The organism is Methylobacterium phyllosphaerae (genome assembly GCF_001936175.1).
In the GTDB taxonomy this organism is placed as follows: domain Bacteria; phylum Pseudomonadota; class Alphaproteobacteria; order Rhizobiales; family Beijerinckiaceae; genus Methylobacterium; species Methylobacterium fujisawaense.
Map to the genome: position 1 here is coordinate 6008584 of NZ_CP015367.1, position 54917 is coordinate 6063500.

The 54917-nt window shown below is 65.1% G+C and carries 60 protein-coding genes and 1 tRNA gene (1 of these 61 running past the window's edge); 33 read left to right on the forward strand and 28 right to left on the reverse strand.

The genetic code is table 11. From position 1 onward, the window contains the following. Positions 1-233 precede the first annotated feature (233 nt). From copM to MCBMB27_RS27430, 11 genes are all read right to left on the reverse strand, one after another. A complete protein-coding gene (gene copM, locus MCBMB27_RS27380; RefSeq protein ID WP_043758545.1) occupies positions 234-626 on the reverse strand; it encodes a CopM family metallochaperone in 393 nt (130 codons plus the stop codon). 320 nt (positions 627-946) lie between these two features. Further along, positions 947-1474 (reverse strand): cytochrome P460 family protein, encoded by a 528-nt coding sequence (locus MCBMB27_RS27385; protein WP_083683766.1) that lies wholly within the window; start codon positions 1472-1474, stop codon positions 947-949. A gap of 107 nt (positions 1475-1581) precedes the next feature. Beyond that, positions 1582-2010 carry a DUF302 domain-containing protein gene (locus tag MCBMB27_RS27390; RefSeq protein ID WP_075381791.1) on the reverse strand — a complete coding sequence of 143 codons (429 nt, stop codon included), beginning with the start codon at positions 2008-2010 and terminating at the stop codon, positions 1582-1584. Continuing rightward, positions 2007-2345 carry an SH3-like domain-containing protein gene (locus tag MCBMB27_RS27395; protein WP_075381792.1) on the reverse strand — a complete coding sequence of 113 codons (339 nt, stop codon included), beginning with the start codon at positions 2343-2345 and terminating at the stop codon, positions 2007-2009. Before MCBMB27_RS27395 ends, MCBMB27_RS27390 begins: the two co-directional genes overlap by 4 nt. Further along, positions 2342-3007, reverse strand: coding sequence for a nitrile hydratase subunit alpha (gene nthA / locus MCBMB27_RS27400; protein ID WP_075381793.1), 666 nt, complete (start codon positions 3005-3007; stop codon positions 2342-2344). The genes MCBMB27_RS27395 and nthA overlap by 4 nt, the downstream gene beginning before the upstream one ends. Then, positions 3007-3342, reverse strand: coding sequence for an SH3-like domain-containing protein (locus MCBMB27_RS27405; protein ID WP_075381794.1), 336 nt, complete (start codon positions 3340-3342; stop codon positions 3007-3009). The genes nthA and MCBMB27_RS27405 overlap by 1 nt, the downstream gene beginning before the upstream one ends. After that, a complete protein-coding gene (locus MCBMB27_RS27410) occupies positions 3339-4133 on the reverse strand; it encodes an MBL fold metallo-hydrolase (RefSeq protein ID WP_052083645.1) in 795 nt (264 codons plus the stop codon). The genes MCBMB27_RS27405 and MCBMB27_RS27410 overlap by 4 nt, the downstream gene beginning before the upstream one ends. Before the next feature lie 146 nt (positions 4134-4279). Continuing rightward, a complete protein-coding gene (locus MCBMB27_RS27415) occupies positions 4280-4939 on the reverse strand; it encodes a pyridoxamine 5'-phosphate oxidase family protein (protein ID WP_075381795.1) in 660 nt (219 codons plus the stop codon). 83 nt (positions 4940-5022) lie between these two features. Next, the gene (locus tag MCBMB27_RS27420; RefSeq protein WP_075381796.1) at positions 5023-5991 is read right to left on the reverse strand and encodes an MBL fold metallo-hydrolase; all 969 of its coding nucleotides are present in this window, start codon (positions 5989-5991) and stop codon (positions 5023-5025) included. Positions 5992-6021: 30 nt separating this feature from the next. Further along, positions 6022-6846 (reverse strand): alpha/beta fold hydrolase, encoded by an 825-nt coding sequence (locus MCBMB27_RS27425; protein WP_043758556.1) that lies wholly within the window; start codon positions 6844-6846, stop codon positions 6022-6024. 29 nt (positions 6847-6875) lie between these two features. Beyond that, positions 6876-7763 (reverse strand): alpha/beta fold hydrolase, encoded by an 888-nt coding sequence (locus tag MCBMB27_RS27430; protein WP_091955269.1) that lies wholly within the window; start codon positions 7761-7763, stop codon positions 6876-6878. Positions 7764-7866: 103 nt separating this feature from the next. Here MCBMB27_RS27430 and MCBMB27_RS27435 point away from each other — a divergent pair, with 103 nt between their 5' ends. Then, a complete protein-coding gene (locus MCBMB27_RS27435) occupies positions 7867-8886 on the forward strand; it encodes a LysR family transcriptional regulator (protein ID WP_083683890.1) in 1020 nt (339 codons plus the stop codon). Positions 8887-8922: 36 nt separating this feature from the next. Here MCBMB27_RS27435 and MCBMB27_RS27440 read toward each other — a convergent pair whose 3' ends face one another. Together MCBMB27_RS27440 and MCBMB27_RS27445 are read right to left on the reverse strand one after the other, a co-directional pair. Continuing rightward, complete coding sequence (locus MCBMB27_RS27440; RefSeq protein ID WP_236952851.1) at positions 8923-10695, reverse strand: aldehyde dehydrogenase family protein; 1773 nt, start codon at positions 10693-10695, stop codon at positions 8923-8925. Continuing rightward, positions 10640-11299, reverse strand: coding sequence for a TetR/AcrR family transcriptional regulator (locus MCBMB27_RS27445; RefSeq protein WP_075381799.1), 660 nt, complete (start codon positions 11297-11299; stop codon positions 10640-10642). The genes MCBMB27_RS27440 and MCBMB27_RS27445 overlap by 56 nt, the downstream gene beginning before the upstream one ends. 135 nt (positions 11300-11434) lie before the next feature. On the opposite strand from MCBMB27_RS27445, the gene MCBMB27_RS27450 reads away from it, so the two are divergent. Beyond that, positions 11435-12403 carry an SDR family NAD(P)-dependent oxidoreductase gene (locus MCBMB27_RS27450; protein WP_043758562.1) on the forward strand — a complete coding sequence of 323 codons (969 nt, stop codon included), beginning with the start codon at positions 11435-11437 and terminating at the stop codon, positions 12401-12403. Between the two features lie 211 nt (positions 12404-12614). On the opposite strand, the gene MCBMB27_RS27455 is transcribed toward MCBMB27_RS27450, so the two are convergent. Then, entirely contained in the window at positions 12615-13088 is a 474-nt protein-coding gene (locus MCBMB27_RS27455) for a 6-pyruvoyl trahydropterin synthase family protein (protein ID WP_335633059.1), read from the reverse strand. A 125-nt stretch (positions 13089-13213) separates the two neighbouring features. Between MCBMB27_RS27455 and MCBMB27_RS29885 the strand changes: the two genes are divergently transcribed. After that, positions 13214-13546 carry a hypothetical protein gene (locus MCBMB27_RS29885; protein WP_139231625.1) on the forward strand — a complete coding sequence of 111 codons (333 nt, stop codon included), beginning with the start codon at positions 13214-13216 and terminating at the stop codon, positions 13544-13546. Between the two features lie 20 nt (positions 13547-13566). Here the strand turns inward: MCBMB27_RS29885 and MCBMB27_RS27460 are convergent, their stop codons facing one another. The 4 genes from MCBMB27_RS27460 to MCBMB27_RS27470 form a co-directional block, all read right to left on the reverse strand. After that, a complete protein-coding gene (locus MCBMB27_RS27460) occupies positions 13567-14652 on the reverse strand; it encodes a glycosyltransferase family protein (protein WP_075381801.1) in 1086 nt (361 codons plus the stop codon). Continuing rightward, the gene (locus MCBMB27_RS27465; protein ID WP_075381802.1) at positions 14649-15038 is read right to left on the reverse strand and encodes a hypothetical protein; all 390 of its coding nucleotides are present in this window, start codon (positions 15036-15038) and stop codon (positions 14649-14651) included. Before MCBMB27_RS27465 ends, MCBMB27_RS27460 begins: the two co-directional genes overlap by 4 nt. A gap of 98 nt (positions 15039-15136) precedes the next feature. Beyond that, complete coding sequence (locus MCBMB27_RS29890) at positions 15137-15628, reverse strand: preQ0 transporter (protein WP_139231626.1); 492 nt, start codon at positions 15626-15628, stop codon at positions 15137-15139. Beyond that, positions 15564-17108, reverse strand: a complete 1545-nt coding sequence (locus tag MCBMB27_RS27470; RefSeq protein ID WP_159020386.1) for a hypothetical protein — start codon at positions 17106-17108, stop codon at positions 15564-15566. Before MCBMB27_RS27470 ends, MCBMB27_RS29890 begins: the two co-directional genes overlap by 65 nt. Positions 17109-17198: 90 nt before the next feature. On the opposite strand from MCBMB27_RS27470, the gene MCBMB27_RS27475 reads away from it, so the two are divergent. After that, positions 17199-19808: a hypothetical protein gene (locus tag MCBMB27_RS27475; protein ID WP_139231627.1), complete on the forward strand. Its 2610-nt coding sequence runs from the start codon at positions 17199-17201 to the stop codon at positions 19806-19808. Positions 19809-19861: 53 nt separating this feature from the next. On the opposite strand, the gene MCBMB27_RS27480 is transcribed toward MCBMB27_RS27475, so the two are convergent. Continuing rightward, positions 19862-20194 (reverse strand): DUF2958 domain-containing protein, encoded by a 333-nt coding sequence (locus tag MCBMB27_RS27480; protein WP_075381805.1) that lies wholly within the window; start codon positions 20192-20194, stop codon positions 19862-19864. Between the two features lie 220 nt (positions 20195-20414). Here MCBMB27_RS27480 and MCBMB27_RS27485 point away from each other — a divergent pair, with 220 nt between their 5' ends. Then, on the forward strand, positions 20415-20984 hold the full coding sequence (locus MCBMB27_RS27485) for a tyrosine-type recombinase/integrase (protein ID WP_075381806.1): 570 nt from the start codon (positions 20415-20417) through the stop codon (positions 20982-20984). Positions 20985-20999: 15 nt separating this feature from the next. On the opposite strand, the gene MCBMB27_RS27490 is transcribed toward MCBMB27_RS27485, so the two are convergent. Then, entirely contained in the window at positions 21000-21299 is a 300-nt protein-coding gene (locus tag MCBMB27_RS27490; RefSeq protein WP_075381807.1) for a nucleotide pyrophosphohydrolase, read from the reverse strand. Positions 21300-21422: 123 nt separating this feature from the next. On the opposite strand from MCBMB27_RS27490, the gene MCBMB27_RS27495 reads away from it, so the two are divergent. The 3 genes from MCBMB27_RS27495 to MCBMB27_RS29900 all read left to right on the forward strand — a co-directional run bounded on the left by MCBMB27_RS27495 (position 21423) and on the right by MCBMB27_RS29900 (position 23844). Continuing rightward, entirely contained in the window at positions 21423-22370 is a 948-nt protein-coding gene (locus MCBMB27_RS27495; protein WP_075381808.1) for an HTH domain-containing protein, read from the forward strand. A gap of 344 nt (positions 22371-22714) precedes the next feature. Next, the gene (locus tag MCBMB27_RS29895; RefSeq protein WP_139231628.1) at positions 22715-23422 is read left to right on the forward strand and encodes a hypothetical protein; all 708 of its coding nucleotides are present in this window, start codon (positions 22715-22717) and stop codon (positions 23420-23422) included. Positions 23423-23514: 92 nt separating this feature from the next. Further along, the gene (locus MCBMB27_RS29900) at positions 23515-23844 is read left to right on the forward strand and encodes a hypothetical protein (protein WP_139231629.1); all 330 of its coding nucleotides are present in this window, start codon (positions 23515-23517) and stop codon (positions 23842-23844) included. A 1-nt stretch (position 23845) separates the two neighbouring features. On the opposite strand, the gene MCBMB27_RS27500 is transcribed toward MCBMB27_RS29900, so the two are convergent. The 6 genes from MCBMB27_RS27500 to MCBMB27_RS27525 form a co-directional block, all read right to left on the reverse strand. Continuing rightward, positions 23846-24412, reverse strand: coding sequence for an AAA family ATPase (locus MCBMB27_RS27500; protein WP_075381809.1), 567 nt, complete (start codon positions 24410-24412; stop codon positions 23846-23848). 180 nt (positions 24413-24592) lie between these two features. Next, positions 24593-25693, reverse strand: coding sequence for an IS630 family transposase (locus MCBMB27_RS27505; RefSeq protein WP_075381810.1), 1101 nt, complete (start codon positions 25691-25693; stop codon positions 24593-24595). Between the two features lie 250 nt (positions 25694-25943). Continuing rightward, entirely contained in the window at positions 25944-26726 is a 783-nt protein-coding gene (gene istB / locus MCBMB27_RS27510; protein WP_170861908.1) for an IS21-like element helper ATPase IstB, read from the reverse strand. After that, positions 26726-27964: an IS21 family transposase gene (gene istA / locus MCBMB27_RS27515; protein WP_075381867.1), complete on the reverse strand. Its 1239-nt coding sequence runs from the start codon at positions 27962-27964 to the stop codon at positions 26726-26728. Before istA ends, istB begins: the two co-directional genes overlap by 1 nt. A 99-nt stretch (positions 27965-28063) precedes the next feature. Next, positions 28064-29341 carry a tyrosine-type recombinase/integrase gene (locus tag MCBMB27_RS27520; RefSeq protein ID WP_075381811.1) on the reverse strand — a complete coding sequence of 426 codons (1278 nt, stop codon included), beginning with the start codon at positions 29339-29341 and terminating at the stop codon, positions 28064-28066. A 202-nt stretch (positions 29342-29543) separates the two neighbouring features. Next, positions 29544-29620: transfer RNA gene (locus MCBMB27_RS27525), tRNA-Met, on the reverse strand. Positions 29621-29879: 259 nt separating this feature from the next. Here MCBMB27_RS27525 and MCBMB27_RS27530 point away from each other — a divergent pair. The 8 genes from MCBMB27_RS27530 to guaA all read left to right on the forward strand — a co-directional run bounded on the left by MCBMB27_RS27530 (position 29880) and on the right by guaA (position 36805). Continuing rightward, complete coding sequence (locus MCBMB27_RS27530; RefSeq protein ID WP_075381812.1) at positions 29880-30335, forward strand: CHRD domain-containing protein; 456 nt, start codon at positions 29880-29882, stop codon at positions 30333-30335. Positions 30336-30409: 74 nt separating this feature from the next. After that, the gene (locus MCBMB27_RS27535; RefSeq protein ID WP_043348958.1) at positions 30410-30748 is read left to right on the forward strand and encodes a hypothetical protein; all 339 of its coding nucleotides are present in this window, start codon (positions 30410-30412) and stop codon (positions 30746-30748) included. Between the two features lie 116 nt (positions 30749-30864). Continuing rightward, the gene (locus MCBMB27_RS27540; protein ID WP_075381813.1) at positions 30865-31770 is read left to right on the forward strand and encodes an aldo/keto reductase; all 906 of its coding nucleotides are present in this window, start codon (positions 30865-30867) and stop codon (positions 31768-31770) included. After that, complete coding sequence (locus tag MCBMB27_RS27545; RefSeq protein WP_075381814.1) at positions 31760-32503, forward strand: NADPH-dependent F420 reductase; 744 nt, start codon at positions 31760-31762, stop codon at positions 32501-32503. Before MCBMB27_RS27540 ends, MCBMB27_RS27545 begins: the two co-directional genes overlap by 11 nt. Positions 32504-32609: 106 nt before the next feature. Further along, the gene (locus MCBMB27_RS27550) at positions 32610-33983 is read left to right on the forward strand and encodes an NTP/NDP exchange transporter (protein WP_075381815.1); all 1374 of its coding nucleotides are present in this window, start codon (positions 32610-32612) and stop codon (positions 33981-33983) included. Between the two features lie 238 nt (positions 33984-34221). After that, the gene (locus tag MCBMB27_RS27555) at positions 34222-34620 is read left to right on the forward strand and encodes a hypothetical protein (protein WP_075381816.1); all 399 of its coding nucleotides are present in this window, start codon (positions 34222-34224) and stop codon (positions 34618-34620) included. Further along, the gene (locus MCBMB27_RS27560) at positions 34617-35036 is read left to right on the forward strand and encodes a hypothetical protein (RefSeq protein WP_043352116.1); all 420 of its coding nucleotides are present in this window, start codon (positions 34617-34619) and stop codon (positions 35034-35036) included. The genes MCBMB27_RS27555 and MCBMB27_RS27560 overlap by 4 nt, the downstream gene beginning before the upstream one ends. Before the next feature lie 212 nt (positions 35037-35248). Continuing rightward, complete coding sequence (guaA, locus tag MCBMB27_RS27565) at positions 35249-36805, forward strand: glutamine-hydrolyzing GMP synthase (RefSeq protein WP_075381817.1); 1557 nt, start codon at positions 35249-35251, stop codon at positions 36803-36805. Positions 36806-36939: 134 nt separating this feature from the next. On the opposite strand, the gene MCBMB27_RS27570 is transcribed toward guaA, so the two are convergent. Further along, entirely contained in the window at positions 36940-37632 is a 693-nt protein-coding gene (locus tag MCBMB27_RS27570) for an SGNH/GDSL hydrolase family protein (RefSeq protein ID WP_075381818.1), read from the reverse strand. Then, entirely contained in the window at positions 37629-38126 is a 498-nt protein-coding gene (gene tsaA, locus MCBMB27_RS27575) for a tRNA (N6-threonylcarbamoyladenosine(37)-N6)-methyltransferase TrmO (protein ID WP_043383748.1), read from the reverse strand. The genes MCBMB27_RS27570 and tsaA overlap by 4 nt, the downstream gene beginning before the upstream one ends. Before the next feature lie 113 nt (positions 38127-38239). Between tsaA and MCBMB27_RS27580 the strand changes: the two genes are divergently transcribed. From MCBMB27_RS27580 to hisA, 17 genes are all read left to right on the forward strand, one after another. Next, complete coding sequence (locus MCBMB27_RS27580; RefSeq protein ID WP_043383644.1) at positions 38240-39733, forward strand: AMP nucleosidase; 1494 nt, start codon at positions 38240-38242, stop codon at positions 39731-39733. Positions 39734-39882: 149 nt separating this feature from the next. Beyond that, positions 39883-40473, forward strand: coding sequence for a hypothetical protein (locus MCBMB27_RS27585; protein ID WP_075381819.1), 591 nt, complete (start codon positions 39883-39885; stop codon positions 40471-40473). Between the two features lie 215 nt (positions 40474-40688). Then, entirely contained in the window at positions 40689-41990 is a 1302-nt protein-coding gene (locus tag MCBMB27_RS27590; protein ID WP_043383650.1) for an SLC13 family permease, read from the forward strand. Between the two features lie 129 nt (positions 41991-42119). Further along, on the forward strand, positions 42120-42521 hold the full coding sequence (gene sdhC, locus MCBMB27_RS27595) for a succinate dehydrogenase, cytochrome b556 subunit (protein ID WP_043383652.1): 402 nt from the start codon (positions 42120-42122) through the stop codon (positions 42519-42521). 10 nt (positions 42522-42531) lie between these two features. Beyond that, positions 42532-42951 carry a succinate dehydrogenase, hydrophobic membrane anchor protein gene (gene sdhD, locus MCBMB27_RS27600; RefSeq protein WP_043383655.1) on the forward strand — a complete coding sequence of 140 codons (420 nt, stop codon included), beginning with the start codon at positions 42532-42534 and terminating at the stop codon, positions 42949-42951. Positions 42952-42983: 32 nt separating this feature from the next. Beyond that, positions 42984-44801, forward strand: a complete 1818-nt coding sequence (sdhA, locus tag MCBMB27_RS27605) for a succinate dehydrogenase flavoprotein subunit (protein ID WP_043755565.1) — start codon at positions 42984-42986, stop codon at positions 44799-44801. An 83-nt stretch (positions 44802-44884) separates the two neighbouring features. Continuing rightward, positions 44885-45709 carry a succinate dehydrogenase iron-sulfur subunit gene (locus MCBMB27_RS27610; protein ID WP_075381820.1) on the forward strand — a complete coding sequence of 275 codons (825 nt, stop codon included), beginning with the start codon at positions 44885-44887 and terminating at the stop codon, positions 45707-45709. 170 nt (positions 45710-45879) lie between these two features. Continuing rightward, positions 45880-46464: a protease inhibitor Inh/omp19 family protein gene (locus tag MCBMB27_RS27615; RefSeq protein WP_075381821.1), complete on the forward strand. Its 585-nt coding sequence runs from the start codon at positions 45880-45882 to the stop codon at positions 46462-46464. A gap of 91 nt (positions 46465-46555) precedes the next feature. Then, positions 46556-48421 carry an ABC transporter ATP-binding protein gene (locus tag MCBMB27_RS27620; protein ID WP_075381822.1) on the forward strand — a complete coding sequence of 622 codons (1866 nt, stop codon included), beginning with the start codon at positions 46556-46558 and terminating at the stop codon, positions 48419-48421. Positions 48422-48603: 182 nt separating this feature from the next. Next, positions 48604-49188 (forward strand): ubiquinol-cytochrome c reductase iron-sulfur subunit, encoded by a 585-nt coding sequence (gene petA, locus MCBMB27_RS27625; RefSeq protein WP_078946996.1) that lies wholly within the window; start codon positions 48604-48606, stop codon positions 49186-49188. A gap of 13 nt (positions 49189-49201) precedes the next feature. Continuing rightward, complete coding sequence (locus tag MCBMB27_RS27630; RefSeq protein ID WP_043351447.1) at positions 49202-50488, forward strand: cytochrome b; 1287 nt, start codon at positions 49202-49204, stop codon at positions 50486-50488. Between the two features lie 18 nt (positions 50489-50506). Then, positions 50507-51418 (forward strand): cytochrome c1, encoded by a 912-nt coding sequence (locus tag MCBMB27_RS27635; protein WP_043383665.1) that lies wholly within the window; start codon positions 50507-50509, stop codon positions 51416-51418. A 296-nt stretch (positions 51419-51714) separates the two neighbouring features. Next, a complete protein-coding gene (locus MCBMB27_RS27640) occupies positions 51715-52590 on the forward strand; it encodes an S-methyl-5'-thioadenosine phosphorylase (protein ID WP_075382145.1) in 876 nt (291 codons plus the stop codon). 84 nt (positions 52591-52674) lie between these two features. Beyond that, positions 52675-53262, forward strand: coding sequence for an imidazoleglycerol-phosphate dehydratase HisB (gene hisB / locus MCBMB27_RS27645; RefSeq protein WP_075381823.1), 588 nt, complete (start codon positions 52675-52677; stop codon positions 53260-53262). A 73-nt stretch (positions 53263-53335) separates the two neighbouring features. Then, entirely contained in the window at positions 53336-53815 is a 480-nt protein-coding gene (locus MCBMB27_RS27650) for a DUF2628 domain-containing protein (RefSeq protein ID WP_043351449.1), read from the forward strand. A gap of 19 nt (positions 53816-53834) precedes the next feature. Further along, complete coding sequence (gene hisH, locus MCBMB27_RS27655) at positions 53835-54494, forward strand: imidazole glycerol phosphate synthase subunit HisH (protein WP_075381824.1); 660 nt, start codon at positions 53835-53837, stop codon at positions 54492-54494. Between the two features lie 37 nt (positions 54495-54531). Next, positions 54532-54917 carry the 5' portion of a 1-(5-phosphoribosyl)-5-[(5-phosphoribosylamino)methylideneamino]imidazole-4-carboxamide isomerase gene (gene hisA / locus MCBMB27_RS27660; RefSeq protein ID WP_075381825.1) on the forward strand. The gene runs 358 nt beyond the window's last position, so 386 of the gene's 744 nt are visible here — the first part of the coding sequence; it begins with the start codon at positions 54532-54534; the stop codon falls past the right edge of the window.

Here is a 54917-nt window from a genome sequence, read left to right on the forward strand (position 1 = left end):
CGGTCCGCCGGAAAAGCGGACGGCCTCCTATCGACCGAACCCGGTCGCACAGGCTCGTGCGACAGCCGCCGGAAAGCGGACGTCGTGATCTATTGCCACCGATGGCAGCGATTATGGCATCCGATAGATGGTGTCGTTGCGGGCGGCGTGCATATCGGCCCCCTGGGCACACTGGAGCCTCATCGGGGGAAGCGTGCTCGGACCGCTCCGGCGGGCAGCTCCGGCTTCGGCGATTACTTGCCGTGCCGCTTCAGCCACGCCTCCATTTCGGAGATCTCCGTGTCTTGGTCGGCAATGATCCTCTGGGCCATCGCCTTGGTGGCGGGATCCTTGGCGTGCTTCAGCGCGACCTTCGCCATCGCGACCGCGCCTTTGTGATGCGGGATCATGTGGGCGTGGAAATCGACGTCCGGATCGCCGGTGTAAGAAACGTCCATGTCCTTCATCATCGCCGTGTCGGCGACCTTGAACTCTCTGGTCGAGGCGTCGTCCTTCGGATCCGACTTCATCGAGCCCATCTCCATGCCGGCTATTGAGCCGTGACCGTCCACGCCCTGCGCGAGGACTGTACTGGCCAGCCCGGTCGACAGCAGGGCGATAGCAAGAAGTTTGCTGTTGCGGGTCATGAGCTTTCATCTCCGAGGTGGGGGTCACCTGAACTTGCCGCTGTCGGTCATGCCCTCCGGGCTGGCGAGTTGCTCCGCGTCCCTCGGGCTGCCTCGTCAAGCGCCGCGGCCTCGCCGATCATGTGGCTGCCGTCAGCCGGGTCCAGGGGCACTTAAATTGGCCTGCCGCCTATCTTAACGATGGGCGTACTGAAATCGGTCGCCGCAACGGGTTTCCAGTCCTCGCCCGACAAAAACGATGACCTCGAATTGGATGGTTTCACTGAGGCTATTGGAACCCGATGTAACATGCTGAAAAATTGCCGCACCAATCTCGGACCTTAAGGCGCGTAACGCGTAAAGACAAAATCATTGGTCGACGATACGGCAGCATGGCATGGCGCGCAGGTATTCATCAGGACTTCGCTCCGATTGGGCTTGCCACCTTCAAATTGCCCGTATCCCCATCCACCCGTATCGGCGAACTTTTTAGAGTCCTTGACGCTGAATTGGACGTTCGTCGGGGAGCCGGGAACGAACGATTGCGCCTGGCCGAAAACCGCATCGTTTTCCGCGGACGACACATACTCCCAAGCCAACCGCGCAATGATCGCACCGTCTGGGAATGGGCGTGTTCCGTCCCGATATGCCTTGACCGCGATGTCGTTTCCAAGAATGGCGCGAAGGTCGTTGAGCTTGCCGGCTTCGTGCGCAACGCCGATCAACTGCCACTCGCGGTACCCGGCAGGCAAACTGATACCGAAGATCGGAGACGCGTCGTCATCAGCGCTTCCAGTCGCCAAGGGAGCGAAGATCCCGATGCCGGCCCCCATGATGCATGCACCCAAGCGAAGCGTCGTAGTTCTCATGGTGTCCTCCCCTGGACCCTATGCTGAACCGTCTTTCGGTTGACGCAGCGCCGGCGGATGGCGTCAAATCCATGTAGAGGCGACGTTATAAAGCCGGCATACTCGACCTAAAGCGCGCCCCTCGGTTTCGACGGATCTGTTCCGGCAGCCTGAAGTACGCAGGTCTCGACCAGCAGCGACAGTGCCTCTGCGGCGTGCCTCGGATTGCCCTCCGTCAGGCCGTGACGCGCCGCCAGCCACAGGGGGTCGTCGTAACCGATCCAAGTCCGATCCGCCGGATCACACCACACGAGGGCGCGTAGGGGCAGGTCGACGCCGATCGTCTGGTTTGCCTGCATCAGAGGCGTTCCGCCTTCTGCCCTGCCGAACACCAGCAATTGCGTCGGCCTCAGGTCGAGCCCCGCCTGGATCGCCGCAGCCGCATGGTCAAGTCGAAGGAAGACCGCCAGGCCGCGCCTCGTTACCGCACCGACCAGGTTATCCATGGTCTCACCGGGTTGGAAGTGGCTCTGATGCTTGATGAAACCCGCCGTCATGAGCGGCACTCCCCGTCCCAACGAGCAGCAACCTCGTCCATCTTGGCCGCCAGTTCGCTCGGGGTCAGGATGCGCTTGGCAAACAGGATTTTGGCGAACGCGGCAATCCACCGCTCGTAGTAGCTGAGCGCGCCGACCATCTCGGCGCCAAGCGCCTCAACACCCCTACGCTTCTCTTCGGTGTTGAGGATCTTGTGGAAGTCGAGCACGTCGGCGAGGGCGTGGCAGCGTTTTTCCCAAGGCTCAAGTTCGTGTTCGACCCGCTGGATGGGCCCCCCGTCCAGGCCGCCGATGTCGTTCGGCAGCCGCTTCAGCAGCATCTCAGTCTGGGTCATCGGTCGGCTCCGGCGATTGGAAGCGCGACGGGCGCGACGCCGATCATCGTGTCGCGCGTGACGAGGGCAGTCAGTTCCTCCTCGCCCCAGCCGTCCGTTCCTGCCGGCCGCCGCGGCAGGACGAGGAAGCGGACCATCGCGGTCGAGTCGCTTACCCGGATCTCGACGTCGTCGGGGATGACGGTGCCGAACTCGGCGAGAACCGCGCGTGGCTCTCTCACGGCGCGGGCCCGGTAGGGTTTCAGTTTGTACCAGTCGGGTGGCAGCCCGAGGACCGGTCGCGGATAGCAGGAGCACAGCGTACAGACGATCAGGTTGTGCACCCGGTCGGTGTTCTCCAGCACGATCAGCCCGGTGTCGTCGTAGAAGCTGATGCCGAGTTCCTCGCAGGCGGTCCGGCCATCCGCGAGAAGGCGCTCCTTGAAGTCGGGATCAACCCAAGCCCGTGCGACAACCCTGGCGCCGAGCGCGGGCGTGCGCGAGTCCAAGACCTCGATCTGCCTCCGGATCTCGTCCGCGCCGATGAGACGACGCTCGACCAGGAGTTCCCGCACCGCGGTCTCCATAATCTCGTAATAGCCGGGTCGTCCCGAGTGGACGATCTCCGCGAGGGGTTGATCGTGCCCGTGATGATCGTCGTGCGGCTCCGCGTGTGCGCTCATTACCCGATCCTCTCAAGCCAGGTCTCGAACACCTCGATACGCAGGCTGTCACGCGATGCGGCCGCATAACCGGGCCAGAGCTGCGCCATTGCGAAGGCGACGCGGTAGTAGTGCAGCTTCGAACCGGCGTTGCGTCCGTACGCTTCCTCCTCGTTGTCGATCCCGGCCGGCTCGATGACCCTCTCGACCACGCCGTCATGGCCGCGCAGGTAGAGCGGGACGCGATAGTGCCCGACCGGGTGGCGCTGAGAGATCCTGACCCGCGCCCCGACTTCGAAGGTGGGCATCTCACCCATCGCCCTTACGACCCTCTCGCCTCGCGCGATGATGGTCATTCGACAGTGTCCGGCCGGTCGTGCCCCTGAAGGTAATGGTACCCTGCGCCGTCTCGCTCGGCGTAGCCCACGCCCGGGTAGGGCCAGTGATAACCGAGCAGTATCGTGCGCTCACGCGCCGCGCGGTCGAGCAGGCGAACACGACTGTCGATGGCCTGCCCGTCGTCGGCGTCGAAGCCGAACGTCCACTTCGGATTCGGGAAGTATACGGATGGCGTCGTGACGACGTCGCCGACGATGATCAGCCCGTCGCCTCCAGACACCTCAAAGGACAGGTGGCCCGGCGTGTGGCCTGGGGTCGCGATGGCTCGGATACCGGAGATCACCTCGTCTCCCGAGCGCATCATGATCACCCGGTCGCGCACGGCAGCGTACTGACGCCGGGCCCCGATCGCGAATGGTCGCTGCGCATCGGGCAGCTTCGTCCAGACGTCGTCGTGGTTCCAGAAGTCCCATTCGGCCGCGCCGGCGTAGTAGGTGGCATTGGGGAAGCGCAAAGCACCGTCTGCCAGAACGGTCCCCCAGATGTGGTCCGGGTGACCGTGGGTGAGGACCACCTTCGTGATGCTGGCGGCGTCGATGCCCGAAGTCGTGAGGTGTCGCGAGAGCCAGCCAAGACCTGGCTGGAAATCCACTCCGCCGGTATCGAACAGGATCAAGTCCTCACCGCTGCGGATCAGGGGGATGTTGGCCGCGGGTTCGTAATTCTCCGAGACAAGACCGGCGATCTCCAGCGCCGCTCTCCGGTCGGCTGCTGGCGCCTGAGGCGCCAACAGCGTCGTGGGTAGCATCAGTTGCCCGTCGCTGAAGATAGTGACTTCATGGGGACCATGCCTGAACCGATAAGGTGCCCGCGTCCCCACATTCGGGGGAGCGGGCGGGGTGGGCGCCGCTGCGGCGCGCACGGACCGGCTATCTGTCGGGTCTTCTGACCCGATCATGCCGTTGTCTCCTGGCTCAGACCGGGCACTTTGGTGGCGCTGGCTCCGGGCGATCCAGGTTGCCCCGTTCGCTCCTGCGCCTCGGCACAGATCCATTCGCGGAGCGCCGGTTCGGCAGCGATCTCACCGCTGGTGAAGCGAGGCGTGATGTGTTGCGGGCAGTTCCAATCGAATGCCTCGACCCTGATCAGGAAGGCACGTTCGATCACGGCCCGGTAGCCGGGCGGGGCGAAGCGGTTGACGTGTTCGGGGTCGACGCTCCCGTCGACGGCACGCATGCGGCCAAACACTTTCAGGCGGCGCCGGCCCGGATAGTCCATCATGAACAGGGAGACACGGTCTTCGACCGAAACATTTCCGGCCGTCACGTACTGCCGATTGCCGCGAAAATCGGCAAAGCCCAGGTCAGCCTCGCCGAGGACCTTCAGGAAGCCTGGAGGACCGCCGCGGAACTGAACGTAAGGCCAGCCGGTCTGCGAGACCGTGGCGATGTAGAAACCATCGCGTGCCGCGATGAAAGCGCGCTCGCCGGGACCGAGCCGAGCGTCAGGTTCATCGAGCGCGTCGTACCGGGCGTAGTGATTTCGGCTTCCCTGCGCCTCTTGGAGCGCCCTCACCGCCGGCGTGAAAGCGACGTCCGAGTACCTGCGACTCATATTGCCACTCCTTCCGCCAAATCGTGCCCGGTCGGATCGTTCGGCGCTGTCGGCAACTCATTTATTGAGTTGGCCGTACCCGCTCAGACACCTTCGTGAACCAGTCGAGTGAAGAGAGCCGGTGTAATGACGAACCGGCCCCAGACTTCGTCGAAGGCTGCCGTAGGTCTCGCCGCCACGATCTCTTCCAGTGATCGTCCCTGCGCCTTCAGCGCGGCGACCTTGTCCCGCACCGTGACGAGCATGTCGCGGAACCGCTGCAGCCCCGCGCGGTCGCTGACTGGATAGCCGTGGCCGGGGATGACGATGGTGCTTTCGGTCGCCTGGGCAAGATTGGCTTCCGCAGCACGGATGCTCCCGTCGATGCCACCGCCGGTCGAATAGTCGATGAAGGGGTAGACGCCGTTCCAGTACGTGTCGGCGACATGCAGGACGTCGGGCTCCTCGAAGTGAACCGAGATGTCACTGTCCGTGTGGGCGGGCCCATAGTAGCGCAACGCCAGGTTCGCGCCGTCGAGGCTCAGGCGGTGATCTGTTGCGAACACCTCGGTCGGCAGTGCCGCATCCGGAAGCGGCACGAAGTCGAAGTCCCAGTCCTCGACGCGCTGCGTGGTCGATAGGTGCCGGCGCGTGTTCACATGGGCAATGATTGTCGGAGACAGCTCGTGAAGCCAAGCGTTCCCGTCGACGTGATCGAAGTGCCAATGCGTGTTGATAAGATGCGTGACCGGTTCTGGACCGAGCGTCGCGAGCGCTGAGGCGACCTGCGGGCGCGACACGGCGATACCGGCATCGACGAGCACCTTGCCGGCGCGGCCCGCCTGTACCGCGATGTTGCCGCCAGATCCCTCCAAGACCGCGATGTTGCCGCGGAGATGGTGGACCTTGATGGCAGCCGTTGCCGCCTTGGACTTGATCGTCTCGACGATCCCGCGCGCTTTAGCGAAGGATTGCCTCGGGGAGAGCCACGTGCCGTTTGCCCCGAATGTCGTATCCGGCGTGCCACAGAGGCAGAGTCCGCTGTGGGAGAGCTGAAACTGAGATGACGGCATCACGCGGCTCTCCTTTTGGCGGACGGGCCGTTATGGCGTCGACAAGAAATCGAGAAGATCTGCGTTCACGCGGTCCTTGTGGGTGGTGCACAATCCGTGGGGGGCGCCGTCGTAGACCAAGAGCTTCGCATCCTTGATCATCTTTGAAGACCGCATCGCCGAAGCCTTGATCGGCACGATCTGATCGTCGCTCCCGTGAATGACCAGCGTCGGGACATCGAAGCGGGCGAGATCTTGCGTCAGGTCCGTCTCTGAGAACGCCTTGATGCAGAAGTACGAAGCGGGGAAGCCTGCCATCATACCCTGCAGCCAGAACGCCTCGCGTACGCCCTCCGAAATGGCTGCCCCTGGACGGTTGTAGCCGTAGAACGGCAGGCTCAGGTCTTTCCAGAACCGCGACCGGTCAGCCTGCACGGCGGAGCGGAGAGCGTCGAACGCCTCGATGGGCGTCCCGTCTGGATTTTTGACGCCCTTGAGCATCAGCGGCGGGATGGCGCCGATCAGGACGGCCTTCGCGACCTGATCCGTGCCGTGCCTGCCGATGTAGCGGGTGACTTCGCCCCCTCCCGTCGAGTGGCCGACATGCACGACCTCCCGAAGGTCGAGAGCCCGGACCAGCGCGGCCAGGTCGTCCGCGTAGGTATCGAGGTCGTTGCCGGTCCAGGGCTGGCTGGAGCGGCCGTGCCCGCGCCTGTCATGCGCGATGCAGCGGTACCCCGCGCTGGCGAGGAAGAACATCTGATCCTCGAAGGCGTCGGCGCTGAGAGGCCAGCCGTGGCTGAAGACCACGGGTTGCCCCTCGCCCCAGTCCTTGAAAAAGATCTCGGCGCCGTCCTCGACCTTGATCGTGCCCATGCGCCGTCCCCTCGCGTGCCATCCGCATGTCAGCCGCCGCCATCGTTACGGTCGAGGAAGTCCCGAATCATCGGCGCCATGACGTCGAGCTTGTCTTCGAGGGCGAAGTGCCCGGTATCGAGCAGATGCAGCTCGGCATCTGGTAGGTCCCGCAGGTACGGATGCGCGCCGTCGGCCGGGAAGATGGTGTCGTTCTTGCCCCAGACGATCAGCGTCGGGGGCCTGTGCGCGCGGAAGAAGGCCTGGAATTGCGGGTAGAGCGGTACGTTGGTGCCGTAGTCGCGGAAGAGGTCGAGCTGGATGTCCTTGTTGCCCGGCCTGTCGAGGAGCACCTGGTCGTGCAGCCAGTTGTCCGGATCGATCCGGGTCACGTCGGCCACGCCGTCGACGTACTGAAACTTTGTCGTTTCCGGCGCGACCAAGAAGGCGAGAGCCTCGCGCCGCTCCGGGGTATCCTCCCGCCAGTAGGCCTTGATGGGATCCCAGAACGCCTTCAGCCCCTCCTCGTACGCGTTGCCGTTCTGGACGATTAACGCGCTGACGCGTTCGGGATGCTTGAGGGCGAGCCGATAGCCAACCGGGGCACCGTAATCCATCACGTACATCGCGTAGCGGTCCGCCCCCAGTTGGGAGAGAAGCCCATCGACGAGATCGGCATAGTGCGCGAACGTATAAGCGAACGTCCGGTGATCGGGCGCGTCGCTGCCGCCGAAGCCTGGATAGTCGGGGGCGATGACGCGGTAGCGGTCCGCGAGGAGCGGGATCAGGTTGCGGAACATGTGCGATGAGGTCGGGAAGCCGTGCAACAGCAACACGACCGGAGCGCTCGCGGGGCCGGCTTCCCGGTAGAAGACGTTCACGTCCTCGACCTTGGCGGTGCGGTAATGGGTGACCGGAATGCTGCCGGGATCAGTCACATGGCCCCCTTCGCATCGAAGCAGTTGATCGAAGTTAGCGTATTGTGATCGATGACAGAATGCCTAAGCTACGGAATCCTTGATTTCGCGGGGCGGAACAATGATCGACCGTCTCGACGCGATGCGGGTGTTCGTCGCCGCCCTCGACGAAGGTAGTCTCGCATCCGCTGGCCGACGTCTCAATCGCTCGCCCGCCGCCGTGACGCGGGCCATCGCCGCTCTTGAGAACCATGTCGGTGTTCAGCTCCTGCACCGGACGACACGACGGCTGCAATTGACCGAGGCCGGCGAGCAGTACGCGGCCGTCTGCCGCAGGGTGCTGACGGACTTGGATGATGCCGACCTCGCCGCTGCCGGACATCGGGCTGCCCCGCGGGGCGTCCTGACCGTCACAGCGCCGGTGATGTTCGGGACACGGGTCCTGCGCCCGGTCGTGGGTGAGTTCCTGAAGGCATATCCTGCGATGCAGGTCCGCTACCTGCTGCTCAATCGGATCACGAACCTCCTCGATGAGGGCATCGACGTCGCGCTCCGGATCGCCCCGCTTCAGGAGTCTAACCTGATAGCGGTACGCATCGGCGAAGTTCGACACGTTCTGTGTGCATCGCCGAAGTACCTGGATGGCCGGCCGCCAATCGCATCCCTGTCCGATCTGGCGCAGCACGACTTCATCGGCATCGAGCCCACGAGCCCGAACGACATCTGGAGTTTTCCGCCCTTGGCCGGAGGCAGAGTGCCCCGCACGGTCCGGGTCAAGCCGCGCCTGATGGTCAACACCGACGAGGCCGCCGTCAGCGCGGCGGTCGACGGCGAGGGCATCGCCCGGATCTTCTCCTACAAGATCCAGCAGGAAGTCTCCGGCGGCAGCCTAGTCGTCCTACTTCCAGAGGACGAGCCGCCGCCCGTGCCCGTACATCTCATCACGCTACCGGACCGACTGTCGCTCGCCAAAGTGCGGACCTTCATGGACTTCGCCGCCGTCCGCCTGAAGGCCGACTTCGACCGCACCCCGCCGCATCCCGAGGACCAACCGTCCTGCCGGGAAAGGCTCGATGGCGAGGTCTCGCGCCGGCGATTGATGCCGAATGAGGATGGCGCCGGCTGGCCATCGGGAACTTCATGACCGGTCGCCGCGTGGATCCCGCGGCGTGCCGCCCCTTCAACGCCTCAACCGCGGATCATCCTGGGTGACGCGGCTGCGCACAGTGAAGACGCCGCTTCCAGACAGGATGGCGCTCCGGGCGAGGAGACGGCCGCTCTGCCAGTTGGACAGCCCGAGTTCGGGCTGGTTAAGGGCATATTGCCCGTCGACCCACCGGGTGAACCCGTCGCCGACAAAGGGCGCGTTCACCGTGTCGTAGAAGCGGCGATGCGCCTCCGGGTCCCGGCTGATCAGCGAGGCGGCAAAACGCGGGCTGTGGCGATTGAACAGGGTCACCGCGTGATCGAGATCATCAACGATCTTCAGGCTGACCTCGGGCGTGTCCTCCCACTCCCACTCGTGGCCGAGATCACCCTCCGATTGGATCTCCGTCAGCGGCTCGGTGCGTTCGCTCTCGGCGCGCCGGACCCGGACGGTGGCGGTACGCCAGGCCTCCGGCAGAACGGTCTCGTCGCCCACGACCACGTGAAGCTTGCATCCGAAGCCGCGCGCTCGGCCGGCGGCCTCCAGGGCCGCCAGGAAGGCCGGCACCAGGTCTGTCACCCGGGCGCGATGGATGCAGCACACGTTCAGCGTATTGCAGACCTTCCGGTCCAAGGAGGCTTCGACAGTCGCGGAGAAGCGCCCCGCATCCGCGTCCCGGTCGGCAACCATCCAAGCGCCTCCGGTTCCGTGAAGGCTGACCGCCGTGCCGGCCTGCCGGGCGACGCTCCCAAGCTGGGCTACGGCACGACCCGATCCGCGTGCCACCGCCAGCGAGAGCCGGCGGTCCGCGAAGAGCGCCCAGCCAGTCGACCGTTCCGGGCTCTCGACGAGCGAGATGGCTCCGGGCGGGAGGCCGGCCTCATCGAGCGCGGGCACGAGGGCGTGCCGCATGATGGCCTGTGCGGTGCCGAGCGCGTCGCTACCGATGCGGAAGACGGCCGTGTTGCCGCTGCGCAGGACACCCGCTGCATCGGCGAGCACGTTCGGGCGTCCCTCGAAGACGAAGCCGACCACCCCGAGCGGTGCCGCCACCTGCTCGACCGTCCAGCCAGTATGGACGATGCGTTCGACCACGCGGCCGCGCAACGTCTCGCTGTCACGCCACGCCCGAAGGCCCGCGATCATGTCCTGCCGCATCCGATCGGTGGCGACGAGCCGGGTCGTCGAACGGCCACTGCCCTGGGCGCGCTCGACATCCTGCCGGTTCGCCTCGGCGATGGCACGCCAAGCCGAAGGATCTTCGAGGAGCGCAGCGAAACGGTCGAAGAACCGCTCGACGGCCCGATCCGGTATGGCCGACATCGCCATGAAGGCGGCATGCGCCCGGTCCACCGCGGAAGCGGCCAAGGCGATCTGAGCCGCGGGGATGTGGAGCAGGTCTCCGGTCTCCTGCAGGACCAGCAGATGATCGCCGGGCTGGAAGGCCTCCGCGAGTTCCGGCGTGATCACGGTCAGACGGTCCCCGCCGAAAGGCACAGGAGTTCCCGATACGAGGCGCGCGATGGTGGTCGTCATGGGAGCGGGCATAGGGCGATCTCGGTGTTGAAACCAAGCCGAGCCGTCGTGGAAAGCGACCACCCATTCGAACGGTGTGCCGACGGTCGGCGCGATAAGGGCTTCTCTGCCGCTCCGGAGGGATCCGGTCGGCGAGATGAGCACGGTGTCCGCATCACCATACCCGGAAGGCGGTGACCCAACTGCAGCACACCTCTTGCCGAAACCCACGCGCTCACGGCGTTGACCAGCGAGATTGCTGACTGGGCGCGCCCTTGGCGCGAGCCGCAATCGAGCGTCCCGCTTCGTCGCGAGCGGACTTTTCGAGACCCGTGACCAGGATATCGACGAGGCGCATGGCCGATTGCCTCCGGTCCGGGCCGGAGCTGATGTTGGCCACGCTTGCCACCGCCCGCAGCAGGTCGAGCGGCTCCATGCCGAGTTGGATCTCCCCCGCGGCGACCGCGCGGTCGCACAACATGGCCATGGACTGCTTAATTTGGGCGCCGGACGCGGCGTACAGGCCGGCCGGTCCGTCCGTCATCGCATTGAGGGCCTCCGACATGCCCTGCTTCGTCGCCATGTAGTCGACGAACACCAGCATCCATTCCCGCAGGGCCTCCGTCGGGGAACGGGTGGCTGTGAGCCGCTCCGCGGCCTCTGCGAGATGCGCGGTCTCGTTCCTGTAGACCGCCTCGATCAGGGCGTCGCGGGTCGGGAAATGGCGGTAGAGCGTGCCAACACCCACGCCTGCCGCGCGCGCGATCTCCTCCAAGCCGGCGGCCGCGCCCTTCTCGGCGAAGGTCACCTTGGCCGTGTCGAGCAGCCGGGCGCGATTGCGCTGGGCGTCGGCACGCGGCCTGCGGGCTGCCGGACGAGGCTCCTCTTCGGTCACGGGCTACCACCTCTTGCTAAACGGAGGATCCCTCCGTATTTAAACGGAGGCAACCTCCTCTTATCGACTTGTAGGCCGGCGAACAATGGCTTCGCGGGCGGCGGGCGAGGTGTGTCCACTGGCAAGGAGAGCAACATGGCCGCATCATTCGGGGCGACCTCGACCACCGACGAGGTGCTCGCGGGCGTCGATCTCAACAAAAAGCGCGTGCTCGTCACCGGCGTCTCTGCGGGGCTTGGCGTCGAGACGGCCCGCGCCCTTGTTGCGCACGGGGCGCAGGTCGTCGGCACGGCGCGGGATCTCGCCAAGGCCGAGGCGGCGACTACCGTGGTGCGCGATCAGGCGGCGCATGGCGGAAGTCTTGAATTGGTCGCGCTCGATCTCGCCTCCCTGGCGAGCGTCCGAGCCTGCGCCGACGCGCTGCTGGCGGACGGCAGGCCGTTCGACGTCGTCATCGCCAACGCCGGCGTCATGGCCACGCCGATGGGTCGCACGGCCGACGGCTTCGAGACGCAGTTCGGCACGAACCACCTCGGGCACTTCGTCCTCGTGAACCGGATCGCGTCCTTGATCCGGGACGGCGGCCGGCTGGTCATGGTCGCCTCGGCCGGTCATCGCTACGCGGAACCGGATCTCGACGACCCGGGCTTCAAGCACACGCCCTACGACCCGATGGTGGCGTACGGGCGCTCGAAGACGGCCAACATCCAGTTCGCGGTGGAGTTCGACCGGCGGCACAGGACGCGCGACGTGCGGGCGACGGCCCTGCACCCCGGCGGCATCCAGACCGAGCTCGGTCGGCATGTGGGCCAGGGCGCCGTCGCCCAGTCGGTCGAGCGGATCAACGCCGACCTCGCTGCGGCCGGCAAGCCTGCTTTTGCCTGGAAGACCATTCCCGAAGGAGCTGCCACGTCGGTTTGGGCGGCCTTCGTGGCGTCGGCGGAGGCAGTCGGCGGCCGCTATTGCGAGAACTGCCACGTGTCCGGGATCACCGACGGGTTGATCACTCCCGTCAGCGAGGGCGTGCGCTCCTATGCGCTGGATCCCGAGCGCGCGCGTGCGCTTTGGGCGAAGAGCGAGGACTTGGTTGGCGAGCGCTACTGAGCGCGTCTTGCTCGGCGCGGCCCGGCTCCACGTGCTTGATGTGTCCCAACGTCAGAATAGCGTAGCCGCCGGCTTGGACGATGTCCGTTTCGGGGACGCACATGATGGACATCTAGTGACTGGAATGGGCGCATTCCGGAAAGTCTGCTTCTAGGCTGAGCGCAATGATCGGTTGGGGAGCCGGGCAGAAGCTGCGGTAGGTCCGGAGCTTCTATGCCAGCGCCTTGGCGGCGTTTGCGCCATGCTCGCGGACATGAACCTCAGCGAGCTGGATGCGAGGGCTGAGGCTCTGGTCGGCCAGCCAACCGCTGACCCAAGCGAAAATATGGTCCGCGAACGCCTCGCAGCTCACGCGCGGAAGAACGACAAGCTGGATCAGACCGAGCTCGTCCATTGCTTGCATCTGGGAGAGCAGCGGATCGTCCGCAGCCACCAGCGTCTTGTGGTCGAAGGTTTGCTCCAGCCACCGCCTGACCGGTTTCAGGCTGCCGAAGTCCATGACCCAGCTACGAGCGTCGAGATCGTCGGCTTCGAACTCCAAGTGCACGGCGAGCGCGTAGCCGTGGAGGAACTTGCAGTGGGAGGTCGATCGCCACTGCCGAAAACAGCAAGATAGGCCGATGTCGTGCCCATATGTCTTTGTACTTCGAAACCTCACGCGCCCATCTCCAAACGCATCCTTCACGAGACCACAAACTGAATGATGCCTAGTTATCGCACTCAATTATTCCACGCGACGGCCAGACCTAAGGCAGCATGACGCTGCATTAACTCATGTTCCGTAAACTGCCCTCGGGGAGAGGTTTAGACATGACGACTACGATCGAATTGCTGAGCGAGAAAGCAGCTATGGTGCGAGTGGGTACCCGCAGCATCAATTGCTGGGTCTATGCCGTCACGGGCGACCGGGTGCGAGAAGTGGTCGACTGGGTAGATGGCAAGTCCCTGCCCATGCAGATGGTCGTTCACTGGGACGGCGGCAGAATCCTCGCCGCCTATCTGATGTTTGGTAGGGTTGCCTACAGCCACGATCGCCTCCAGAATATAAACAGTGCGCTGACCCTGTTTCAGCTCGCATGGAAACAAGCAGAAGGATTTCAGTGGCTTGTTGGAGAGGCTCCTAAAGCGACAAAGGCCTTATGAAGTTGGTATAAGCACCTCGATCAACTGCTACGAGCTGAGAATTCCGCTAAGATTTGATCGTATAGCGCCTCGCCTGAGAAGAAAGGCGCAAGCTGACGACGGCACGGCTCAAGATCGAAGCCGCCTTCCGAGATACGGGCGAGAATTTTGCGAAGGTGAGCTACCAGAGCTGATTTATTTTGTTGATATGTATCAGGCATGGTCCACTCGCTTGGATACTGAAATTCCTTCGGGTACATCTCCTGATAGGAGAGCCTCTGGGGCACCACCGGCACTGCCCCAGCCAGCACGCCTTCATAGCAGCCAATGCCAAGGGTCTCCTGCAACGAGCACGAGAACACCACCCGGCTTCGCGCTAGCAGATCGTGGTAGTCCGCCTTGCTGCGCTTGGTCTCCTGCGCCACCACGAACTGCCAGTCGGGAAACTCCCTTCCCACCTCCTTGAACATGCTCTCCTGCTTCTCAGGAGCCCGCCGATGCGGAAACAGCACGATGTTTTCCTTGGGTACGCCAAGGAAAGGCTGCAACTCGTCGGCTAGATACTCCATGGGCCAGCCAACCTTGGCCACCCGCATGTCGTCCTTGCTGACCTTGAGGGCCTCGCGGAACATGTCGATGTGGGCCTGCGTGGCGAAGGCGCTCACGTCATAGGCCGCGAACAGCGCACGCTCCATGGCCTCGGCCCACGGCGCATACTTCAAGGGGATGCGGCCGAGGAAGTCCTCGGGATCATAGTGCCCGGCATGCCAAAGGCCCACGATGCGCACTGGCACCTTGCGCAACGCGCTCATGTAGCGGACCTGATGCACGCCAGGGTGCCAGGCATCGGTGAACACGAACACGTCGCCCGGCTGCACTTCCTTGCGCTGGAAGTGCTCGGCCACCCTGGCGATCTGCGTGCTCTTGAAAACGTTGGTACCGGCGAAGTCGAGAAAGGCACCCTCGGTGGGCATCTGCTCGGGCATGTCGCCATCAACCTCGATCACCCTCGTAGTCACGCCCCGATCAGCTGCAGCGTGCTCGATCTGCATGCGGAGATGTTGCCGCCACTGGTCGGTGTAGCGCTGTTCGTGACCCTCGATGGGCAGCAGCCAAACGTTCATCATTGCGGCTTCTCATAGCGCATGAACGCGCCGCACTCGCCGTCCTCGTCCACTTCGATCCAGATGTCCCGGCGCTGAAAGCACTCCTCCTGCACCATGCGCGCATAGAGGTCGTTGGCCAGCATCTCGCAACTTTTGCCCTCAGCTTCCAGCGTGCCGCCTTCGGCATAGAGAGCCTCAAGCCAAGCCTGCGTGAGGTGGAACTCGATCTCTCGGTTGTCCCCCCACACCTCGATCCACACGCGGAACCCAAATTGATGGCGGTGACGCTGGCGAAGGTAGGCAACCTCTTTCGGTGCATCCGGATAGCAGTGGAAGCCACGCACCTTGAACGTGACCCAAATCATACGCTTGGGCGACACGCCCGCGATCATTGCAGCAGCGGCCATGATTAATCAGCAGCAGAGAGGGTATATGCACGATTTTCCCGCGCAGCGAGCACAACCCAGAATATTGCACTAGCTATCATCTTGACGCCGTAGTGTATCTAAAACAAAGGCTGACTCCAAAAGTGCCAGGGATCAATCCATTTCATCCAACCGAGGAATATCAGGCCATCGAACGGGGTAGATATGGCTGATGAAATCAAGATACGGTTCTTAAGACTGCGTTTGGTAATAATGAAAACGGCACAATCGATGCATTCGCTTACTGCGAATGCTGTGCCGCTAGCCATGCCGATATCGTGACCGATGAATGCATAAGTTAGCCATGCAGCTATCAGCGTGAAAACGATCACGCCGTTGCCCACGGCTTGCTGCGTGTAGTCGCGCATCACGAAGATGAGCCCCACCAGCAGCAGCCCTGGCGGCATCATCACGCCGAAGACCGAAACATCTTTCCACTCACCAATGGTGTGATTCACCCACAGTGCAACGCCCACATAGGCAATGCACATAGCGACCGCAGCAAGCCTAAGCGCGTTGTTTGACGTAGCAATCCAAACGGGCTTTGTGTTCTTCGATGAAGGCGTGGGCATTGTAAGGGATCGTACCTTTGCGCGGTGACGGCACTTCAGCCAGCGGGCCGTCGAAGTGCATGTCTGGCAGTTCTGCAAGTTCGTCCGTAAGCCCGATCGCATGATTGGGCGCGAACACCATTTCGATGAGTGTTCGGATCAACAACAGTTGAGGAGGGAAATTGTTGCGTACTTCCCTGTCTTTTTTTGTCCATCGGTCCAGAACTTGTTCCATAGCCCTTGTGTAGGCATCCACATTATGGACGCACATTAGCAAGGCGGTGTTGCCCGTGGGCTTAATGACGAAGTTCAGCGGATCTGGGTCATCCTTTTCCCTACGCACCACTGCTACATCGTTGAGCGCCAGGGTTTTGCCGATCACACTGATAGCTGCGTAGGCCGTGGGGCGTCCCTGCATGGCTTGATAGGAGCCCAGCTTGTCAAACACTACTCTGTTGCGTTCGTCCTCCGCTTGGGCGTGGCACCAGTCGTTGATAGGGAATGACAGTTCGTTGTGGTGCCCGTACTCGCTCTTGGCCGCCCCAGACGGACGCACGTATTCAAAGGGAATGCTCACGTTGTCGATGCAGTAGAAAGCACCAAGGCGGTAGCGCTCGTTGGCCTCTTGGAAGGGCGTTGCAGTGTCAAAGGTGATCTGCAACTCGGGATTTATGCTCGCGCGGATGCAGCGCTGAATGGTAGTGAGGACGCATCCGCTCTCGAATGTGCCCGTGCCCAGAACGTGAATGTGCTTGATCTTGGCTAGCAGTCCGTCGTCGCGCATGTCGATTAGGCGATGCAGCATGAGCCGCACGCTAGTGTTGCTGGTACCGGCGAAGGCGATGCCCTCTGCGTCGGCGATGTAGCCCTTGTGGGCCTCATACCAAACCCGGCTCTCTGGCTCGCTGGTACCTTGCAGCACAACAAGCAGCCGAGTGCCCGGCTGGCGATGCTGAAGCATAATTTCGGTGTTGATCTGGGTTTGCCGCATGCAAGCGTTAAATGCGATACCCAACCCGTTCGCGGCGTTCATAGCTGCAAGGTCTTCACCGTCAACATGGGTTAGACGGTGAATGTGCTTGTCCATCTCGCCTGTGTTGATGCCGCCCGTGGGGAAGTCCAGCGCCATCACGTAGTCGCCGTGAGCCTCCTGCCAGCGCAGCGATTGCAGCACGGTTTGTTGGTAGCGCCAGGGGCCAAGCGTCCCCTGCTGGATTTGGAAGCCGCCACTGTCAGCCACCACGAACGAACTGCGAGGATCGCGCTCGGTGATCATGGTACTGGCGCTGCTGAGACCGCCGCTCTCTGTCATCACTTGGCCAGCACTGGCCAGGGTGGCGGGATAGCGGAAGATGCCACCCGCGCGGAGGTAGTCCAGCATGGTGCCTGGAAGCCCCTCGCAACTCCACCTGGGATCAGCAGCAACCTTGGCGTAGCCGTGGCTGATCGCTGGGAGGTAGCGAGCCACGTTCTGCTGATGAGGGAACAAGCGATCAAGCATGGCCAAGCTGGTGCATGCCGCTGGCTTAAGGAAGGGCTAACACCCACAAGGCTAAAAAATTTAGGACCTAAAATTTGTTGCGGGATACCCATGTCGGGCGGAAGCAATTCGGCTGGTCAGGATTATGGAAAAGAACTCAACGACATTGATGACCAGCTTTCTGTAGCCAAGCGGGCGGGACATCTTGCCGTAAAGCATGAGAAGGCTGGGCAAGCGCGAGCCCGCGAAGCACTGCAAAAAATATACGAGGTGTGGCATCCGCTGCTTAACAGCAGTGAGCTGATTGAAGCATATTGCAAACGTCACAACATCAAATGCAACAGCACTCAACGCGAGAATAGATTTCGTGCCCCAATTGAAGTTTGCTTCGCTGGCATGGTTGCGGGCTCGTTCACCCGTTATGCTAGAGCGCTGGAACTAGCCGAAGAGGCTTTGATCAAGCCGGACGAACTGTTCGACTGGTTCGACAAACACCATGGTCCTGACCGCATCTATCTGGATGATCTGGAAGCAAGGAAAATTGCCAAGCGCAATCCGGTCATTCATGCGCCGGTAACGCTCAGCCAGCCCACGCCGCCCGCAGCGCTCACGCCCACGGCTGTTCCCAACTCTGCGCCCGCTGCCGCAGGGCAGTGGCCCGTTGCCCTGCAACCCGCTGCACCTCAACTGGGGCTTGCAGCTATCCTCGTTGCCATCGCGCAGGTGCGCTTGCTCGTGACTGGCAAGGAGCGGCAAACCGGCAGCACGGAGGGATCAGGCTTTCTCCTCCGAAACGCGATGATCGATGGCGTTCGGCGGCTCACCGTCGAGAACGTGAGCACCCGCTACACCTTTACAACGGCGCGCTACACGCTTCCGCTGCCGTGGGACGTGATCGGTGATCGCGAGTACATTTTATCGGCTTCTGAGGCCAACCGGCTAGCGCGGGTGTTCGCCAGTTTCTCTGGGTGGACTGCAACAGCCGATGTGGACCAGTTGAAAATCACCTCGGCCGGCGGTCATCGCATCATAGCTGAAGCCTTTAGCGACATGGACACTCGCTGGCGGCACATGGCCACTCCCACTGCCTTCGGCGCGCATCTCACGATCGATGCCGGGCAAGCGCGTGAGTTCCTGTTCTGGCAGAAGCGCATCGAGCGCAGCGTTCGTGCTTGCAGTCGCCAGTTGCGCGTGACGGTGCGGAAGGAGATCGAAACGCACCGGAGGATTGCTGCGAATATGTGGCAGCAGAACCGCAACGTCGTGAATGGCCAGCGCTGGGTGATGACCGTGCCCAACAGCAGCAGGCACTTGGACAGCCGCTCGTTCGATCTGCAAATGCCCGGCAAGGTGAGCATGCCGCGCGCCCTCGACCTCAACATGGTTCGTTCGGTCAAGGCTGACAAACACGGCATGCCCATCCGGGACGCCAACGACAAACTTATCCCGGATTTGTACATCGAAGCGCATCACTTCCACACCAGCACCATCCCCGTGGATAGCCGCGTGAACAACATGATGTGCCGGCTGTTCAGCACCCAGTCGCACGTCGCCATCGGCGAAGACGTTCGGCTGCCGGTGTTGGAGACAGCCAGCCTTTGCCCGTTCCTCTTCAACAGCGGCGCCAGCGCGCAGGCTCAGTTCGTAAACACGGACGAGACGCAAGCTGCGCTGATGGTGGAGTTTGCCCACGGCAGCGGCCACGTCCGCTACATGATCCCCACCATCAAGAGCGCTTCCCTGCTGCGTAGGAACGCCTGCCAACCGCTCACTCGTACCATCCCCGTGGCAGCTATAACCACGGCTCCGGTGGGGCAGGACATCACCACGGAAATGGAGCAGCAGTTCTGCGCCTACATCATCGCCTTCCGTCCCGGGGACGAGGAGAAGTGGCAAGCGAGGCGAGCCAACTTCCTCAGGCAGCTGAACTGGTGGATGCAGCAGAATGTCACGATCAACCTGCTGCTGAGCGGATGGAGCGACGAGGACCGGCAAGCCTTCAACCGCGATGGCAACCTCATCCTAGACGAGATCGAAGAACGCTATGGCGACCAAGCCGTCGTGCGTGAGGAGCAAGGTCAGCCTCTAATCACCAATCGCATCGCGTGTTTGAAGCGCTTCTACAGCAGCACGCACGACTGGGGCATCATGATGGATGATGATGCCATCCTCGAAACCAAATACTACAACGAGGATCGAGTTACGTTCTTCGAGGAAATGGCCCGAAACAAGCCGGTGAAGTACGAAGACGTAGATGTATTCTTTCCCTTCTGGGACAAGAAGCCACCGCGTCATCCAAAGGCTTTCTGGAACGCCGCCGACTATGCGGGCAACCACATCTTCGAGCGGAACCCCGACCTCAAGGGCAGCATGTTCGTGGTTCGTAACTTCCGCAAGGAGGGCAGGCCCGAGGTGTTCCCGGATGCCAGCTACCTCATTCACGGGGAGGACACGCTGTTTGCCACCGAAGCGATGGCTAAGGGCTACACGGTGATGATGACAGCCAACATCATCCTCAAGGAGTTTGAGGGACCCAGTTATTTCGATGCGCAGCGCAAGGCCAACATGCGGATAGCCGCCGAGCGCATCGCAAGCATGTATGCGGACCTCGACTTACGCATGCTCAAGCCTGACGATCCCACAAACAAGACGCTTTACCGCAACAAGTTCTTCGCGCGCTGCTGGCACAAGCCCAAAGGCCAGATTGTGCCGAAACCGTAGGCAAGTAAGGTAGGGGCGGCCTGCACCGCCCCTTTCATAAGTACCCGCCGCAGCTAGGCTACGATACGCCCCATAATCCGTGCATCTCTCGCATATTCGCTAACCGGCCTATCGGCTCGGAAGGAGAGATCGCGCTCCAAACCGATGACAAGCCCCGCGCTGACCTCCTTCAATTCATCCAGGCTCACGTAGCCTAGCTCTGGTTCGCCGAAGCCGAGATCGCAAAGCCCGTACAGTGTGTCGCCGTCAGCATCCATCGCGCAGATCAGCCACGTTGCCGCGCCCGTGGGATTGAATAGCTTTAGCACTGGGCGATGGTCGCGGTCGCGATGGCGTCCATTAGCAAGAAGCAGTTCACGGGTCGCAGCGTCGATCAAGGGCAGCATGGATATCCTCACGGTGATCGCAAGGATCGTGCAGCCAAGGGAGCGCGAGGGCGAGCAAGTCGTCACTGGCAGAGGGTGAGCGTATAACATCATAAAAGCTACATTTTATGATGTTTCGCGCTAAGCCGTTGATCTATCTGCAATCTGCTTTTCGCTCGCCCTGACGCGTCTCTGGCAACATCATTCTTTGCTGCGAAGACGCACAAAGTGTGAGGTTTCAATGAAGCAGGCGCGCGTGCCCACAGAGGCGGAGCTCAAGCGGTTGGTGGCGGTGGTAGGGCAGGGGAGGCATGGCCCTCGGAATCGAGCTGCGCTGATGCTCAGCTACCTGGCGGGCCTACGAGTAGGAGAGATCGCATCGCTTCGGTGGGGCGATCTCCTCGACGGCGAGGGGAGGGTACGTGAGCAGCTCCGGCTGAGTGCGACCGTAACCAAGGGTGGGCACGCGCGTGTGGTTTTCATGAACGCTCGCCTTCAACGCGAGATCGAGCAGTTCCGAGCTAGCCTGTCCGCCCCTCCCAACCTGAGGCAGCCCGTGCTGATCACCCAGAAGCGCACGGCCTTCAGCGCCAACACGCTGTGTCAGCTCATGTGCAAATGGTACAATCAAGCTGGCCTGGACGGTGGATCCAGTCACAGCGGCAGGCGGTGGTTCATCACCCGCCTCGCTCACTCTGGAATCTCGCCGAAGGCCATCATGATGCTGGCCGGTCACCGGCATCTTTCAACCACACAACGCTACATCGACGTCAACGACGAGATGATGCGCGCTGCGGTCGAGGTCCTTTGACAACACTGAGATTATCTATATTATCTTTGGATACTTTACAGCATTTGCGTCAATTTTCTTATTAATTTCTACTTCGGGATCTAAACCGTATTTATCTAGTATCATTAGTGCATATATGATTACATCCGCCGCCTCGGCTGCAACATCGTTTTTGCTGCGTTCCGGATCGAGATCGCCATTGCTGCTCCACTGAAAGAGCTCGAGAAGTTCTGCTGCCTCTATGCTAACTGAAACGGCAAGGTTCTTGGGAGAGTGAAATTTGTCCCATCCTCTTTCGTCGCGAAAACGGCGAAGTCGCGCGATTAAACTGTTCATATCCCAGCCCGCTTCTCGACGCTCGATCCTATCCTCTGCAGCAGATTTATGCTAGCGTGGCTGAATAAGTGTCATAAGGCAGCCCTGTGATGGCTCGCCGTAACAATGCCATCGAGACACACAGTGGCTGACGCGTACCTGAACATCGCGGAACGAATTTTTCAAGTGGTACGACGGCCAATGAGGCCACGTGAGATCATTATCGAGGCTTACGCTGCTGGTCTTTTACCACCTCATCTTCACGGATCACGGCAAGACAAGACACTTCACGCTCGCCTCAGTGAAGATATCTCGTCCAATCCTGATGATAGCCGATTTTTTCGAACTGCGCCCGGCGTATTTTTTCTGGAGGAATTTAGATTAGACCCAACTATCCCGCTCATTTCTAGAGATAAGTTCCTCGCGCCCCGCCGCCGCAAAGAACTGAAAAGAGACTCAGTTTTAATTGTAGACTTAGATTTTACTTCTGACCTTCGACCCGACAAACAAACACTGTCGGTAAGCCGATTACTTGATGTATTGCGGGCAGGTCGATACTCCTATCGATCGGTAGATTATGCCATGCGTAGCGAGTCTTCGATTGTTGTACATAGCTTTGTTGTAGTACATCAGAATGGAATGGTACTTTCCTTTAGGTGCGGAAAGTATTTTCCAAGTACCGATCCGCTTTATGGCACAAGAAGCATAGGAGTCGGAGGCGCCATTTTCCCCGATGACAACGATATGCTCTATCACAGTATGTATGGCATCATCGGAAACGGCATCAACGAGCTTCGTTATGGAATTGGATTGCCCAATCGATTAGCAGAAGTAGCCCGATACACAAATCAGGTTAGGCCATACATTGGTGTTCTTGTACCAGACGCAATACCAAAAGTTGTACATGTCGTGATGGGCTATCAGTGCCCCGATGATTTCTTACCTTCGAAATCTGCTCTCTCGATCAACGACCTCCGGTGGGTTGATGCCATAAATCCTACGAACAACATATCAGATTATGATGCAACATCGAGGATTCTGTTTCAGCAGGACCACGTAAGGGAGCTAATACGCGCGGGCGCCCCTAAGTGACTAGGATAATAGGACGCTATATTGCCGACCCTGAAGCCTACGCTCTTAGGTACGAACTAAGTCTTGGCAGCTCTCCGCGGGTCATAAAGAAAGCGCTGCAGCGGCTCTGCAGCCATTATGAAGCCGGAAAGAAGCTTCGCGACCCAAGTGAGCATCGTCAATTGATGCACAGTCATTTGTGGTCAGCAGATGTTTTGTTGCGCCGTTGGTCCATGAAGGCTCTCGGTCTTATCGCACATCGAGATGATACCCCGAGATTATTGGATCGACTTAGGATCGAAGATGACTTCGAAGCTCAGACGTGGGGCACAGCCGCTTTGATCGCGACTGCGGGCGATCGCAGCATGGCTGAACTTTGCGCGGATGCCGGGGTCGAGCGGAGTACACCATTCTGGCTAGCCGCCCGTCTCTACGCTCCGCATCATTGGATCAACCACCATTGGCAGCCGACAACTGTTTCATTAACGGATGATGAAATTACCTTAAAGTGGGCGATATTTCTAGCTGGATATGATAAAGCTCCCGAGGATATGTTTAGTCCCAGATACGATAACAGGATCTTTCTCGGCGAACTGAACCAGCACGAGTCACCGATGCTTGCCGAATATTCGGTTTGGGCATTGTGGGAAAGGCCTGATCTTGGCTTTCCGGATTTACGTATAGCTCCCGATCAATTCTTGAAAAAACCTGAAAACGCACGGAAGTGGTTATACAGATTACTTCTCCAATCGCCGAATCTGGGCGGTCAGGATCTAGCTATAATCGAGGAGTACCGGACTAAAGAAAAGTCAGCGTCAGCACGCGAAGGACTTGCAGCCGGGCTTGCTGAACGAATGGCTCCTCCCCTTCATAACATTGCTCTTGATTGGTATGACGATGAATCAGATGCATCAGTCCAAGATATTCTTCTGTCATCTATGGCAGCAAAAAGCGATGAAAATAGCGATTTTACAGAGGTGGTTCGGCATCGATTCGTCGAGGCGGGCGCAAAGGGACATCTTCGAAAAAGACTGCTTGCAGCTGCCGAAGGGACCAACTTATACGGGCACTAAGGCAGATCGAATTTCGTGAGCAATTTTCTCAGCAGGATCTGTTGGGATTTGGGCCTGTAACCAAGTTAATCATTCAAGGAGATTACAAACACATGGGCAACACGTTCAACGTCGGCAGGGATCTCAACGCTCAGAACGTAGCCGGAGGCGATATTGTCGCTGAGGCCGTTTCTGCAGTCCAGAGCCTTCCAAAATCCTCGGATCAAGCAATGCTCGATCGAGTGCTTCAATTTGCTTCTTCCGCAGAGATTCCGTCACCCGAGCGCGAAAAGGTTGCTGGTGCAGTCGAAGCTGCGGCCACCAAACCTGGCCCCGAGAGCCGAAAAGGTGTTCTCGCAGCGTTGAAGGGTCTGGGTAGCGTCGTAGGCACTGTGGCCGGATTGGCCGAAATATCTGAGGCTGTGCAGGAATGGCTCTCCTGAACTAGGTTCTGCCTACTTTCTCTACGATGACTCGACTTACGCGGTCGACGGCGCTTTCGTCGGCCGCGTTGATCGATATGTGATTTAATTTCAATTCGTCTATGGCTTTGAGGATCTGAGCTCCAACTTCCTCTCGGAGTTCGGCGCTTTCGTGGTCTGCTGCTGACTGTGCGAAAGGGTGTGTCATCTGTAGATGGACAAGTAAATCAAGATCGGCCGCTCGACATCGAGTAATAACTTCAAATAGCTCAGTTTGTTGGCTTGACGTGACGCGCAGTGATCTAACATAGGCAATAGCGTCAATTATACAGCGGTCAAGGACTATAATACCCGACGGCGCATCCAGCTCCCGCTGAATGTGAATGCTGTAAGCTGCAGCTATACTATCAGGTGTGGCCGCGCTTCCGAACGGTATATTTTTATTTTTGAGCTTTTCACCCAATCCGTCTATCAAATAGATCGGAACATCGATAAGCTGCTCCAGTTGCATCCTCAGATTTGCCGCAAAAGTCGACTTTCCAACACCTTGAGCTCCCGTAACTCCAACGAAAAGTCGATTTTTTGACACGTCGAAGCCGCTGCTGTGGGTCGTAAATCCAGCTTATTCCTATTTCCGCTGGGATCCAACTCCATTTGATAGATTGCTCGACATCAGTGTGGCTTTTACCGTTATCCGTTTCCATGTCGCCGCAGCTTTTTTGAAGAAAGGCATCGGTGACAACGATGCAACTGCAATCCCGACATTGCGCTAGTGTCCTGATTCCTTAGTCTCTCCGGCTTGGAGGGTGCGGAGGCAGAAGCGTTGGATGGCGGCGAGGATATCGTCTGCGGTTTTGGTCCAGCGGAACGGCTTTGGATCGACGTTGTGGGCGTCGATGAAGGCGCGGATGTCGCGCTCGAGCGCCTCGGTCGAGCGATGGACCCCGCGCCGGATTTGCTTGTCGGTCAGGAGCGCGAAAAAGCGCTCGACCTGATTGATCCACGAGGCTCCGGTAGGAGTGAAGTGAACGTGCCAGCGCGGCCGCTTGGCCAGCCAGTCGCGGATCGGCTTGGTCTTGTGGGTGGCGTAGTTGTCCATGACGAGATGAACGTCGAGATCGGCGGGCACGTTGGCCTCGATCTGGTCGAGGAACTTGCGGAACTCGCTGGAGCGGTGCTTCGGGTAGCAGCGGCCGAGGACAGCGCCGGTGGCGATGTCGAGGGCGGCAAACAGTGAGGTCGTGCCGTGACGCGTATAGTCGTGGCTACGGCGCTCGATTTGACCGGGCCGCATCGGCAGGAGGGGCTGGGTCCGGTCCAGCGCCTGGATCTGGGACTTCTCGTCGACACATAGTACCAGCGCCCTGTCAGGGGGGCTGAGGTAGAGCCCGACGATATCGCGCACCTTTTCGACAAACAGCGGATCGGTGGAGAGCTTGAAGGTCTCGCTGCGGTGGGGTTGCAGACCGAAGGCCTGCCAGATGCGATGGATCGTCGAGGGGGCATAGCCCACCGCCTCAGCCATGGAGCGCAGTGACCAGTGGGTCGCGCCGGGCGGCCTCGTCTCCAGCGTCAGGCGAATGGTCTCGGCGATCTCATCGTCGCCGATCGTGCGCGGTGCGCCTGGACGGGGTTCGTCCAGGAGCCCGTCGAGCCTGCGTTCAGCAAAGCGTCGCCGCCACTTCGAGACCGTGTTGGCATCCGCATTGACCGCCGTGCAGATCGCCTTGTTCTCAAGCCCCGAGGCCGCCGCGAGCACGATCCGGGCCCGCCGCGCCAGCGCCTGTCCGGTCTTCTGAGCCCGGGCCAGCGACTCCAGTTCGCGCCGTTCTGGCTCTGTCAGGTCGATGCCAACCGCGGCCTTACCCATCGCGCCGTCTCTCCGATCATCATCTCCATGATCGTAGAAACTTCGCGATCAGGACACTAGCGCGTAGGCAGTGAGCCTCCGGGAATCGCGCCGCTTGCGGTCACGCTCGGGTCCACTCTGGGCGGAGCCGGTCCACCACACGCTCAAGCCGCACCTGGCCGTAGTGCTTGTCGATCATGGCTATCAAGCGACATCCGGAACTGACCTCTTCGCGTCATGAGGATCTGACCCCTATGCTAATTTCACACGCCTAGACGGGTGTGGGTTGGGGGACCGCAGCCGCCTTTTGCAGGAGGCCGCTGCGACGCTTCTCACGAAGCCGGTAGCTGTCGCCGCGGATGGTGACGACGTGGCTGTGGTGCAGCAGCCGATCGAGGATCGCGGTGGCCACCACCGCATCGCCGAACACGCTCCCCCACTCGCCTACCGCTCGGTTCGACGTCACCAGCATCGCGCCCCGCTCGTAGCGGCGGCTGACGAGCTGGAAGAACAGATGCGCGGCATCCGGCTCGAACGGCAGATAGCCGAGCTCGTCGATGATCAGCAGTTTCGGCTTGGCGTAGTGCGTCAGCCGCTCCTCCAACCGACCCTCAGCATGCGCCTTGGCCAGCTGCGCCACGAGCGTCGTGGCCGGGGTGAACAGCACGCCATAGCCGGCCACAATCGCCGCGCGCCCGATCGCCACCGCCAAGTGCGTCTTGCCCACGCCGGGCGGCCCGAGGAACAGCACCGCCTCGCCATTGGCGATGAAGCGGCCGGTGGCGAGTTCACGGATCTGCGCCTTGTCCAGCGAGGGTTGGGCGCCGAAGTCGAAGCCGGTCAGGTCCCGCACGAAGGGGAAGCGAGCCAGACCAAAGGCCATGTCGATGCGGCGCTGGTCACGCCGAGCGACCTCACGCTCGCAGAACAGGGTCAGCGCCTCACGGATCGTCAGCTCGCCCCGGCCGGCCTCGTCGATCAGGCTATCGAGCTGATCGCGCATGGCCGTCAGCTTCAGGCGGTCGAGCAGCAGGGTGAGGTGGTCATGGTCCATCAGAAGCCTCCCCCGGCGACCGCCTCGTACTCGGCCAGCGGCCGCAACAGCGCCGGCGGCATGATGGGCGACGGGTCGAGCCGGTGAGCCGGTCGCTCTCGGCTACCCACAAGCCCGGCCAGATGGGCATCGTCGACGACACGGCCGTGGCGCCCCTTCAACGCGGCGTGCACGGCGACCTCACGTCCGCCGTGGTGGACGCGCACCACCGCTCCGCTCACGGTGACGCGAACCCGCTCGCCGATCAGCCGCCACGGCACCGAGTAGGCGTTGCCGTCGACGCTGACCGCGCAGTCTGCCCCGACCCGGCGCACGAGATCGCGTGCGGCGGAGAACGGCGGCACGCCCGCCAGGGGCTGCAGCGCCCGGGCCTCGTCCCGGGCGAACCGCGCGCCCGGCGCCTCACCGGTCGTGCCGTGCGCGCGCCGGTCGGCCACATCCCGCGTCCAGGCATCGAGATGCGCCTCCAGGGCGGCAAAGCTCGCGAAGCGGTGGCCGGCTACAGCGTTCCTTTTGACGTAGCCAACGCCGCGCTCGTCCTTGCCCTTCGTGCGCGCCCGGTACGGGGCGCAGGCCCGCACCCGGAAGCCCCAATGCCGGGAGAAGGCGTGCAACCGCGGATGCAGGATGACCTCGCGGCTGATCGGGTCATGGTGCAGGACCAGGGCGCGGGCATTGTCGAGCAGCACCTCACGCGGCACACCGCCGAAGGCCTGGAAGGCGCTCTCCAATCCGGCGAACCAGTCCTCCTGCCGCTCGTGGCCGAAGGCGCGCACGTGCAGTCGACGCGAGTAACCGAGCGTCGCAACGAACAGCGAGACCCGGGTTGGCACACCGCCGATCTCGATCCGCCGCTCGCCGAAGTCGATCTGCATCTGCTCGCCTGGCCGCGTCTCGAACCGCACGCTCGCCCGCGCGGCGATCACCAGGTCCCGCCGCAACGGCGCCACAGCCCGTTCCACGGTGCGCAGGCTGACGTGGATGTCCTTCTCGTTGGCGAGGTCCTGGCGCACGACGTCGGCGTTGCCGGCATGCTGCCGGAACCGTTCGGCCAACCAGTCCGTCAAGCCGTCGAGCCGCTTCGATCGTGAAGGCGTTTTAGAGGGGCGCCAATCACCCTGACGGAGCCAGTGCTTGACCGTGTTCTTCGAACAGCCGAGCTCGGTCGCGATCCGCTTGGCACCCCAGCCCAGCGCCTTCAGCCGCACCATCGCCGATACGTCGTCCGGCGTCTTCATCTCGGCCCTCCGCGGATCGTCTGTCCGCTGAAGAGCCTGATCTTCGTTCCTGATCATCTCGACCTCCTCGCTCATCGAGGGGGTCAGGTCCTCATGGCGTCAGGGGGTCAGTTTGCCGTGTCGCCTGACAATGGCGAGCGAGGTCCGGCAGTTCCGAGCCACGTCGAGCACCTCGGCTCCGTTCGCCAGCTGCTCGCTGATGTAGAAGTGCCGGAGCGAGTAGGGGGTTCGCTTTATACCGCGGTGATCCCGCTCCAGGCCCGCAGCTCTTACCAATTCGGTGAAGCCGTTGGCGACCGAGGTGATGCGCTTGCCTTGCTCGCTCGCAAACACCGGGTCAGCATCAGCGGGCTCTCGGCCGAGGCTCCGCTCGAACAGCATCCACAGGGTGTCGAACCACGGGATCGCGGCCTTCTGCGGGATGGCCTTGCCGCTCTTGCCCTTGCCACGCACTTGCAGCCGGATGTCGCGATCATCCACGCTCTTTTTCCTGCCGGCGCGGTAACCTAGCACATCGCCCCAAGTGAGGTTGTACATCTCTGTGGGACGCAGTCCGGAGAACGCACCGATCATCACGTACGCGTGCAGCACGGTGCGATCGCGCCGGGTGTGATCATCCAGCCGCTTGATGCGCCAGCTGCGCCGATCGCTGGCCCGGACCTCCTCGCCGGTGCCATCCATGATGGGGTCCACCAGCCGGCTGAGGCTCACCGCCTCCAGCTTGGCGAACTCGTGTGGCTCGAAGCTCGGCCGCCGGTTGTCAGGCGAACGGCGGGCCTTGATGCTGATATCCGGCGGGGTCTTCAGGTAGCCCTGTCGTGAGGCCCAGCGCAGCAGCGCCCGCAGCACCACGCTCTCCCCGCGTTGGCGGCTCAGAGACGGCGCGGATCGCCGTACAGGCCGGCGCAAGCGGTGTCCGTCGCGCTCGTACTCTATATGCGTGATGAGCTTGCTAGGACCCTCGGTCCAGTAGGTGCGCCGCCACTCCGCGTAGCGCTCCAGATCCGTCTCGGTGACCGCGTCGATGGATTTCTGACCAAAGTAGCCGATGAAGTAGCGGCGAATCACGGCGGGCTCGCTCTTGCCCTGGTCAGCGCGACGTTCACCGCGCTCCACCTCACGCAGGATCTGCGCGATGTAGGCCTCAGCTACGCTCTCGAAGGCGTGCGTCTTGGCCGTGAGCCCCTGCTTGGCCCTGTAGGTGGCCTCGTACCAGATGGCGTCGGCACGCCGTTCGGCTTCCCGCTGGTCGTCGGTGTCCAGGGATCGCTTGAACTGCCCCTGGCCCTTGATGCTGAAGCGCACCTGCCACTTGGTGCTGCCGGCGCGCTGGAACAGCTGGTAGCGCTCGGTTTGGACGTTGCCAGGGGTGCTCACGATGCGGCCCTGTCTGGTTACTGCGGTGCGGATGACTGCGCTAGAAGTGCGCTAGGGTGCTCCGTGAGCCCCCAGCAAACTGTTACGCCTGCACGACAATTTTTTCGGCTGCGCTAGCGCTGTTCTAGGATTTAAAGCCGAAATCCGCAGAGAGCAAGGCAATGAAAAACCCCGCTAAGTGCTTAGCGGGGTTACATAAAATTGGTAGCGAGGGAGGGATTTGAACCCCCGACACAAGGATTATGATTCCTCTGCTCTAACCAGCTGAGCTACCCCGCCACGCGGCACGACCGTCCGCGAGGACGATGCGTGCAGTGGCCGCGGTATAGGAAGAGCGGACGCTCGCTGTCAACGGTTTTGGGTGCGCAAAGCGCGTGTCCGGATCGGGCTCGATCCATGTCCCGCCGATCGCGGACGGGACAGCCCGGCTGTCACCGGAAGTCGACCGTTGCCGATGCGGCGGCCATGTGCGGTCCGTCGAAGCCCGCTAGGTTGACACACGGGCCGCCTGAAGGCCCGTCACATCGCGGAGCGTTCGATGACAGCGCGCACGAACAATCGTCGGAGCATCAGCCTCGCCGCCCTTCTCGTCCTGGGCGTGCCGCTCCTCGCCGGCCCGGCCATCGCGGCGGGCAACGACGCCACCTATCGCGCGGCCCTCACCGGCAGCAGCGAGGTCCCGGCGACCACAGGCGCCGGCACGGGCGACATCACCGCGACCTTCGATCCCGCCGCCAAACGCCTCAGTTGGTCGGGACGATACAGCGGTCTCACCGGCCCGGTCACGGCCGCCCATTTCCATGGTCCGGCCAAGGCCGGTGAGAATGCTGGCGTGCTGGTTCCGGTGACGGCAGCGAGCAGTCCCTTCTCCGGCGAGGCGATCCTCGACGACGCGAAGGCCGCCGATCTCGCTGCGGGCCGCATCTACTTCAACCTTCACACCGCCGCGAACCCGAAGGGTGAGATCCGCGGCCAGCTGGAGCGCGCGCCCTGATCGGGAATGGCGAGAGCCTCGACGTTCCCGATCGCGCCCGGTAGGCGGATCCCATCCTCCTGCCGGAGCTTTCGATGAAGCAGATCGACGCCATCATCGCCTGGACGCCCCTGCGTTGGGCAGAGCTGAAGCCGGAAACCGCCGGGCAGGTCGTCGTCCTGCCCGCACCCGACACGGCGGGCGAGGCGAAGCGCTACATGATGCGCGCCGGCGCCAGCTCGTCCGCCCTGGCCGCCCTGTCGGAAGAGGCGCGCATCGCCCGCCTCTTCATCGACTTCCAGACCCTCGTGGTCCGCGACGGGATCGACCCGCAGGCGGCCCACCGGGCGTTTTTGACGATCGACGAATATCGGTTCCGCATCGCCCCCGACACCGAGGGTGCGGAGTTCGAGGATCCGCCCGAGGAGGATTAGCCTTCTGCCCGCGGCCGGCCGTTGCGTCGTGCTCACGCAAGCGTGAGAATTATGAATGCACACAGGCCGAAGCCGCCCTATCTTCCGCTGGGTCGTGATTTCGTCCGAGGCCGGCCATGCCCGTATCCCGTCGCGCCGTCATCGCCGCAGCGGCCCTCGCCCCGCTCGCAGGGCGACTCGTCACCGCGGCGGAGCCGCTGATCCGCCGCCCGATCCCCTCCACCGGCGAGATGCTTCCGGCCATCGGGATCGGCACGTCCCGACGCTACGAGGTCGAGCCGACGCCCGACGCGGTGGCGCCGCTGAAGGAGGCGGTGAAGACCTTCGTCGCCCTCGGCGGCTCGGTGATCGACACGGCCCCGAGCTACGGGACCGCCGAGGACGTCCTCGGATTGATCCTGGCGGAGCCCGGCCTGCGCCAGAAAGTCTTCCTCGCCAGCAAGGTCGACACGACCGGCCGCGATGCGACGCTGGCGGAGTTCGAGCAGTCGCTCAAGCGGATGAAGGTCGATACACTCGATCTCGTGGCGGTCCACAATCTGATCGACGTGACCAAGAATCTGGCGATTCTGCGGGATCTGAAGGATCGCAAACGCATCCGCTATGTCGGCGTCACGGTCTGGCGCGACAACCAGCTCGACGCGCTCGAAGCCGTCATGAAGCACGAGACGCTCGACTTCATCCAGGTGAACTACGCCATCGACAACCGTGCCGCCGCCGAGCGCGTGATCCCGCTCGCCGCGGACCGCGGCGTGGCGGTGATGACCAACGTGCCGTTCGGCCGCGACCGCCTGTTCAAGGCGGTCCAGGGCAAGGAACTGCCGGCTTTCGCCAGGGACCTCGGCTGCGCGAGCTGGCCGCAGGTCTTCCTGAAATACGTGCTCGGCAATCCGGCCGTGACCTGCCCGATCCCCGGCATGGCGAAGGCCGCCTATGTCGAGGACAACCTCGGCGCCGCGCGGGGCAAGCTCCCGGATGCGGCGCAGCGCAAGCAGATGGAGATGTTCATCGATGCGGTCTGATCTCACCTCGCGCCGCGCGGCGCTCGCCCTCGCGGCCGGACTCGCCGTCGCCGCGGCCATGCCCGCGCTGGCCCAGGACGGCCCGAAAAAGATCCGGATCGGCGTCATCGGGGCCGGAAATATCGGCGGTACGATCGGGACGCTCTGGGTCAAGGACGGCCACGAGGTGATGTTCGCCTCCCGCCACCCGGAGCAGCTGGCGGCGATGGTCTCGGAGCTGGGACCGAACGCCAAGGCCGGCACGCCCGAGGAGGCGATCAAGTTCGGCGATGCCGTGTTCATCGCCGTCCCCTACAAGGCCTATCCGGATCTCGCGAAGGAGATCGGCCCGGCTCTCAACGGCAAAGTCGTCCTCGACGCCGGCAACGCCACGCAGAAGCGCGACGGCGCGCTCTACGACGAGGTCCAGGCCAGTGGGATCGGCGCCACCTCGGCCAAGTACTTTCCCGGCGCCAAACTCGTGCGCGCCTTCAATGCGGCCAACTACAAGGTCTTCGCCAAGGAAGGCGCCGATGGCGGCAAGGGTCGCGCGGGCGGACGGATGGCGATCCCGATCGCCGGGGATGACCCGGAGGCTCTGAAGGTCGCCGAGGGCCTCGTCCGCGACGCCGGCTTCGATCCGGTGGTGGTCGGTCCGCTCAAGGAGGCCGACAAGTTCGCCATGGGCTCCCAGGGCTTCGGTCACGACGTGACCGCGGCGGAGATGCGCCAGAAACTCGGACTGGCGCAGTAGGGGCGTCATCCGATCCGTCGCCACGCCGTGCGGAGGCGACGGGTCGGACCGAGTCTCCGTGAGGGAGGCTTGCCAGAGGGAAAGCCCATTCCGGTGAGATCGGCCCATGTCTGAACCCGCACCCGCCCGCGGCACGCTCGCGCGCCTGATCGACGTTCAGCCCGGCGAGGGTCGGGCGCTGGCGTGGTCCTGGGCCTACATCTTCTCGATCCTGGCCGCCTACTACGTCCTGCGCCCGATCCGGGATCAGATGGGCGTCGCCGGCGGCATCGAAAACCTGCCCTGGCTGTTCACCGCCACCCTGGTGGGCATGCTCGCCCTCAACCTGCCCTTCGCCTACCTGGTGAAGCGGATGCCGCGGGCGCGGTTCGTGCCGATCACCTACCGGTTCTTCGCGGCCAACATCCTGGCCTTCGCGCTGACGCTCTATCTCGCCCCCGCCGAGTGGGGCGTGTGGATCGGCCGGGTGTTCTTCGTCTGGCTGTCGATCTTCAACCTGTTCGTGGTCTCGATCTTCTGGGCGACGATCGTCGACGTGTTCTCGAACGCCCAGGGCAAGCGCCTGTTCGGCTTCATCGCAGCCGGCGCGACGCTCGGCGCCATCGCGGGTTCGGCGACCACCGCGATCCTCGCCAAGAACGTCCCGACCTGGGGCCTGATGCTCTGCGCGGTGGTGCTCCTCGAGATCGCCGTATTCTGCATGCGCGGTCTCGCGGCCCTGTCGACGCAGCTGCACGAGGTGCCGGGCCGCGACCGCAGCGCCGATGACGGGCAGGATCGGACGATCGGCGGCAGCGTGCTCGCCGGCGTCACGCGGACCTTCGCGTCCCCCTACCTGCTCAACATCTCGCTGTTCCTGCTGCTGTTCTCGGTGACCTCGACCTTCCTGTATTTCGAGCAGGCGGGCATCGCCAAGCGGAGCTTCCCGGACCGGGGTGCGCAGACCGCCTTCTTCGCCAGCGTCGACCTCGCGGTGAACGTCCTGACGCTGGGAATCCAGCTGTTCCTCACCGGCCGGATCGTGAATCGCATCGGCGTCGCCCTGACGCTGGCGATCCTGCCGGCCTTCAGCATCCTCGGCTTCGCGGCGCTCGCCGTCTGGCCCACGATCGGCGTGATCGTCGCGTTCCAAGTCCTGCGCCGGGCCGGCAACTTCGCCATCGCGCGACCGGTGCGCGAGGTGCTGTTCACCGTCGTCCCGCGGGAGGATCGCTACAAGGCCAAGAGCTTCATCGACACGGTGGTCTACCGCCTGGGCGACCAAGTCGGCGCATGGTCGTTCACGGGCATCCAGGGCGTCGGATTCGGCAGCGCCGGCGTGGCGGGCGCCGCGATCCCGCTCTCGGTGGCGTGGCTCGTGAACAGCCTCTGGCTCGGGCGCGCACAGGACCGGCGCCGGGACGAGCAGGCGACGGAGCCGGTCGGTGAGTCAGCGCGGCCCATGCCGTTCGGTCGTGGGGCGGCTTCGCCCGGCCGGTGAGCGACGCGGGCCGGCCTACCGGTGCCGCATGAAGTCCCAGACCAGGTAGGCCGGGAACGGCAGCATGATCGCGAAGAAGATCCAGTCGAACATCTGAGGCATCAAGCCATCTCCCGCTCGGCCCCCTCTGGTTCTACCGGCATGGCCGTGTGAAGTTCCGCGCGGCGGCGGCGGTCCGTTAAGAGGCGGTTTACCCTGACGGGCGACGTATCGCGCTCGGTCCGGGCGGGAGAGAGACATGGCGGGACCCGCATGGTCGGCGCCGCGGCGCTGGTGGCGCACCGCCGAGCCCGCGATGGCCGTGCTCGGGCTCCTCGCCGTGACGCCGGCTCCAGTCGCCGCGCAGGAGCCGCTCTACATCCGCATCCGCCCCCTACCGGACGCCGAGGCCGCGCGCGTGGCCCGGGAGATGCTCTGGGCGCGCCGGCAGGCCCATGCCCGTGCGGTGATCGAATCCGTCTGCACCGGCTGCCTCGGTGCCTGGAAACCTGAGACCGTCCCGGCCCCGAGCCCGGCTCCGGCGCCGACGGAGGACCGGATTGCGAACCTCACCGTTCCGATAGGGGTTGAACTGGACCCCGGCTCCGGGGCATCCGACCCGCATCCCGATCCATCGACCTCCGAGAGGCATCCATGACGCAAGCGCATCCGACCAGCGGCGCCGAGCCCGAAGTCGATTGCCCGGTAACCCTCGAGGTCCTGGGCTCCGTCTACCGGGCCGACGATTTCGACCTGCCGCTGATCCTGGAGCAGATCCCGCCGCTGAAGCGCGCGCAGCTGGCCACCTACCTCTATGGCAAGAGCCACATGCACAAGCTCGGGCTGAAGGTCGCCCGCTCCTGCGAGCGCGACGACCTCATCCGCGTGGCGGGCGAGATCGGCTCGGTGATCCACGGACAGGCGCACCTGAAGCCGTCGCGGCCGGCGCCCGAGCCGGCTCCCCAGCTGCGGGCCAAGACTCCGCCCGGCCAGAAGAAGGTGAGCCTCGCCGGCGCCGCCGCGAAGCCCGCGATCAGCCTCGGCGGATCGGCCAAGGTCCGCAACTTCGACTGAGCGCCGACGCGTCGGGTGAGCCGAGACCACGTCGCGCGCCTGACCGGATCGGCCGATTCGGGTCCCGGGTCGCGCCGCGTGGCCCCGGGACGATGCAAGAGCGTATGACCGAGGGGCGGAATCCGGCATTCCGTCGGCGTCAGCGCGTCGGAAGACCGGACAACCCGGACTTGTGCGTTGCACCCGCCCCGGCCTTCGGATAATCGCCCGCGATGAACACCGACCACGACAAGATCCTGATCGTCGATTTCGGCTCTCAGGTGACCCAGCTCATCGCCCGCCGGGTGCGGGAGGAGGGCGTCTACTGCGAGATCGTGCCCTTCACGAAGGCCGAGGCCGCGTTTCGCGAGCAGAAGCCCAAGGGCGTGATCCTCTCCGGCGGCCCCGAATCGGTAACCGTCGAGGCCTCGCCCCGCGCGCCCCAGCTCGTGTTCGATTCGGGGGTCCCGGTCTTCGGCATCTGCTACGGCCAGCAGACCATGGCGGCCCAGCTCGGCGGTGCCGTCGAGGGCGGACACCACGCGGAGTTCGGCCGGGCCGAGGTCGAGATCCTGGCCGATTGCCCCCTGTTCAAGGGCGTCTGGCACAAGGGCGAGAAGTACCCGGTCTGGATGAGCCACGGTGACCGCGTCACCAAGCTGCCGGACGGCTTCACCACCGTGGCGATCTCCAAGAACGCGCCCTTCGCGGCGGTGGCCGACGAGACCCGCAACTATTACGCGGTGCAATTTCACCCGGAAGTGGCACACACCCCCCACGGCGCCCTGCTGATCCGCAACTTCGTGCGCGACGTGGCCGGCTGCTCGGGCGACTGGACCATGGGCGCCTATCGCGAGGAGGCCATCGCCAAGATCCGCGAGCAGGTCGGCTCCGAGAAGGTGATCTGCGGCCTGTCGGGTGGCGTCGATTCCGCCGTGGCGGCCGTGCTGATCCACGAGGCGATCGGCGACCAGCTGACCTGCGTGTTCGTCGACCACGGCCTCCTGCGCCTGGGCGAGGCCGAACAGGTCGTGGCCCTGTTCCGCGACCACTACAACATCCCGCTGGTCCACGTTGAGGCGTCGGGGATGTTCCTCGCGGCCCTTGAGGGCGTCTCGGATCCCGAGGTCAAGCGCAAGACCATCGGTCGCCTGTTCATCGACGTGTTCGAGGCCGAATCGAAGAAGATCGGCGGGGCGAAGTTCCTGGCGCAGGGCACGCTGTATCCGGACGTGATCGAGAGCGTGTCGTTCACGGGCGGCCCGTCCGTGACCATCAAGAGCCACCACAATGTCGGCGGCCTGCCCGAGCGCATGGACATGAAGCTCGTGGAGCCGCTCCGCGAGCTGTTCAAGGACGAGGTCCGGGTCCTCGGCAAGGAACTCGGCCTGCCCGAGGGCTTCGTCGGCCGCCACCCGTTCCCGGGCCCGGGCCTGGCGATCCGCTGCCCCGGCACGATCACCGCCGAGAAGCTGGAGGCCCTGCGCAAGGCCGACGCGATCTACCTCGACGAGATCCGGCAGGCCGGCCTCTACGACACGATCTGGCAGGCCTTCGCGGTGATCCTGCCGGTGAAGACCGTCGGCGTGATGGGCGACGGCCGCACCTACGATCATGTCTGCGCGCTGCGCGCCGTCACGTCGGTGGACGGCATGACCGCCGATTTCTACCCGTTCGACATGGCCTTCCTGGGCCGGGTCGCGACCCGGATCATCAACGAGGTGAAGGGCATCAACCGGGTCACCTACGACATCACCTCGAAGCCCCCGGGCACCATCGAGTGGGAATGAGCAGGCCCGCAGCCGTCATCGCGAGGGCCGCGAGACGATTCTGGGGAGCGTGACGGCAGGCTTCGGGGCGCCCCCGGATCGCTCCGCGTCGCGCGCCGGGACGATGCGGACGCCGTGCCGCAGACCGCGCACCGTCACGGCCCGCAGAGTGCCGGCTCGACCGCCTTCAGCGCCGGCCGGAACGCCGCGAGATGCAGCCCGTCCCGCAGGGCACCGGGCTTGGCGTAGCCGGTGTCGCCGTCGCGCAAGGCCGCGAACGGGTCCGTGAACACGCAGCCGAGCCGGCCGCACAGGTTGCGCAGGCGCTGCGAGTAAATTGCCACCGCGCCGGCATCGACGAGCTTGCCGAGCTCACGCCCGACCGGGGGGAGGGCCGTCACCACGACGCGCGGGCTCAAGGTCTGGAGCCGCTTGATGATCGCCTCTGCGGCGGCTTCGAACTGCGCCGTCGGCCTGTCCAGCCGCGGGTTGTTCTTCACGAGGATGTCGTTGGTCCCGATCGTCAGCGCGGCGAGCCGGGGAGGGACCTTGAAGGTCAGGCGCGCGAGGTGGTCCGCATAGCTGGCCGCGGTCGAGCCGCTGATCCCGCCGTTGAGGAAGTCGAGGCCGCAGGGCCGCTGGCTGCCGGGCTGCAGTTCCACCTGGGAATCGCCGGCCCAGAACACGTAATCCGGCGGCGCCTCGTCGAGGCTGACCTGCACGGCGATCAGGCGCATCTCCGCGTAGGCCCGCGCATCGGCGGCCGGCCTATGCAGGCGCCACCCGGCGAAACCGCCGATCGCCAGCAGGGCGAGCCCACCGAGGATGAGAAGGGCGACGCGCCTCACGGCTCGGCCCCGGCCCGGTCGACCTGCGCGTCCAGCCGCGCATCCGTGGAGGCGTAGTAGGGTTTAATGTCGAGGAGCGGCGTGCCGTCGAGGCAGTCGAGCCCGCGCACGCGGAGCGTGTCGCCGTCGCGGCCGAGCAGTTCCACCACCGACAGGGCGATCGGGTTGGGACGGGCGGGCGAGCGCAGGGAGAAGGTGCCGCGGGGACCGTCGGCGTGGCGCGGGCGCTGGATCACGAGGCCGCGGGTCGCCCGGTCCATCCAGTAGAGTAGGATCAGGTGCGTGCAGCCCGTGACGTTGCGCAGGCCGGGGACGTAGGCCGGATCGACCTCCACGGTGCAGACCGCATCGGTCTGCAGGCCATTCTTCGGACAGTCGGATCGCGCCTGCCAGGGCGTGCGCAGCCGGCCGATGAAGTGGAGCCCCGCATCGAAGGTCGTGGGCAATTCTGCCCTCACTTCGCCGGGACGGGTTCCGAACTCATCCGCGTCCATGCCGCCTCGCTCCGCGCCGGCGGGCTTGTCGGCCATGTGCCCGCGGCCCGCAACCCCGCATCTCGCCCCCGGATGGTGCGGGGTGTAGATCCGGCAGCAGGAACGGAGGCGACATGATCGAGCGGGAATTGCGGCCGATGCAGGCGGTGGCCGATGCCGGGACCGCCGTCGACCGGCTGGTCGAGCTCTACGACGACGCGGCCGGCGCCCTGCGAAATGCCCTGGAGCGCTACCTCGCCGGGGGGCCGCCGCCGGACGCCACCGAGCGGCTCGCCTTCCGCTACCCGGAGCTGCGGATCAGCTATCGCCCGGACGGGCCGCTGCCGCGCGTCCGGCGCGCCACCGCCAAGCTCCAGGCGGCCGGGACCTACGCCACGACGGTGACGCATCCGGCGTTCTTCCGGACCTACCTGACCCGTCAGCTGGAGCCGCTGATCGCGGATTACGGCATCGCCATCGAAGTCGGGCTGAGCGCGCAGGAGATCCCCTATCCCTACGTGCTGGAAGCCGGGCTCGACGCGGGCGGCCGGGCGGTCGACGGCGCGGATCTCGCCACCTACTTCCCGGTCCCGCTCCTGTCGCTCGTCGGCGACGAGATCGCCGACGGGACCTTCGACCAGGTGGCGGGCGAGCCGCTGCCCCTGGCGCTGTTCGACGGCGTGCGGGTCGATTACTCCCTCCGGCGGCTGGTCCATTACACCGGCTGCGACTGGCGCGACGTCCAGCCCTGGATCCTGCTCACCAACTACCACCGCTACGTCGACCAGTTCGTCCGCCACGGCCTGGAGCGGCTGGCCTCGGGCGCGGAGGGGTTCGAGCGGCTGGTCCTGCCGGGCGGAGTCTCCGTGAGCCGCGCCGAGGCCGCCGAGGCCGACCCCGCCGCGGTGATCGCCGCCTCGCCCTGGCACCGGCATCAGATGCCGGCCTACCATTTGGTGGCGCGCGACGCCGACGGGACCCAGCAGGGCACGACGCTGGTCAATATCGGCGTCGGCCCCTCGAACGCGAAGACGATCACCGACCATCTCGCCGTGCTGCGCCCGGATTGCTGGCTGATGGTCGGCCATTGCGGCGGCCTGCGGCAGTCGCAGACCATCGGCGACTATGTGCTGGCGCACGCCTATCTCCGCCGCGACCGGATCCTCGACGAGCTCGTGCCGCCGGACGTCCCGGTCCCGGCGCTGGCCGAGGTGCAGGTCGCGCTCCAGAGCGCCGCCGCCTCTGTGACGGGCGAGCAGGCCGATGCCCTGAAGCGGCGCCTGCGCACCGGCACGGTGGTGACCTATGACGACCGCAACTGGGAGCTGCGCTTCAGCCAGGAGCGGCGGCGGATCAACCAGTCCCGCGCGATCGCGGTCGACATGGAGAGCGGCACCGTCGCCGCGCAGGGTTTCCGCCTCCGCGTACCCTACGGCGCGCTGCTCTGCGTCTCCGACAAGCCGCTCCACGGCGAGATCAAGCTGCCGGGCGCCGCCAATGCCTTCTACGACCGGGCCGTCTCGGAGCATCTCCAGGTGGGATTGGCGGCACTCGACGTGCTGCGCGCCGACCGGCACGGTCTCCACTCGCGCAAGCTGCGCAGCTTCGATGAGCCTCCGTTCAGGTGAGGGGCGCCCGGCGCGGTCTTCATCCGGTCCGCGCCCGAGGACGGCTCTCGCGACGGACTGCCACGTCGCCCCAAATACTCAAGCTTGGATATCGCGGCGTTTTGAAGTGTTGGGAGATTAATACACCTCGCTTCAAGCTGAGATTTCCCATGACTCGTATCGCACTTGTTTCGACCGCTCTTCTGGCAGCGGTCGCTTTCGCTCCGACCGGTGCGGATGCGCGCGGCTTCGGCGGGGGTGGCTTCCACGGCGGAGGCTTCGGCGGTGGCGGATTTCACGGCGGCGGGTTCGGCGGCGGCTTCCGCGGTGGCAGCGTGGGCGGCGGATCGTTCCGGAACGGCGGCTTCGGCGGCGGTGCCTTTCAGAACGGCGGCGTCGGTGGGGCGCGGGTCGGCGGCCTGGGTGGTGGCTTCCGGGGCGCGGGGCTCGGCGCTGCCGGCGTGGCCGGAGCCGGCGGGCTTCGGGGCGGCGGCCTCCGGACCGGCGGATTCCACGATGCCGGCCGGTATGGCGGGATCGGGAACCGCGGGATTGTCGGGCGTGGCTACGCCGACCGCGGTTACTACGGCCGGCGCTATGGCCGCGGCGTCGGCTACGGCCTTGCGGGGGTCGGGCTCGGCCTCGGGGTCGGCTACGGCCTGAGCGGCCTCGACTACGGGTACGACAATTGTGCCGACACGTACGGCTACGGGGCTTACGACCCGGCCGCCTGCAACGGCTACTACGGCTACGGCTACTGAGCCACGCGAAGCGGGTCCCCAGACGCCCTTTGAGACAGCACCGCGCCCGGCCGGCTCTCGGCCGGGCGTCCGCGTTCGTAAGCAGGCCGGCGCGGCCCATCGCACCGAGAGCCTTCGCGGTTGGCGAAGGCTCGCTCAACAACTCCCGAATTGCGAACCGTTCCAATACGACGAGGATGCCGCCTCCGGCGTAGCGTGGTGCGGGGACGATCGCGGTGAGCGGGGAGGGGTCGATTGCGGCGACGGCGGCACTGCTCTTGGCGTGCATGAGCCTCTGGGCGACCGCCCTGCTGCCCGAGATCGTCACGGCGCTCGCCTTCTTCGGACTGGCGATGCTGCTGCGGCTCGGCTCCGCCGCGACGGTGTTCTCCGGCCTCTCGTCCTCCGCCTTCTGGCTGGTCCTGTCCGGCCTGGTGGTGGGGCAGGGCATGACCCGGACGGGCCTCGGCGCCCGCATGGCGCGGAGCCTCGCCCTGCGCCTCTCGGGCTCCTACGGCCACTTCATCACCGGGCTGGTGGCGCTGAGCTTCCTCATCGCCTTCGTCATGCCGTCGAATCTGGGCCGCATCGCCCTGATGATCCCCGTGACCCTGGCGCTCTGCGACGCCTTCGGCCTCGCGGTCGGCCGCCCGGGACGGACGGGCGCGGTGCTGGCGGTCGGCATCGCCACGCCGATCCTGTCGGCAGCGATCCTGCCCGCCAACGTGCCGAACCTCGTCATGGCCGGCTCGGCGGAACACCTGCTCGGGCTGCAGCTCTCTTACCTGTCCTACTTCGTCCTGCACGCCCCGGTCCTGGCCGCGGTCAAGGGCGTCCTGCTGGTGGCTCTCATCGTCCGGCTGTTTCCGGACGACCTCGGCCCGACCGCGCCGACCCTGCCGGTGCTGCCGCCGCTCTCCGCGCCCGAGCGGCGCCTCGCGGTGATCCTCGCCTGCACGCTGGTCCTCTGGATGACCGACGCCCTGCACGGGCTCGCCCCCGCCTGGGTCGGCCTCGCCGCCGCGGTGGTCTGCCTGCTGCCGCGGATCGGGGTGCTGCCGCCCGAAGCGTTCCAGCAGGTCAACCTGCGGACCTGCTTCTACATCGCGGCGCTGCTCGGTCTGGTCGCCCTGGTCAACGAGACCGGTCTGGGCGGGCGTCTCGGCCATCTGCTCCTGGCGGTCGCGCCCCTGGCGCACGACGCGCCGACACAGAACTTCGCGGTGCTCACCGGCATGGCGACGGTGCTGACCCTGCTCGTCACCGCCAACGGCGCGCCGGCCCTCTACACGGCCCTGGCGGGCGAGATGACGGAGGCGAGCGGCCTGTCATCCCTCGCGGTCGTCTCCCTGCAGGTGATCGGCTACTCGACCATCTTCTTCCCTTACCAAGCGCCCCCGATCGTGTTCGCCAGCGAGCTCGGGGGCGTCCGCCTCGGGGACGCGACGCGCCTCACCGTGAGCTTCGGCCTCCTGTCGTTGCTGGTGGCCGCGCCCCTCGACTATGCGTGGTGGCGACTGCTGGGGCAGCTGAGGTGACAGAATCGGCAAAGTGTCGCCCCAGACGGCACATTGCGCCGCACCATGGCGGATTGCGGGTTGCCCGCTCAGCCACTAGCGCTACCAGATTAGAGACGGTCCAGTTCGCAGCTGCGAGGCTTCAACCCGATGGCACCCACCGCCCGCCCGACAGTGGCACAGCCGCTATCGCCCCATCTCCAGATCTATCGCTGGACCTGGACGATGGCGATGTCGGTGTTTCACCGTATCACCGGCACCGCGCTCTATGGCGGGACTGCACTGGTCGCCATCTGGCTCGTGGCTCTGGCTTCCGGACCGGTCGGCTACTCTTACGTGGCCGGCTTCTTCGGCTCGCTGTTCGGGCGCCTGATCCTGTTCGTCTATACGTGGGTGCTGATGCACCACATGCTGGGCGGCATCCGGCACCTGATCTGGGACACGGGCGTGGGCTTCGATCGGGAGAAGCGCCTGTCGATGGCCCGGCTGACCCTGATCGGCTCGGTCGCGCTCACCCTCGTCATCTGGGCGGTCGCCCTTCTGGTCCGCTGAGGAGGCCCACATGGCTCAGAAAGAGGTCCGGCAGGACACGCGCGTCTCGATCCGCACCCCCCGCGCCCGGGTCCGCGGCCTCGGCGTCGCGCACCACGGGGCCGGCCACTGGTGGCTGCAGCGGCTGACCGCCATCGCCAACGTCGTGCTGATGCTGAGCTTCGTGGTGATCGTCGCCAAGATGTCGGGCCGCGGCTTTGCGGAGGCGCGGCTCCTCGTCGCGACCCCCCTGGTGTCAATTCTCCTGATCCTGGCGCTGCTGTCGGTTACGATCCACATGCGTCTCGGCATGCAGGTGATCATCGAGGACTACGTGCACGCCCCGGCCATGAAGATTGCGGCGGTTCTCGCCAACAACGCCTACGCGGTCGTCGTGGCCGTGGCCTGCCTCTACGCGGTGCTGCGCATCGGCTTCGGACAGCCGGCCTGAACCCCGCCAACCCCTATTTCGAGGAGCCGAACATGGCCGCCAACGGCACAAACGGCAGCGGGCCTGCCTACACCATTCACGATCACGCCTTCGACGTGGTGATCGTCGGCGCGGGCGGCGCCGGCCTGCGTGCCACGGTCGGCTGCTCGGAAGCCGGCCTGCGCACCGCCTGCATCACCAAGGTGTTCCCGACCCGCTCGCACACCGTGGCGGCGCAGGGCGGCATCTCGGCGTCCCTCGGCAACATGGGCCCGGACGACTGGCGCTGGCACATGTACGACACCGTGAAGGGGTCGGACTGGCTCGGCGACCAGGACGCCATCGAGTACCTCGTGCGCAACGCGCCCGCCGCCGTCTACGAGCTGGAGCACTGGGGCGTGCCGTTCTCCCGCACGGAGGAAGGCAAGATCTACCAGCGCCCGTTCGGCGGCATGACCACCGATTACGGCAAGGGCACCGCCCAGCGCACCTGCGCGGCGGCCGACCGCACCGGCCACGCCATGCTGCACACCCTCTACGGGCAGGCGGTGAAGAACCAGACCGACTTCTTCATCGAGTATTTCGCCCTCGACCTGATCATGGACGAGGAGGGCCGCTGCCGCGGCGTCATCGCCCTCGACCAGGCCACCGGCGAGATCCACCGGTTCCGCGCCCAGATGACCATCCTGGCGACCGGCGGCTACGGACGCGCCTATTTCTCGGCGACCTCCGCGCATACCTGCACGGGCGACGGCAACGCCATGGTGCTGCGCGCCGGCCTGCCGCTGCAGGACATGGAGTTCGTGCAGTTCCACCCGACCGGCATCTACGGCGCGGGCTGCCTGATCACGGAAGGCTCCCGGGGTGAGGGCGGCTATCTGACGAATTCCGAGGGCGAGCGCTTCATGGAGCGCTACGCACCGTCGGCCAAGGACCTCGCCTCGCGCGACGTGGTCTCGCGCTCCATGACCATGGAGATCCGGGACGGCCGCGGCGTCGGCAAGAACAAGGACCACATCTACCTGCACCTCGACCACCTGGATCCGAAGATCCTGCACGAGCGCCTGCCGGGCATCTCGGAATCCGCGCGGATCTTCGCCGGTGTCGACGTGACCAAGGAGCCGATCCCGGTCATCCCGACCGTCCATTACAACATGGGCGGCATCCCCACGAACTATCACGGCGAGGTGCTGACGCTGCGCGACGGCAACCCCGACACCGTGGTTCCGGGCCTGATGGCCATCGGCGAAGCAGCCTGCGTCTCCGTCCACGGCGCCAACCGCCTGGGCTCGAACTCGCTGATCGATCTCGTGGTGTTCGGCCGCGCCGCCGGCAAGCGCTGCGCCGAGATCGTCGAGCCGAACGGCCGCGCCATGGAACTGCCGAAGGGGGCCACCGACAAGGCCCTCGAGCGCCTCGACCGGTTCCGCTACGCCAATGGCGCGACGCCGACCGCGGAACTCCGCGCCGAGATGCAGAAGACGATGCAGAACAATTGCGCCGTGTTCCGCACCGGCGAGGTTCTGGAGGAGGGCAAGGGCCTGATCCACAAGGTCTGGAACGCCGCCGCCGACGTGAAGGTCACCGACCGGTCGCTGGTCTGGAACACCGACCTCTTGGAGACCCTGGAGTTCGACAACCTGATCGGCCAGGCGGTGGTCACGATGGAATCGGCCGCCAACCGCACGGAATCCCGCGGCGCCCATGCCCGCGAGGACTTCCCGGACCGCGACGACAAGGACTGGATGAAGCACACGCTGTCCTGGCTCGACGAGGGCCGGCACCAGGTGAACATCGATTACCGTCCGGTGCACACCTACACGATGTCCAATGAGATCCAGTACATCGAGCCGAAGGCCCGCGTGTACTGATACGAACCTCTGCTCAACGACTGCGGCGGCGGGGCTTCTGCCCCGGCCGCCACGTCCTGCTCTAGCGGAAGCCGTCGAGAACCATGGCCCAGTTCAACCTTCCGAAGAATTCCCAGATCACGCAGGGCAAGTCCTGGCCGGCGCCTCCCGGCGCCAGGAACCTGCAGACCTTCAAGATCTACCGCTGGAACCCGGATGACGGGGCCAACCCGCGGATCGACACCTATCAGGTCGATCGCGAGGATTGCGGGCCGATGGTCCTCGATGCGCTCCTGTGGATCAAGAACAAGGTCGACTCGACGCTGGTCTTCCGCCGCTCCTGCCGCGAGGGCATCTGCGGCTCCTGCGCGATGAACATCGAGGGCCAGAACGCGCTCGCCTGCACGTTGGGCATCGACGAGTGCAAGAGCCCCGACAACGCCCTGCCGGTCATGACCCGCAAGGACAAGGACGGGGCGATCCGGATCTATCCGCTGCCGCACATGCCGGTCCTGAAGGACCTCGTGCCGGACCTCACGAATTTCTACGCCCAGCACGCCGCCATCGAGCCCTGGCTGCAGACCGAGACGCCGGCCCCGGAGAAGGAGTGGCGCCAGACTCCGGAGGACCGCTCCCGCCTCGACGGTCTGTACGAGTGCATCCTCTGCGCGTGCTGCACCACCTCGTGCCCGAGCTACTGGTGGAACGGCGACAAGTTCCTCGGCCCGGCAGCCCTGCTGCAGGCCTATCGCTGGCTGATCGACTCGCGCGACGAGAACACGGGCCACCGCCTCGACGGGCTGCACGACCCGTTCCGGCTGTACCGCTGCCACACGATCATGAACTGCGCCAACACCTGCCCGAAGAGCCTGAACCCGGCCAAGGCCATTGCCGAAATCAAGAAGATGATGGTGGAGCGCACGCTCTGATTGCAGAGCCGGGCCACGTATTGAGGCCTGAAGGCCACACTGGGCCGAAAAGCCCGGCTCTCCGCAGCGGAGTCGTCTGAGCTTGAGAGGGCCGCCTTGCGGTCAGCGCAATTGGCACGGAGTCAGGGGCAAGCGCGTACGCGCCTCCAAGCCTGACCCAAAGTGGACCGATGCTGCGCCCGAGCCTGTCGACGTTCGCCGTTCTCTGCCTGGGCGCCAGCCTCGGCGCCTGTGCCTCGAGCCGCCTGGATGGGCCGCGGACGCGGGCGCCGTCGCCGCAGGCCTCCCTGGACACGGTGCCGGCCATGCCGTCGGGCACCGTGACCGCAGCCCCCCTGGCGCCTCCGCCCGGCGTGGCCGCGAGCCCCGACGCGCCGACCCCGCCCGGTGCGCAGGCGGCCGCGCCGCCCGCCGGTCCGACGGTGATCGCCGAGCCGGTCGCCCCGCCGGCGCCGCCGCCGCCGGTCGCCACCGGCGGCCGCTCCTCCGTGGTCGGAAGCTGGGATGCCCGCGACGCCACCGGAGCGAATTGCAAGGTGACGCTTTCGAGCACGCCGGCCCTCGACCTCTACAGGGCGACGGCGACGGGCTGCCCCAACAAGGATCTGGCCCGGGTCTCGGCCTGGGACTTCCGCGACGGGGAAGTCTACCTCTACCAGCCGGGCGGCTCCGTGGCGGCGCGGCTGCGCCAGGGCGGCGGCGGCCTAGAAGGCGCCCTGACCAAGTCGGGCGCCGCGCTGGCCCTGAACCGCTGAGACACCGCGGCGGCGCGACCACTCCGCACGGTTGGCGCGGGGCCGGTCGCGCTTACATGAGGGGCTCCCGCCGCGTCACGCCCCCGTAGACATGTTCCTCGATTGGCTCGAACGCCGCGTCGACCCCTTCGCGCCCTTCGACGAGGCGCGGATGCCGCCGCGGTCGATCCTCGGCTTTGCCTGGTTCTACCTGCGCCCGATCCGCGCCGCCCTGGCGGCCCTGTTCGTCATCGCGGTGATCGCCGGCACGGTCGAGGCGTCCCTCTACCTCGTGATGCGCTGGTTCATCGACCTGCTCGGCTCGGCCGATCGGGCGACGGTGCTGTCGGACCACGCGGTCGAACTCGGCCTCGTGGTCGTTCTCATCGCGGTGGTGCGTCCGCTGTCGATCTGGGCGCACGAGGTGCTGTCCAACCAGCTCATCGTGCCGCAATCGACCAGCCAGATCCGCTGGCGGGCGCATCTCTACACCCTCGGGCACGCGCTCTCGTATTTCCAGGGCGACTTCTCCGGCCGTCTGGCCAACCGCGTCGTCCAGGTGGGCCCGGCGGTGCGGGAACTCGCGGTCGTCTTCATCGACACGCTCCTCTACGTGGCGATCTACGCGATCACGGCGGTCGGGCTGTTCAGCGCGATCTCGCCGTGGCTCGCCGTCCCGGTGCTGCTCTGGATCGCCGCCTACGCGGCCCTGACCGCGTGGTTCGTGCCCCGGGCCCGGGCGCGCTCGCACAAGACCGCCGACACCCGCTCGACGCTCATCGGCCGGATCGTCGACAGCTACACCAACATCCTGACGGTCAAGCTCTTCGCCCGCGACCGCGAGGAGCGGGCCGCGGTGCAGGACGCGGTGGACGTCCACACGGCCGCCTATCTTCACCAGTTCCGGCTGGTGACCCTGACCACCAGCCTGCTTGGACTCCTCAACAGCACGCTCCTGATCGCCACCGGTGCCGCGTGCCTCATCCTGTGGCGCGACGGCGGCATGACCACCGGCGAGGCGTCGGCGGGTCTCGCCCTCGTGCTGCGCCTGATCGCCATGTCGGGCTGGGTCATGCAGACCGTGCGCGGTGTCTTCGAGAATGTCGGCGTGGTCCAGGAGAGCATGCAGACGATGGCCCGGCCGCACGCCCTGGTCGACGTGCCGGACGCGCAGTCCCTCGTCGTAACCGGCGGCGAGATCCGATTCGAGGAAGTCGGCTTCCATTACGGACGCGGCGACGCCACGGTCATCGAGGATTTCTCCCTGACGATCCGCCCCGGCGAGAAGGTCGGGCTGGTCGGCGTCAGCGGCGCGGGCAAGTCGACGCTGGCGGGTCTGCTCCTACGCCTCTACGACGTTGAGAGCGGGCGCATCCTGGTGGACGGCCAGGACATCGCCGCGGTGACTCAGCAATCGCTGCGCGAAGCCATCGCGATGGTCAGCCAGGACACGTCGCTCTTGCACCGCTCCATCCGCGACAACATCGCCTATGGCCGCCCCGACGCCAGCCAGGCGGAGATCGAGCGGGCGGCCCGGCTGGCGCATGCGGACGCGTTCATCGCCGATCTCGTCGATCACAAGGGGCGGCGGGGCTACGACGCCCAGGTCGGCGAGCGCGGCGTCAAACTCTCCGGCGGGCAGCGGCAGCGGATCGCCATCGCCCGCGTCATGCTGAAGGACGCCCCGATCCTGATTCTCGACGAGGCGACCTCGGCCCTCGACAGCCAGGTCGAGGCGGCGATTCAGGACTCCCTCGACACCCTGATGGCCGGCAAGACCGTGCTGGCCATCGCGCACCGCCTGTCGACCATCGCGGCCCTCGACCGGCTCGTCGTCATCGACCGCGGCCGGATCATCGAGGAGGGGACCCACGCCGAGCTTGTTGCGCGCGGTGGCGTCTATGCCGGATTGTGGTCGCGCCAATCCGGCGGCTTCCTGGACGACGGGACGGCCCGATACGACAGCGCCGTCGCGTGAGCGCCGCACCGGCAGCGTTACCGGCAACATACCGCGACGATCGCGGGTCGACCTTATCGCCGCGCCGCACACAGCGGCTTGACTCGGGGGCGTCAGACAGTCTCATTGCTCAGATTAGAACCATAATGCTTTGTTCCTGGATCGAGCCGGGACGAGGGCACCTGCGGCCCTGACGCCGACGCATGGAGTTCCGAACCTTGGCGAACACATCAGCCGCCGCTCCCGCGGCCTCTGGTCATGAGGGCAGCCGCCGTGACTTTCTCTTCCTGGCGACCGGCGCCGGGCTGGCGGTCGGGGCCGCAGCCGCGGCTTGGCCGCTGATCTCTTCCATGGCGCCCGATGCGGACACGATCGCCGCCGGGGCGCCGATCGAAGTCGATCTGACGCCGATCCAGGACGGCCAGATCGTCAACGTCTTCTGGCGCGGCAAACTGATCTTCGTGCGCAAGCTCACCGCCAAGGAGGTGGGCGACATGAAGGCGGTCCCGCTCTCGGCGATGATCGACCCGGCCGCCTTCCCGACGCGGGTCAAGAACGGCCACGACCAGTGGCTGGTGGTCTACGGCAACTGCACGCATCTCGGCTGCGTGCCGATCGGCCACCAGGGCAATTTCGAGGGCTGGGCCTGCCCGTGCCACGGCTCGCAATTCGACGCGGTGGGCCGCGTGCGCCATGGACCCGCGCCCATCAACCTGCCGATCCCGCCCTACGCCTTCGAGACGGACACCAAGATCCGGATCGGCGAAGGCGGCAAGGAAGCGGCCTGAGGAGGACGGAAGCATGAGCGGAACGGCCAGCACCTACGTCCCCAAGAGCCGCGTAGCCAAATGGTTCGAAGCGCGCCTGCCCATCGCCGGGCTGGTGCACTCGTCCTTCATTGCCTACCCGGTTCCGCGGAACCTCAACTACTTCTGGACCTTCGGGGCGATCCTCGCCGCCTTCCTGGGCATCCAGATCGTCACCGGCGTCTGGCTGGCGATGCACTATGAGCCTTCGGCGACGGGTGCCTTCACCTCCGTCGAGAAGATCATGCGCGATGTGAACTACGGATGGCTGCTGCGCTACGCGCATGCCAACGGCGCCTCGATGTTCTTCGTGGCCGTCTACGTCCACATGTTCCGGGCGCTTTATTACGGGTCATACAAGGCCCCGCGCGAGGTGCTCTACATCCTCGGCGTCGTCATCTACCTGCTGATGATGGCCACGGCCTTCCTGGGCTACACGCTGCCCTGGGGCCAGATGAGCTTCTGGGGCGCGACCGTCATCACCAACATCCTGGCGGCGATCCCGGTGGTCGGCGACACGATCCAGACCCTGCTCTGGGGCGGCTACTCGGTGGGCAACCCGACCGTGAACCGCTTCTTCTCGCTGCACTACCTGCTGCCGTGGATGATCGCCGGCGTGGTCGTGCTGCACGTGTGGGCGCTGCACGTCACCGGCCAGAACAACCCGGCCGGGATCCCGATCAAGTCGGGCAAGGACGCGGTGCCGTTCACGCCCTACGCGACGATCAAGGACGTCTTCGCCACCTGCGTGTTCATGATCCTGTTCGCCTGGTTCCTGTTCTACCAGCCGAACTTCCTCGGCCACGCCGACAACTACATCCAGGCGAACCCGGCCGTGACGCCGGCGCACATCGTGCCCGAATGGTACTTCCTGCCGTTCTACGCGATCCTGCGTGCGGTCCCGAGCAAGCTCGGCGGCGTCATCCTGATGTTCTCGGCGGTGATCATCCTGGCCTTCGCGCCGTGGCTCGACACGTCGCGGATCCGCTCGTGCAACTACCGGCCGCTCTACCGCCAGTTCTTCTGGGTGTTCATCGGCGCGACCTTGCTGCTCGGCTGGCTCGGCTCGCAGCCGCCGGAGGGGGGCTACGTGCTGGCCGCTCAGGTCTGCACCATTTACTACTTCGCGCACTTCCTGATCGTCATGCCGCTCTGCGGCCTGTTCGAGACGCCGAAGAAGCTGCCGGGCTCGATCCTCGAGAGCGTGACCGGGCCGGGCAAGCAGGTGAGCGGATCCGGCATGCCGGCGGGCGCTGCCGCCGCTCCGACCACCAAAGGCTGACGGGCTGACGACAGGACCATGATGATGACCCGCGTCCTCTCGACGACCGCCGCGGCCGCCCTGGCGGCCCTTCTGATCGGCGCCGTGCCGGTCTCCGCCCAGGAGGGGCATGGCGGGCCGATCCCGGCCCGCGTGAACTGGAGCTTCGCCGGCGTGTTCGGCCGCTTCGACACCGCGCAGCTGCAGCGCGGCTTCCAGGTCTACAAGGAGGTCTGCTCCGCCTGCCACTCGATGAAGCTGGTCTCCTTCCGCAACCTCGCCCAGGAGGGCGGACCGGACTTCACCGCCGGGCAGGTGAAGGCCCTCGCGGCGACCTACCAGGTGAAGGACGGCCCGAACGATGCCGGCGAGATGTTCGAGCGGCCCGGCCGGCCCGCCGACACCTTCCCGCCGCCTTTCCCGAACGATCAGGCGGCAGCGGCGGCCAACGGCGGCAAGGCCCCGCCGGACTTCTCGGTCATCGCCAAGGCGCGGACCTTCTCCCGGGGCTCGCTCTACTTCCTGACCGACTGGCTGCCCTTCGTGGGCTACTCGGAGCAGGGCCCCGACTACATCCACGCCCTGCTCAACGGCTACGAGGAGCCCCCGAAGGACTTCGCCCTGCCGGAGGGTGGCCACTACAACAAGTACTATCCCGGCCACATCATCGCGATGCCGCCGCCGATCACCGACGGGCAGGTCTCCTACCCGAAGAACGATCAGGGCCAGCCGGTCGTGCCCGAGACGGTCGATCAATACGGCAAGGACGTCTCGGCCTTCCTGATGTGGGCGGCCGAGCCGCACATGATGGACCGCAAGGCCCTGGGCTTCCGGGTGATCCTGTTCCTCATCATCCTGTCGGCGCTGCTCTACTACGTGAAGAAGAAGATCTGGGCCGATGTCGGCGGCGAGGTGCACGGCCTCCAGCCGGAGCTGCACAAGACCTACTGAGGCGCGCTGCCGCGATCGACGAGACAGATGGGCTCCCGAAAGGGGGCCCATCTTTTTTGGGCTGGATCGCCATGTTAACCCGTGGCCACCGCGACGATCGGCTGGACGGAAGCGGGTTGAACCATCCCTCAACCTCATCCTGAGGTGCTGCGCAGCAGCCTCGAAGGACGGTTCCAGAGATCGCTGCGAATTCTGGAGCCCTCCTTCGAGGCCTCCGCTTCGCTCCGACACCTCAGGATGAGGTGGCGGATGGATCAGGCGGCCGTTATGTGCTGCGCGACCAGGGGAATACCTTCATGACGGCAGCGGTCCTCGGAGTGATGGGCGGGTCCGGCGTCTACGACCTGCCGGGTCTCGAGGATGTGCGCGAAGAGCGCGTGGCGTCGCCCTGGGGCGAGCCCTCGGACGCCCTGCGCATCGGGCGGATCGGCGAGACCAAGGTCGTGTTCCTGGCCCGGCACGGGCGGGGACACCGGCTCTCGCCGTCGGGCATCAACTACCGCGCCAATATCGACGTCCTGAAGCGGGCCGGGGTCACCGACCTCGTCGCCCTCTCGGCCTGCGGCTCGTTCCGCGAGGAGCTGCCGCCGGGCCTCTTCGTGCTCGTCGACCAGTTCGTCGACCGCACCCACGGGCGCGCCACCTCGTTCTTCGGCGACGGCTGCGTCGCCCACGTGTCCCTCGCCCATCCGGTCGGTCCGGGGCTGCAGGCGCGGATCGCCATCGCCGCGAAGGCCGAGGACATCGCGGTGCATCGCGGCGGCACCTATGTCTGCATGGAGGGGCCGCAATTCTCGTCGCTCGCCGAATCCCGGGCCTACAAGGCCCAGGGCTTCGACGTGATCGGCATGACCAACATGCCCGAGGCCAAGCTCGCCCGCGAAGCGGAGATCACCTACGCCACCATCGCGATGGTCACCGACTTCGATTGCTGGCACCCGGGCCACGACGCGGTGGACGTCGCCTCGGTGATCGCGGTCGCCCGGGCCAACGCCGACAAGGCGGCGCGGCTCGTCGCCCGTCTCGCCCGCGATTTCCCGGCCGAGCGCGAGCCGTGCCCGGCGGGCGCGCACCGGGCGCTCGACGGCGCGATCATGACGGCGCCCGCGGTCCGGGATCCGGCATTGCTCGCCAAGCTCGACGCCGTGGCGGGACGGGTCCTCAACGGGTAGCCGGCCGCCCTTTCCATTCGGCGGCGAGTCCCTCTAGAAGGCGCGGGCGGCCGCGGCCGCCCCAGACGCGAAGTCCAGACCGAAATGCGCAGCGCCTCCATCAGCCGGAAGACCGCGGAAACCGATATCGCGGTCACCGTCCATCTCGACGGGACCGGGCGATCCAATATCGCCACCGGGATCGGCTTCCTCGACCACATGCTGGATCTGCTGGCGCGGCACGCCCTGTTCGACCTGGACGTGAAGGTCGTGGGCGACCTGCATATCGACCAGCACCACTCGGCCGAGGATTGCGGCATCGCCCTGGGCCAGGCCTTCGCCAAGGCGCTCGGCGACAAGCGCGGCGTCACGCGCTACGCCGACATCCACTTGCCGATGGACGAGGCGCTGACCCGGGTCTGCGTCGACATCTCGGGTCGCCCCTTCCTGGTGTTCCGCACCGCCTTCCGCGTGGAGAAGATCGGGACCTTTGACACCGAGCTGGTGCGCGAGTGGTTCCAGGCCTTCGCGATGAATGCCGGCCTGACCCTCCACGTGGATACTCTCTACGGCGACAACGCCCACCATATCGCGGAGAGCTGCTACAAGGGGCTGGCCCGGGCCTTGCGGAAGGCCGTGGCGATCGATCCGCGGGAGGAGGGGCGCGTTCCCTCCACCAAGGGCTCCCTGTAGACCTGTTGTCGCCGGGCGCCCTGATCGGCCACGCGGCCGTCGCGGCGCACGCTGTCGGAGTTTCGCGATGCGGATGCGCAGCTACACGCTCCACCTGCCGGCCGATGCGCGGCCGGGCGAGTCGGTCGAACTCGACCGGGCCGTGCTGGTGCGGGACGGCTTTTCCTGGCCGGCCTTCGCCTTCACGGTGCTGTGGTTCCTGTTCCACCGCCTCTGGATCGCCGCCCTGGTCGTCCTTGTCGGCCTCGTGGCATTGGCCGCGGCCGGCTTCGTGCTCGGGTTGCCGACCGGTGCCGGCCTGATCGTCTCCCTGCTGGCCGCTTGGCTGATCGGCCTCGAAGCGTCGAGCCTCCGCCGCTGGACCCTGGCCCGGCGCGGCTGGCCGGCGCGTGACGCGGTCATCGCCGCGACGCCCGAGGAGGCCGAGGCCCGGGCCCTGAACCGCTGGCTCGAAGCCAGCCCGACAACGCCGCGGGCCCCGTTCCCGAGCGGTCCCAGCCGGCGGTCCGAGCCGGTGATCGGGCTGTTCCCCGCCCAGGAAGGCGCCCGGTGAGAGTCCGGGCGAGACGCGCATGAGCACCGAGACCGTCGCGATCATCGATTACGGGTCGGGCAACCTCCATTCCGCCGCCAAGGCCTTCGAGCGCGCCGCCCGCGAGAGCGGGCGCGATGCGCGGATCTGCCTGACCTCGGATCCGGAGGTGGTGGCCGCGGCCGACCGCGTCGTGCTGCCCGGTGTCGGCGCCTTCGCGGATTGCCGCCGCGGGCTCGATGCCGTCCCCGGCATGGTCGAGGCGATGACCCAGGTCGCGCACGAGGCAGGGCGCCCGTTCCTCGGGATCTGCGTGGGGATGCAGCTCCTGGCAACCCGCGGGTTGGAATATACCACGACGCCGGGCCTCGGCTGGATTCCCGGCGATGTCGGTCCGATCCGGCCGTCGGATCCGACCCTGAAGGTCCCCCATATGGGCTGGAACACCCTGCGGACCGAGCGCGACCATCCCCTGCTCGCCGGCATTCCCACCGGCGACGACGGGCTGCACGCCTATTTCGTGCACAGCTACGCGCTCAATGCGGAACGCCCGGACGACGTGGTGGCGCGCGCCGAGTACGGTGGCCCGGTCACCGCCCTCGTCGCCCGCGACAATATCGCCGGCACGCAGTTCCACCCCGAGAAGAGCCAGCGGCTGGGCCTCGCGCTCATCGCCAACTTCCTGAACTGGCGCCCGTGAGCGCCGTTCGGCCCAGGCAAGAAGGACAGAAGCGCCCGTGATCCTGTACCCGGCGATCGACCTGAAAGAGGGGCGTTGCGTCCGCCTCATCCAGGGGGACATGGCGCAGGCCAAGGTCTTCGGCGACGATCCGGCCGCACAGGCCGCGATCTTCGAGTCGCAGGGCTTCTCCTGGCTCCATGTGGTCGATCTCGACGGCGCCTTCGCGGGCGCGCCGCGGAACGCGGAGGCCGTCGACGCCATCCTCGAGCGGGTGAAGATCCCGGTCCAGCTCGGCGGCGGCATCCGCGAGATGAAGACCCTGGAGGGCTGGCTGAGCAAGGGCGTCGCCCGGGCGATCATCGGCACCGCGGCGGTGCGCGATCCCGGCTTCGTCCGGGAGGCCGCCCGCAAGTATCCCGGCAAGATCGCGGTCGGGATCGA

What these genes read in the sequence shown, in the direction of transcription:
- MCBMB27_RS27395 (WP_075381792.1), bottom strand. Translation starts at nt 2,345, where the DNA reads ATGACCCAGACTGAGATGCTGCTGAAGCGGCTGCCGAACGACATCGGC.
- istA (WP_075381867.1), bottom strand. Translation starts at nt 27,964, where the DNA reads ATGAAGACGCCGGACGACGTATCGGCGATGGTGCGGCTGAAGGCGCTG.
- MCBMB27_RS27610 (WP_075381820.1), top strand. Translation starts at nt 44,885, where the DNA reads ATGGCCCAGTTCAACCTTCCGAAGAATTCCCAGATCACGCAGGGCAAG.
- MCBMB27_RS27385 (WP_083683766.1), bottom strand. Translation starts at nt 1,474, where the DNA reads ATGAGAACTACGACGCTTCGCTTGGGTGCATGCATCATGGGGGCCGGC.
- MCBMB27_RS27580 (WP_043383644.1), top strand. Translation starts at nt 38,240, where the DNA reads ATGATCGAGCGGGAATTGCGGCCGATGCAGGCGGTGGCCGATGCCGGG.
- MCBMB27_RS27475 (WP_139231627.1), top strand. Translation starts at nt 17,199, where the DNA reads ATGTCGGGCGGAAGCAATTCGGCTGGTCAGGATTATGGAAAAGAACTC.
- MCBMB27_RS27460 (WP_075381801.1), bottom strand. Translation starts at nt 14,652, where the DNA reads ATGATGAACGTTTGGCTGCTGCCCATCGAGGGTCACGAACAGCGCTAC.
- MCBMB27_RS29885 (WP_139231625.1), top strand. Translation starts at nt 13,214, where the DNA reads ATGACGACTACGATCGAATTGCTGAGCGAGAAAGCAGCTATGGTGCGA.
- nthA (WP_075381793.1), bottom strand. Translation starts at nt 3,007, where the DNA reads ATGAGCGCACACGCGGAGCCGCACGACGATCATCACGGGCACGATCAA.
- hisB (WP_075381823.1), top strand. Translation starts at nt 52,675, where the DNA reads ATGCGCAGCGCCTCCATCAGCCGGAAGACCGCGGAAACCGATATCGCG.
- MCBMB27_RS27410 (WP_052083645.1), bottom strand. Translation starts at nt 4,133, where the DNA reads ATGCTACCCACGACGCTGTTGGCGCCTCAGGCGCCAGCAGCCGACCGG.
- MCBMB27_RS27465 (WP_075381802.1), bottom strand. Translation starts at nt 15,038, where the DNA reads ATGGCCGCTGCTGCAATGATCGCGGGCGTGTCGCCCAAGCGTATGATT.
- MCBMB27_RS27550 (WP_075381815.1), top strand. Translation starts at nt 32,610, where the DNA reads ATGTCTGAACCCGCACCCGCCCGCGGCACGCTCGCGCGCCTGATCGAC.
- MCBMB27_RS27650 (WP_043351449.1), top strand. Translation starts at nt 53,336, where the DNA reads ATGCGCAGCTACACGCTCCACCTGCCGGCCGATGCGCGGCCGGGCGAG.
- petA (WP_078946996.1), top strand. Translation starts at nt 48,604, where the DNA reads ATGGAGTTCCGAACCTTGGCGAACACATCAGCCGCCGCTCCCGCGGCC.
- MCBMB27_RS27635 (WP_043383665.1), top strand. Translation starts at nt 50,507, where the DNA reads ATGATGATGACCCGCGTCCTCTCGACGACCGCCGCGGCCGCCCTGGCG.
- sdhC (WP_043383652.1), top strand. Translation starts at nt 42,120, where the DNA reads ATGGCACCCACCGCCCGCCCGACAGTGGCACAGCCGCTATCGCCCCAT.
- MCBMB27_RS27490 (WP_075381807.1), bottom strand. Translation starts at nt 21,299, where the DNA reads ATGAACAGTTTAATCGCGCGACTTCGCCGTTTTCGCGACGAAAGAGGA.
- MCBMB27_RS29890 (WP_139231626.1), bottom strand. Translation starts at nt 15,628, where the DNA reads ATGCCCACGCCTTCATCGAAGAACACAAAGCCCGTTTGGATTGCTACG.
- tsaA (WP_043383748.1), bottom strand. Translation starts at nt 38,126, where the DNA reads ATGGACGCGGATGAGTTCGGAACCCGTCCCGGCGAAGTGAGGGCAGAA.
- MCBMB27_RS27615 (WP_075381821.1), top strand. Translation starts at nt 45,880, where the DNA reads ATGCTGCGCCCGAGCCTGTCGACGTTCGCCGTTCTCTGCCTGGGCGCC.
- copM (WP_043758545.1), bottom strand. Translation starts at nt 626, where the DNA reads ATGACCCGCAACAGCAAACTTCTTGCTATCGCCCTGCTGTCGACCGGG.
- MCBMB27_RS27640 (WP_075382145.1), top strand. Translation starts at nt 51,715, where the DNA reads ATGACGGCAGCGGTCCTCGGAGTGATGGGCGGGTCCGGCGTCTACGAC.
- MCBMB27_RS27620 (WP_075381822.1), top strand. Translation starts at nt 46,556, where the DNA reads ATGTTCCTCGATTGGCTCGAACGCCGCGTCGACCCCTTCGCGCCCTTC.
- istB (WP_170861908.1), bottom strand. Translation starts at nt 26,726, where the DNA reads ATGGACCATGACCACCTCACCCTGCTGCTCGACCGCCTGAAGCTGACG.
- MCBMB27_RS27505 (WP_075381810.1), bottom strand. Translation starts at nt 25,693, where the DNA reads ATGGGTAAGGCCGCGGTTGGCATCGACCTGACAGAGCCAGAACGGCGC.
- MCBMB27_RS27540 (WP_075381813.1), top strand. Translation starts at nt 30,865, where the DNA reads ATGCCCGTATCCCGTCGCGCCGTCATCGCCGCAGCGGCCCTCGCCCCG.
- MCBMB27_RS27405 (WP_075381794.1), bottom strand. Translation starts at nt 3,342, where the DNA reads ATGACCATCATCGCGCGAGGCGAGAGGGTCGTAAGGGCGATGGGTGAG.
- MCBMB27_RS27470 (WP_159020386.1), bottom strand. Translation starts at nt 17,108, where the DNA reads ATGCTTGATCGCTTGTTCCCTCATCAGCAGAACGTGGCTCGCTACCTC.
- MCBMB27_RS27415 (WP_075381795.1), bottom strand. Translation starts at nt 4,939, where the DNA reads ATGAGTCGCAGGTACTCGGACGTCGCTTTCACGCCGGCGGTGAGGGCG.
- MCBMB27_RS27390 (WP_075381791.1), bottom strand. Translation starts at nt 2,010, where the DNA reads ATGACGGCGGGTTTCATCAAGCATCAGAGCCACTTCCAACCCGGTGAG.
- MCBMB27_RS27530 (WP_075381812.1), top strand. Translation starts at nt 29,880, where the DNA reads ATGACAGCGCGCACGAACAATCGTCGGAGCATCAGCCTCGCCGCCCTT.
- hisH (WP_075381824.1), top strand. Translation starts at nt 53,835, where the DNA reads ATGAGCACCGAGACCGTCGCGATCATCGATTACGGGTCGGGCAACCTC.
- sdhA (WP_043755565.1), top strand. Translation starts at nt 42,984, where the DNA reads ATGGCCGCCAACGGCACAAACGGCAGCGGGCCTGCCTACACCATTCAC.
- MCBMB27_RS27420 (WP_075381796.1), bottom strand. Translation starts at nt 5,991, where the DNA reads ATGCCGTCATCTCAGTTTCAGCTCTCCCACAGCGGACTCTGCCTCTGT.
- MCBMB27_RS27585 (WP_075381819.1), top strand. Translation starts at nt 39,883, where the DNA reads ATGACTCGTATCGCACTTGTTTCGACCGCTCTTCTGGCAGCGGTCGCT.
- sdhD (WP_043383655.1), top strand. Translation starts at nt 42,532, where the DNA reads ATGGCTCAGAAAGAGGTCCGGCAGGACACGCGCGTCTCGATCCGCACC.
- MCBMB27_RS27450 (WP_043758562.1), top strand. Translation starts at nt 11,435, where the DNA reads ATGGCCGCATCATTCGGGGCGACCTCGACCACCGACGAGGTGCTCGCG.
- MCBMB27_RS27545 (WP_075381814.1), top strand. Translation starts at nt 31,760, where the DNA reads ATGCGGTCTGATCTCACCTCGCGCCGCGCGGCGCTCGCCCTCGCGGCC.
- guaA (WP_075381817.1), top strand. Translation starts at nt 35,249, where the DNA reads ATGAACACCGACCACGACAAGATCCTGATCGTCGATTTCGGCTCTCAG.
- MCBMB27_RS27425 (WP_043758556.1), bottom strand. Translation starts at nt 6,846, where the DNA reads ATGGGCACGATCAAGGTCGAGGACGGCGCCGAGATCTTTTTCAAGGAC.
- MCBMB27_RS27535 (WP_043348958.1), top strand. Translation starts at nt 30,410, where the DNA reads ATGAAGCAGATCGACGCCATCATCGCCTGGACGCCCCTGCGTTGGGCA.
- MCBMB27_RS29895 (WP_139231628.1), top strand. Translation starts at nt 22,715, where the DNA reads ATGGCTGAACTTTGCGCGGATGCCGGGGTCGAGCGGAGTACACCATTC.
- MCBMB27_RS27555 (WP_075381816.1), top strand. Translation starts at nt 34,222, where the DNA reads ATGGCGGGACCCGCATGGTCGGCGCCGCGGCGCTGGTGGCGCACCGCC.
- MCBMB27_RS27480 (WP_075381805.1), bottom strand. Translation starts at nt 20,194, where the DNA reads ATGCTGCCCTTGATCGACGCTGCGACCCGTGAACTGCTTCTTGCTAAT.
- MCBMB27_RS29900 (WP_139231629.1), top strand. Translation starts at nt 23,515, where the DNA reads ATGGGCAACACGTTCAACGTCGGCAGGGATCTCAACGCTCAGAACGTA.
- MCBMB27_RS27630 (WP_043351447.1), top strand. Translation starts at nt 49,202, where the DNA reads ATGAGCGGAACGGCCAGCACCTACGTCCCCAAGAGCCGCGTAGCCAAA.
- MCBMB27_RS27560 (WP_043352116.1), top strand. Translation starts at nt 34,617, where the DNA reads ATGACGCAAGCGCATCCGACCAGCGGCGCCGAGCCCGAAGTCGATTGC.
- MCBMB27_RS27485 (WP_075381806.1), top strand. Translation starts at nt 20,415, where the DNA reads ATGAAGCAGGCGCGCGTGCCCACAGAGGCGGAGCTCAAGCGGTTGGTG.